The organism is Streptomyces sp. NPDC057617 (assembly GCF_042800555.1).
In the GTDB taxonomy this organism is placed as follows: domain Bacteria; phylum Actinomycetota; class Actinomycetes; order Streptomycetales; family Streptomycetaceae; genus Streptomyces.
On the sequence record NZ_JBHVGV010000002.1, the window covers coordinates 57,061 to 104,484 of the forward strand.

At 70.8% G+C, this 47,424-nt stretch carries 44 protein-coding genes; 24 read left to right on the forward strand and 20 right to left on the reverse strand.

What is annotated here, in order from left to right:
• Positions 1–186: 186 nt before the first annotated feature.
• Positions 187–1,239: a DUF389 domain-containing protein gene (locus ACFU9P_RS05700; protein ID WP_384077946.1), complete on the reverse strand. Its 1,053-nt coding sequence runs from the start codon at positions 1,237–1,239 to the stop codon at positions 187–189.
• Between the two features lie 47 nt (positions 1,240–1,286).
• Complete coding sequence (gene coaA / locus ACFU9P_RS05705) at positions 1,287–2,282, reverse strand: type I pantothenate kinase (RefSeq protein WP_376380141.1); 996 nt, start codon at positions 2,280–2,282, stop codon at positions 1,287–1,289.
• 59 nt (positions 2,283–2,341) lie between these two features.
• Here coaA and glmS point away from each other — a divergent pair, with 59 nt between their 5' ends.
• From glmS to tsaE, 6 genes are all read left to right on the forward strand, one after another.
• Positions 2,342–4,189: a glutamine--fructose-6-phosphate transaminase (isomerizing) gene (gene glmS / locus ACFU9P_RS05710; RefSeq protein ID WP_384077947.1), complete on the forward strand. Its 1,848-nt coding sequence runs from the start codon at positions 2,342–2,344 to the stop codon at positions 4,187–4,189.
• A 53-nt stretch (positions 4,190–4,242) separates the two neighbouring features.
• Positions 4,243–4,611 carry a holo-ACP synthase gene (locus ACFU9P_RS05715; RefSeq protein WP_046507169.1) on the forward strand — a complete coding sequence of 123 codons (369 nt, stop codon included), beginning with the start codon at positions 4,243–4,245 and terminating at the stop codon, positions 4,609–4,611.
• A gap of 4 nt (positions 4,612–4,615) precedes the next feature.
• Entirely contained in the window at positions 4,616–6,076 is a 1,461-nt protein-coding gene (locus tag ACFU9P_RS05720; protein ID WP_384077948.1) for an NAD(P)H-hydrate dehydratase, read from the forward strand.
• Between the two features lie 100 nt (positions 6,077–6,176).
• Positions 6,177–7,337 (forward strand): alanine racemase, encoded by a 1,161-nt coding sequence (gene alr / locus ACFU9P_RS05725; protein WP_384077949.1) that lies wholly within the window; start codon positions 6,177–6,179, stop codon positions 7,335–7,337.
• A 151-nt stretch (positions 7,338–7,488) separates the two neighbouring features.
• The gene (locus tag ACFU9P_RS05730; protein WP_384078360.1) at positions 7,489–8,739 is read left to right on the forward strand and encodes an alpha/beta fold hydrolase; all 1,251 of its coding nucleotides are present in this window, start codon (positions 7,489–7,491) and stop codon (positions 8,737–8,739) included.
• Complete coding sequence (tsaE, locus tag ACFU9P_RS05735; RefSeq protein WP_384077950.1) at positions 8,711–9,316, forward strand: tRNA (adenosine(37)-N6)-threonylcarbamoyltransferase complex ATPase subunit type 1 TsaE; 606 nt, start codon at positions 8,711–8,713, stop codon at positions 9,314–9,316. The genes ACFU9P_RS05730 and tsaE overlap by 29 nt, the downstream gene beginning before the upstream one ends.
• 434 nt (positions 9,317–9,750) lie before the next feature.
• Here tsaE and ACFU9P_RS05740 read toward each other — a convergent pair whose 3' ends face one another.
• Complete coding sequence (locus tag ACFU9P_RS05740) at positions 9,751–10,305, reverse strand: L,D-transpeptidase (RefSeq protein WP_376380125.1); 555 nt, start codon at positions 10,303–10,305, stop codon at positions 9,751–9,753.
• A gap of 103 nt (positions 10,306–10,408) precedes the next feature.
• On the opposite strand from ACFU9P_RS05740, the gene tsaB reads away from it, so the two are divergent.
• The 4 genes from tsaB to ACFU9P_RS05760 all read left to right on the forward strand — a co-directional run bounded on the left by tsaB (position 10,409) and on the right by ACFU9P_RS05760 (position 13,224).
• Positions 10,409–11,095 carry a tRNA (adenosine(37)-N6)-threonylcarbamoyltransferase complex dimerization subunit type 1 TsaB gene (tsaB, locus tag ACFU9P_RS05745; RefSeq protein ID WP_384077951.1) on the forward strand — a complete coding sequence of 229 codons (687 nt, stop codon included), beginning with the start codon at positions 10,409–10,411 and terminating at the stop codon, positions 11,093–11,095.
• A 101-nt stretch (positions 11,096–11,196) separates the two neighbouring features.
• Entirely contained in the window at positions 11,197–11,757 is a 561-nt protein-coding gene (locus ACFU9P_RS05750; protein WP_384078361.1) for a GNAT family N-acetyltransferase, read from the forward strand.
• Positions 11,758–11,762: 5 nt separating this feature from the next.
• Positions 11,763–12,929: a tRNA (adenosine(37)-N6)-threonylcarbamoyltransferase complex transferase subunit TsaD gene (gene tsaD, locus ACFU9P_RS05755; protein ID WP_384077952.1), complete on the forward strand. Its 1,167-nt coding sequence runs from the start codon at positions 11,763–11,765 to the stop codon at positions 12,927–12,929.
• Positions 12,930–12,972: 43 nt separating this feature from the next.
• Positions 12,973–13,224 carry a hypothetical protein gene (locus tag ACFU9P_RS05760; protein ID WP_384077953.1) on the forward strand — a complete coding sequence of 84 codons (252 nt, stop codon included), beginning with the start codon at positions 12,973–12,975 and terminating at the stop codon, positions 13,222–13,224.
• 65 nt (positions 13,225–13,289) lie between these two features.
• Here the strand turns inward: ACFU9P_RS05760 and helR are convergent, their stop codons facing one another.
• The 4 genes from helR to ACFU9P_RS05780 form a co-directional block, all read right to left on the reverse strand.
• Positions 13,290–15,518, reverse strand: coding sequence for an RNA polymerase recycling motor ATPase HelR (gene helR / locus ACFU9P_RS05765; protein WP_384077954.1), 2,229 nt, complete (start codon positions 15,516–15,518; stop codon positions 13,290–13,292).
• Between the two features lie 220 nt (positions 15,519–15,738).
• On the reverse strand, positions 15,739–16,248 hold the full coding sequence (locus ACFU9P_RS05770) for a transmembrane transport protein (RefSeq protein WP_384077955.1): 510 nt from the start codon (positions 16,246–16,248) through the stop codon (positions 15,739–15,741).
• Complete coding sequence (locus ACFU9P_RS05775; protein ID WP_384078362.1) at positions 16,245–16,361, reverse strand: sigma factor-like helix-turn-helix DNA-binding protein; 117 nt, start codon at positions 16,359–16,361, stop codon at positions 16,245–16,247. Before ACFU9P_RS05775 ends, ACFU9P_RS05770 begins: the two co-directional genes overlap by 4 nt.
• A gap of 211 nt (positions 16,362–16,572) precedes the next feature.
• Positions 16,573–17,109 (reverse strand): potassium channel family protein, encoded by a 537-nt coding sequence (locus ACFU9P_RS05780; RefSeq protein ID WP_384077956.1) that lies wholly within the window; start codon positions 17,107–17,109, stop codon positions 16,573–16,575.
• Between the two features lie 119 nt (positions 17,110–17,228).
• Between ACFU9P_RS05780 and ACFU9P_RS05785 the strand changes: the two genes are divergently transcribed.
• Both ACFU9P_RS05785 and ACFU9P_RS05790 read left to right on the forward strand, forming a co-directional pair.
• A complete protein-coding gene (locus ACFU9P_RS05785) occupies positions 17,229–17,903 on the forward strand; it encodes a hypothetical protein (protein ID WP_384077957.1) in 675 nt (224 codons plus the stop codon).
• A gap of 119 nt (positions 17,904–18,022) precedes the next feature.
• A complete protein-coding gene (locus ACFU9P_RS05790; protein ID WP_376380102.1) occupies positions 18,023–18,388 on the forward strand; it encodes a hypothetical protein in 366 nt (121 codons plus the stop codon).
• Between the two features lie 18 nt (positions 18,389–18,406).
• Here ACFU9P_RS05790 and ACFU9P_RS05795 read toward each other — a convergent pair whose 3' ends face one another.
• The 7 genes from ACFU9P_RS05795 to ACFU9P_RS05825 form a co-directional block, all read right to left on the reverse strand.
• Positions 18,407–19,060, reverse strand: a complete 654-nt coding sequence (locus ACFU9P_RS05795; protein WP_384077958.1) for a contact-dependent growth inhibition system immunity protein — start codon at positions 19,058–19,060, stop codon at positions 18,407–18,409.
• A gap of 13 nt (positions 19,061–19,073) precedes the next feature.
• Positions 19,074–19,373, reverse strand: a complete 300-nt coding sequence (locus tag ACFU9P_RS05800) for an RNase A-like domain-containing protein (RefSeq protein ID WP_384077959.1) — start codon at positions 19,371–19,373, stop codon at positions 19,074–19,076.
• Positions 19,374–19,397: 24 nt separating this feature from the next.
• On the reverse strand, positions 19,398–19,976 hold the full coding sequence (locus ACFU9P_RS05805) for a hypothetical protein (protein ID WP_384077960.1): 579 nt from the start codon (positions 19,974–19,976) through the stop codon (positions 19,398–19,400).
• A gap of 195 nt (positions 19,977–20,171) precedes the next feature.
• Positions 20,172–21,548: a hypothetical protein gene (locus ACFU9P_RS05810; RefSeq protein WP_384077961.1), complete on the reverse strand. Its 1,377-nt coding sequence runs from the start codon at positions 21,546–21,548 to the stop codon at positions 20,172–20,174.
• Complete coding sequence (locus tag ACFU9P_RS05815; protein ID WP_384077962.1) at positions 21,548–21,850, reverse strand: WXG100 family type VII secretion target; 303 nt, start codon at positions 21,848–21,850, stop codon at positions 21,548–21,550. The genes ACFU9P_RS05810 and ACFU9P_RS05815 overlap by 1 nt, the downstream gene beginning before the upstream one ends.
• A gap of 51 nt (positions 21,851–21,901) precedes the next feature.
• Entirely contained in the window at positions 21,902–22,306 is a 405-nt protein-coding gene (locus ACFU9P_RS05820; RefSeq protein ID WP_384077963.1) for a WXG100 family type VII secretion target, read from the reverse strand.
• A 116-nt stretch (positions 22,307–22,422) separates the two neighbouring features.
• Entirely contained in the window at positions 22,423–23,706 is a 1,284-nt protein-coding gene (locus tag ACFU9P_RS05825; RefSeq protein ID WP_384077964.1) for an SAM-dependent methyltransferase, read from the reverse strand.
• Between the two features lie 371 nt (positions 23,707–24,077).
• Here ACFU9P_RS05825 and ACFU9P_RS05830 point away from each other — a divergent pair, with 371 nt between their 5' ends.
• From ACFU9P_RS05830 to groL, 4 genes are all read left to right on the forward strand, one after another.
• Positions 24,078–24,965, forward strand: a complete 888-nt coding sequence (locus ACFU9P_RS05830; RefSeq protein ID WP_384077965.1) for a polysaccharide deacetylase family protein — start codon at positions 24,078–24,080, stop codon at positions 24,963–24,965.
• 16 nt (positions 24,966–24,981) lie between these two features.
• Entirely contained in the window at positions 24,982–25,383 is a 402-nt protein-coding gene (locus ACFU9P_RS05835) for a hypothetical protein (RefSeq protein ID WP_384077966.1), read from the forward strand.
• Positions 25,384–25,665: 282 nt separating this feature from the next.
• On the forward strand, positions 25,666–25,974 hold the full coding sequence (groES, locus tag ACFU9P_RS05840; protein WP_023539274.1) for a co-chaperone GroES: 309 nt from the start codon (positions 25,666–25,668) through the stop codon (positions 25,972–25,974).
• A 100-nt stretch (positions 25,975–26,074) separates the two neighbouring features.
• A complete protein-coding gene (gene groL, locus ACFU9P_RS05845) occupies positions 26,075–27,700 on the forward strand; it encodes a chaperonin GroEL (RefSeq protein ID WP_376380075.1) in 1,626 nt (541 codons plus the stop codon).
• 183 nt (positions 27,701–27,883) lie between these two features.
• Here the strand turns inward: groL and ACFU9P_RS05850 are convergent, their stop codons facing one another.
• From ACFU9P_RS05850 to ACFU9P_RS05860, 3 genes are all read right to left on the reverse strand, one after another.
• The gene (locus ACFU9P_RS05850; RefSeq protein WP_376380072.1) at positions 27,884–28,657 is read right to left on the reverse strand and encodes an SDR family NAD(P)-dependent oxidoreductase; all 774 of its coding nucleotides are present in this window, start codon (positions 28,655–28,657) and stop codon (positions 27,884–27,886) included.
• A 21-nt stretch (positions 28,658–28,678) separates the two neighbouring features.
• Positions 28,679–30,193: a multicopper oxidase family protein gene (locus ACFU9P_RS05855; RefSeq protein ID WP_384077967.1), complete on the reverse strand. Its 1,515-nt coding sequence runs from the start codon at positions 30,191–30,193 to the stop codon at positions 28,679–28,681.
• Between the two features lie 182 nt (positions 30,194–30,375).
• Positions 30,376–31,065 carry an MOSC domain-containing protein gene (locus ACFU9P_RS05860; protein ID WP_384077968.1) on the reverse strand — a complete coding sequence of 230 codons (690 nt, stop codon included), beginning with the start codon at positions 31,063–31,065 and terminating at the stop codon, positions 30,376–30,378.
• 158 nt (positions 31,066–31,223) lie between these two features.
• Between ACFU9P_RS05860 and ACFU9P_RS05865 the strand changes: the two genes are divergently transcribed.
• Positions 31,224–32,114: a LysR family transcriptional regulator gene (locus tag ACFU9P_RS05865; protein WP_384077969.1), complete on the forward strand. Its 891-nt coding sequence runs from the start codon at positions 31,224–31,226 to the stop codon at positions 32,112–32,114.
• A 121-nt stretch (positions 32,115–32,235) separates the two neighbouring features.
• On the opposite strand, the gene ACFU9P_RS05870 is transcribed toward ACFU9P_RS05865, so the two are convergent.
• The gene (locus ACFU9P_RS05870) at positions 32,236–32,622 is read right to left on the reverse strand and encodes a WhiB family transcriptional regulator (RefSeq protein WP_376380061.1); all 387 of its coding nucleotides are present in this window, start codon (positions 32,620–32,622) and stop codon (positions 32,236–32,238) included.
• 439 nt (positions 32,623–33,061) lie between these two features.
• On the opposite strand from ACFU9P_RS05870, the gene ACFU9P_RS05875 reads away from it, so the two are divergent.
• The 4 genes from ACFU9P_RS05875 to ACFU9P_RS05890 all read left to right on the forward strand — a co-directional run bounded on the left by ACFU9P_RS05875 (position 33,062) and on the right by ACFU9P_RS05890 (position 37,534).
• Positions 33,062–33,673, forward strand: coding sequence for a response regulator transcription factor (locus tag ACFU9P_RS05875; protein ID WP_003948568.1), 612 nt, complete (start codon positions 33,062–33,064; stop codon positions 33,671–33,673).
• A gap of 332 nt (positions 33,674–34,005) precedes the next feature.
• A complete protein-coding gene (locus tag ACFU9P_RS05880) occupies positions 34,006–34,581 on the forward strand; it encodes a sigma-70 family RNA polymerase sigma factor (protein WP_376380058.1) in 576 nt (191 codons plus the stop codon).
• Positions 34,582–34,767: 186 nt separating this feature from the next.
• Positions 34,768–36,270 (forward strand): IMP dehydrogenase, encoded by a 1,503-nt coding sequence (gene guaB, locus ACFU9P_RS05885; protein WP_376380055.1) that lies wholly within the window; start codon positions 34,768–34,770, stop codon positions 36,268–36,270.
• A 139-nt stretch (positions 36,271–36,409) separates the two neighbouring features.
• Entirely contained in the window at positions 36,410–37,534 is a 1,125-nt protein-coding gene (locus tag ACFU9P_RS05890; protein ID WP_046500678.1) for a GuaB3 family IMP dehydrogenase-related protein, read from the forward strand.
• A 126-nt stretch (positions 37,535–37,660) separates the two neighbouring features.
• On the opposite strand, the gene ACFU9P_RS05895 is transcribed toward ACFU9P_RS05890, so the two are convergent.
• Together ACFU9P_RS05895 and ACFU9P_RS05900 are read right to left on the reverse strand one after the other, a co-directional pair.
• Complete coding sequence (locus ACFU9P_RS05895; protein ID WP_376380052.1) at positions 37,661–38,152, reverse strand: hypothetical protein; 492 nt, start codon at positions 38,150–38,152, stop codon at positions 37,661–37,663.
• A gap of 96 nt (positions 38,153–38,248) precedes the next feature.
• The gene (locus ACFU9P_RS05900) at positions 38,249–39,511 is read right to left on the reverse strand and encodes a nucleotide sugar dehydrogenase (protein WP_384077970.1); all 1,263 of its coding nucleotides are present in this window, start codon (positions 39,509–39,511) and stop codon (positions 38,249–38,251) included.
• Between the two features lie 320 nt (positions 39,512–39,831).
• Here ACFU9P_RS05900 and ACFU9P_RS05905 point away from each other — a divergent pair, with 320 nt between their 5' ends.
• The 3 genes from ACFU9P_RS05905 to ACFU9P_RS05915 all read left to right on the forward strand — a co-directional run bounded on the left by ACFU9P_RS05905 (position 39,832) and on the right by ACFU9P_RS05915 (position 47,307).
• Entirely contained in the window at positions 39,832–41,538 is a 1,707-nt protein-coding gene (locus tag ACFU9P_RS05905; RefSeq protein WP_376380047.1) for a glycerol-3-phosphate dehydrogenase/oxidase, read from the forward strand.
• A gap of 250 nt (positions 41,539–41,788) precedes the next feature.
• Complete coding sequence (locus ACFU9P_RS05910; RefSeq protein WP_384077971.1) at positions 41,789–43,693, forward strand: serine/threonine-protein kinase; 1,905 nt, start codon at positions 41,789–41,791, stop codon at positions 43,691–43,693.
• 251 nt (positions 43,694–43,944) lie between these two features.
• Entirely contained in the window at positions 43,945–47,307 is a 3,363-nt protein-coding gene (locus ACFU9P_RS05915) for a serine/threonine protein kinase (RefSeq protein WP_384077972.1), read from the forward strand.
• The last annotated feature ends 117 nt before the right edge of the window (positions 47,308–47,424 follow it).

The window sequence follows — 47,424 nt, forward strand, 5'->3', positions numbered from 1 at the left end:
CCGCCCGTACTCCCCGTACGGGCGGCGCGGCGTCGAAGTGGACGCGCGGGCGGAGGGTTGACGCACTCGGTTTCATTCACAGTGAAAGTGAGGGAGAAGGAAGCACGTCCGAAGAGCCGCCCGGCGCCCGCTGAAGGTATCAATGAGACGGTGACCGGTGCATCCGGGATTCCGCGCGGCTCCTCGTCACACGGGGGACGTGTCCCCGGAGCCGGTACGGCTTTCACGCTCTCCAGGCTCTGCACGCTCTGCACGCTCCGCAGGTTCTGCACGCTCCGCAGGCCCGGCGCCCCCGGTCTGCCCGCGCCGCCGTACCCGTCCCCGCTGGGCCGTCCAGATCAGTTTCTGGGTGATCAGGGTGAGTGTGCCCGCGACCAGGATTCCGGCCAGGTTCAGCAGGAGTTGGCCGCTGGAGCCCCAGACCTGGGCGTAGTCCCCGTATCCCAGCGCGACCGCGGCGTTGGCGGCGGCGGGGACGGTGGTCACCGAGATGGCGACGCCGACCAGTGCGCCCGAGCGCGACGAGGTCAGCGAGAGCATTCCGGCGATCCCCGCGAGGACGGCGACGACCAGCGAGAACGGGTCCGGGTTCCAGATGAACGAGGTGTTCGGGCGCTCCGCCTCCAGCATCGCGCGGGTGAAGAGCCCGAAGTTGTCCATCAGCAGGCCGAACGCCGTCGTCAGCGCCATCGCCACCGCGAAACCGCCGATCAGCGCCACCAGCGAGCGCCACGCCAGCTTCGGGGCGCGCTGCACCAGCGCCGTACAGACCCCGGCCAGCGGCCCGAACTCCGGGCCGACCGCCATCGCGCCGACGATCAGGATCGCGTTGTCGAGCACCACACCGCAGGCCGCGATCATCGTCGCCAGGGTCAGGAACGCCAGATAGGTGAAGGAGAGCGTGGACTCCTCGTGGGTCACGTCCTCCAACTGCTCCCACAGCACGGCGTCGACGCCCTCGCCCGGAGCCTCCTCCTCCGCCTTCTCCGCCCGCTCGGACAGCGACAGATCGATGTTCTCGACGGAGATGGAGCCGCTCCTGTCGAGCCCGAGACCGCGCAGATCGGAGATCAGCTCGTCGCCCGCCTCGCGCGCCACATCGACCATGACGAGATCGCCCAGCGGATCGCGTGCGGCGCCGGGTATGACGACGAGATGCGCGGTGCCGACCGTGCGCTCGACGGCCCGTACGACCTCGTCGGTACTGCCGTCCGGCACGAGCAGACGGAGATGCAGCATGCCGGCGACTCCTCGGAGTGCTTGGGTGTCCGGAGTTCTCGGGGCTTTCAGAGCTTACGGAGCGAGAGCCGCTGGACCTTGTGGTCGGGACCCTTGCGCAGCACCAGGGTGGCACGGCTCCTGGTGGGCGCCACGTTCTCCAGGAGATTGGGCTTGTTGATGGTGCGCCACATCGTACGGGCGTAGTCCAGGGCCTCTTCCTCGGAGACCTGGGTGTACTTCCTGAAGTACGAGGACGGGTCCTGGAACGCGGTCGCGCGCAGCGCCCGGAACCGGTTCAGATACCAGCTCTCGATGTCCTCCGCGCGCGCGTCCACGTACACGCTGAAGTCGAAGTAGTCCGCGAGCCCGACCCGGGTCCTGCCGTCCTTGCCCGGCAGAGCGGGCTGGAGGACATTGAGCCCCTCGACGATCAGGATGTCCGGGTGCCGTACGGTGAGCCGCTCGCCCGGCACGATGTCGTAGATCAGATGCGAGTAGACGGGCGCGGTGACCTCGTCCTTGCCCGCCTTGATGTCGGCGACGAACCGGGTCAGGGCCCGCCGGTCGTACGACTCGGGGAAGCCCTTGCGCGACATCAGCCCGCGCGCCTTCAGCTCCGCCATGGGCAGCAGAAAGCCGTCCGTGGTGACGCGTTCGACCCGGGGGTGCTCAGGCCAGCGCGCGAGGAGCGCCTGGAGCAGCCGCGCCACGGTGGACTTCCCGACCGCCACGCTTCCGGCCACCCCTATGACGAACGGGGTCCCGCGCTGCGCGCCGTGCCCGTTGCCCGCGTCCCCGAGGAAGGTGTTGAGCGCCCCGCGCAGCCCGGCCGTGGCCTGCACATAGAGGTTCAGCAGCCGGGACAGCGGCAGATAGACGTCCCGTACCTCGTCGAGATCGATCACATCCCCCAGCCCGCGCAGCCGCTCCACCTCCTCCGCGGTCAGCGGCAGCGGTGTCCTCTCCCGCAGCGCGCTCCACTCGTCGCGGCTCAGGTCCACGAACGGGGTCGGACCGTGCTCCGCCCGGCGGGGGACACTGGGTGGCGGCGATGTGATCACACTTCATTGTCCCGGATCGGTTACGGGGGGCGCGGGGGCGGGCCCCTTAGGGTGCCGGTATGTGTGGAATCGTGGGTTACGTCGGCGGACAGTCGGCGCTTGATGTGGTCATCGCGGGCCTCAAACGGCTCGAATACCGCGGGTACGACTCCGCCGGAGTCGCGGTCCTCGCCGACGGCGGGCTGGCCGCGGCCAAGAAGGTGGGCAAGCTCGTCAATCTGGAGAAGGAGCTGGTGGAACGGCCCCTGCCGGCCGGGGTCACCGGCATCGGGCACACCCGGTGGGCCACGCACGGCGCGCCCACCGACGCCAACGCGCACCCCCATCTCGACAACGCCGGCCGTGTCGCCGTCGTACACAACGGGATCATCGAGAACTTCGCCGCGCTCCGGGCCGAACTGGCCGACCGCGGCCATGACCTCGGCTCCGAGACCGACACCGAGGTCGTCTCGCACCTGCTCGCCGAGGCGTTCTCGTCGAGCGGCGACCTCGCCGAGTCGATGCGGCAGGTGTGCCGCAGGCTGGAGGGCGCCTTCACCCTCGTCGCCGTACATGCGGACGAACCGGACGTGGTGGTCGGCGCCCGCCGCAACTCGCCGCTGGTGGTCGGTGTCGGGCAGGGCGAGTCCTTCCTCGCCTCGGACGTCGCCGCGTTCATCGCCCACACCCGGTCCGCGATCGAGCTGGGCCAGGACCAGGTCGTGGAGCTGCGCCGGGACGGGGTGACGGTGACGGACTTCGCGGGCGACCCGGCCGAGGTCCGCTCGTACCACATCGACTGGGACGCGTCGGCCGCCGAGAAGGGCGGCTACGACTACTTCATGCTCAAGGAGATCGCCGAGCAGCCCAAGGCCGTCGCGGACACCCTCCTCGGCCGGATCGACGCCCAGGGCGCGCTGACCATAGACGAACTGCGCATCCCGCAGTCGGTGCTCCGCGAGGCCGACAAGGTCGTCATCGTGGCCTGCGGTACGGCCTTCCACGCCGGACTGATCGCGAAGTACGCCATCGAGCACTGGACCCGGCTGCCCTGCGAGGTGGAGCTGGCCAGCGAGTTCCGCTACCGCGACCCCATCCTGGACCGGCGCACCCTGGTGATCGCCATCTCGCAGTCCGGCGAGACCATGGACACCCTGATGGCGCTGCGGCACGCCCGCGAGCAGGGCGCGAAGGTGCTGGCCATCTGCAATACGAACGGCTCGACCATTCCGCGGGAGTCCGACGCGGTCCTCTACACCCACGCGGGCCCCGAGGTCGCCGTCGCGTCCACCAAGGCCTTCCTGACCCAGCTCGTCGCCTGCTATCTGCTCGCGCTCTATCTCGGCCAGCGGCGCGGTACGAAGTGGGGCGACGAGATCCGGGCCGTCATCAGGGACCTGTCGCAGATCGCGGGCGAGGTGGAGCGGGTCCTGGAGACGATGGAGCCGGTACGGGCCCTGGCGCGCTCCCTCGCGGACAAGCGGACGGTGCTGTTCCTGGGCCGTCATGTGGGGTATCCGGTGGCCCTGGAGGGCGCGCTCAAGCTCAAGGAGCTGGCGTACATGCACGCCGAGGGCTTCGCGGCCGGCGAGCTGAAGCACGGCCCGATCGCGCTGATCGAGGAGGACCTGCCGGTGGTGGTGGTCGTACCGTCGCCTCGCGGACGGTCGGTCCTGCACGACAAGATCGTGTCGAACATCCAGGAGATCCGGGCCAGGGGCGCGCGGACGATCGTGATCGCGGAGGAGGGGGACGAGGCGGTGGTGCCGTACGCCGACCATCTCATCCGGATCCCGGTGACGCCGACGCTCCTTCAGCCGCTGGTCGCGACCGTGCCGTTGCAGGTGTTCGCGTGCGAGCTGGCGACGGCGCGCGGCAACGAGGTCGACCAGCCGAGGAACCTGGCCAAGTCCGTCACGGTGGAGTAGGCGGCAGTCCGGAGCAGTCGGCAGCGTGGAAGAGAAGTGGGGAGCGGCAGCACGTGATTATCGGGGTGGGGATCGATGTGGCGGAGATCGACCGGTTCGGGGAGTCGCTGCTGCGGACCCCGAAACTGGTCGAACGCCTCTTCTCCGAGCGGGAGTTGTACCTCCCGAGCGGTGAGCGGCGCGGTACGGCCTCCCTGGCGGCGCGGTTCGCCGCCAAGGAGGCCGTGGCCAAGGCGCTCGGCGCGCCCGGCGGACTGCGCTGGACCGACGCCGAGGTCTATACGGAGAACAGCGGGCAGCCGCGGCTGCGTGTGCTCGGTACGGTCGCGGCCCGCGCCGCCGAACTGGGCGTACGGAACTGGCATGTCTCGCTCAGCCATGACGCGGGAGTGGCGTCGGCCGTGGTGATCGCGGAGGGTTGACCGTATGCGTATCGCTTACAGCGTGGAGACCGTCAGAAACGCCGAACGGGAGCTGATGGCACGGCTCCCCGAGGGCGCCCTCATGCAGCGCGCCGCCCACGGCCTCGCCGTCGCGTGCGCCGAACTGCTGGGCGACCTGTGGGGACGGGTGTACGGGGCGCGGGTCGTGGTCCTCGTCGGCAGCGGGGACAACGGAGGTGACGCCCTGTACGCCGGGGCGCGCCTCGCCCGCAGGGGCGCCGGCGTCGTGGCCGTACTCCTCGCTCCGGACCGGGCGCACGCCGGCGGACTCGCGGCCTTGCTGCGCGCGGGCGGCCGGGTCGCCGACGACCCCTCCGCCGTGCTGGCCGGTGCCGATCTCGTCCTGGACGGCATCACCGGCATCGGCGGCCACGGCGGGCTGCGCGCCGACGCGGCCCCGGTGGCGCGGGCGGCCCGGGAGTCGGGCGCGGTGGTCGTGGCCGTCGATCTGCCCAGCGGGGTGGAGGCGGACAGCGGGGAGGTGGCGGGCGAGGCGGTGCGCGCGGATGTGACCGTCACCTTCGGTACGTACAAGCCGGGCCTGCTGATCGATCCGGCGCGCGAGCACGCGGGCGCGGTACGGCTCGTCGACATCGGGCTCGTACCGCATCTGCCGGCCGTGCCCGAGTTCGAGGCGCTCCAGCACGCGGATGTGGCGCGGCTGCTGCCGGTGCCGACGGCCGAGAGCGACAAGTACCGGCGCGGGGTCGTCGGGATCGTGGCCGGCTCGGCGCGCTATCCGGGCGCGGCGGTGCTGGCCGTGGCGGGAGCGCTGCACGGCGGCGCGGGCGCCGTACGGTACGTGGGGCCCGGCAGCGGCGCGGTGATCGCGCGCTTCCCGGAGACGCTGGTGCATGAGGGACCGCCGTCGAAGGCGGGCCGGGTACAGGCCTGGGCGGTCGGTCCTGGACTGGGCGAGGGCGCCGACGCCGGCGGGGGCCACGGGGTGGCGGATGTGCTGGCCTCGGACGTGCCGGTCCTGGTGGACGCGGACGGCCTGCGGCTGCTGGACGCGGCGACGGTACGGGGGCGAACGGCCCCGACCCTGCTCACCCCGCACGTCGGCGAGGCCGCGGCGCTGCTGGGCGTGCCCCGGGAGGAGGTCGAGTCGTCCCGGCTCACGGCCGTACGGGAACTCGCGTCCCGCTTCGGCGCGACGGTCCTGCTCAAGGGCTCGACGACGCTGATCGCCGACCCGGACAAGGACGTTCCGGTCCGGGTGAACCCCACGGGCACGTCCTGGCTCGCCACTGCGGGCAGCGGCGACATCCTCTCGGGCCTGACCGCCTCCCTCCTGGCCGCGGGCCTCGCCCCGCGCGACGCGGCTTCGGTGGGGGCGTACCTGCACGGCCTGTCGGCGCGGCTGGCTTCGAGGGGCGCGCCGATCTCGGCCCTGGACGTGGCGGGGAGCCTGCCGGAGGCATGGCGGAACGTACGGGGGTGACGACCGGGTTCGCCGGGTTCGCCGGAACCGGAATCCCCCGGTCGACCTCGCCATCCGCACCGGACCGGGGCCGGGTGCGGGCTCTGAGAGACTGGCCGTGATGACCGGAATGATGCAGACATCCACTCACCTCAGGGCCCGCGCCGAGATCGATCTCGCCGCCCTGCGCGCCAATGTGCGCGCGCTCCGTGCCCGCGTGGGCGACGGCACCGCGCTGATGGGGGTCGTGAAGTCCGACGCCTACGGCCACGGCATGCTGCCCGTCGCCCGCGCCGCGCTCGCCGCCGGGGCCACCTGGCTGGGCACCGCCACCCCCCACGAGGCACTCGCCCTGCGCGCCGCGGGCATCCGCAGCCGCGTCCTCTGCTGGCTGTGGACCCCCGGCGACCCCTGGCGGGAGGCCATCGAGGCCGATCTCGACATGTCCGTCAGCGGCATGTGGGCCCTGCGCGAACTGACCGCCGCCGCCCGCGAGGCCGCCCGCCCCGCCCGTATCCAGCTCAAGGCCGACACCGGCCTCGGCCGCAACGGCTGCCAGCCCGCCGACTGGCCGGAACTCGTCGGTGCCGCCCTCGCCGCGCAGGCCGCCGGCGAGGTACGGATCACCGGCCTCTGGTCGCACTTCGCCTGCGCCGACGAGCCCGGCCACCCCTCCGTCACCGCCCAACTGGACGCGTTCCACGAGATGGTCGCGTACGCCGAGAAGGAGGGCGTCCAGCCCGAGGTACGGCACATCGCCAACTCACCGGCCACGCTCACCGTCCCCGAGTCGTACTTCGATCTCGTACGGACCGGTATCGCGATGTACGGCATCTCGCCCGGCCCCGAGGTCGGCACCGCCCAGGACTTCGGGCTGCGGCCCGTCATGACCCTCTCCGCCTCGGTCGCGCTGGTGAAGCGGGTCCCCCGCGGCCATGGCGTCAGCTACGGCCACCAGTACCTCACCCCGCGCGAGACCACCCTCGGGCTCGTCCCCCTCGGATACGCCGACGGCATCCCCCGGCACGCCTCGGGCCGCGGGCCCGTCCTCGTCGGCGGGGTCAGACGGCGGGTGGCCGGGCGGGTCGCGATGGACCAGTTCGTGGTCGATCTCGGCGGGGACACCCCGGAACCGGGCACCACCGCCGTGCTGTTCGGTCCCGGCGACCGGGGCGAGCCGACCGCCGAGGACTGGGCCGAGGCCGCGGACACCATCGCGTACGAAATCGTCACCCGCATCGGTTCCCGCGTCCCCCGCGTCTATCTGAACGAGGACGAATGACGGTGCGCGGGCGCGCACCGGCAACCTGAGTGATCTCTCCGGGGTGAAGCCCGGCGCGGCGGGGAAGGCAAGCCTGGACCCTGGACGACGAGGAGTGACGGTGAGCGAGAAGAGCCCGGCGGGGGAAGCGGCGGTGACGGCGGCGGCCGCGGTGGCGACGGCCTCGGCTGCGACCGCGGCCACGGCGGCCGTCACCGGCAACTGGCGCAAGGCAGGTCTCGCCGGTGCCGCGATAGGCGTGATCGCCGCCGGAGCCGCCGCCGGTGTCGCGATCGAGAGAATGACCGTCGGCCGGGGCATGCGTAAGCGGGCACGGCTCGCGCTGGACGCGTCGGGACCGTACGGAGCACTGCGCGGAGCCGCGGGCAAGGCGCTCGCCGACGACGGCACGGAGCTGTACTACGAGGTCGACGACACCGCGCCCGTGGGCGAGGGCGCCGGGACGGACGGGGCCGCCGGAGCGCCGTCCGGACCCCGCCGCCGACGGCTCTTCGGGCGCAAGGCCCCGGCCCCCGTGACAATCGTTTTCAGCCATGGTTACTGCCTCAACCAGGACTCCTGGCACTTCCAGCGCGCCGCCCTGCGCGGGCTCGTCCGTACCGTCCACTGGGACCAGCGCAGCCACGGCCGCTCCGCCCGCGGCGCCTCCCAGAGCGGCTCCGGCGCCGTCCCCGTCACCATCGACCAGCTCGGCCGCGACCTCAAGGCCGTCATCGACGCGGCGGCGCCCGAGGGCCCGCTGGTGCTGGTGGGCCATTCCATGGGCGGGATGACGATGATGGCCCTGGCCGACCAGTTCCCCGAGCTGGTACGGGAACGGGTCGTCGGCATCGCTCTCGTCGGTACGTCGAGCGGCAAGCTCGGCGAGGTCAACTACGGCCTGCCGGTCGCGGGCGTCAATGCCGTACGCCGGGTCCTGCCCGGTGTGCTCAGGGCGCTCGGCTCCCAGGCGGAGCTGGTGGAGCGCGGCCGGCGGGCCACCGCCGATCTCTTCGCCGGGCTCATCAGGCGGTACTCGTTCAGCTCGAAGGACGTGGACCCGGCGGTCGTACGGTTCGCCGAGCGGCTCATCGAGGGCACCCCGATCGATGTGGTCGCGGAGTTCTACCCGGCCTTCACCGACCACGACAAGGCGCAGGCGCTCTCGGTGTTCCTGGAGGTCCCGGCGCTGGTGCTGGCGGGGGAGAGCGATCTGGTCACCCCCAGCTCGCACAGCGAGGCCATCGCCGATCTGCTGCCGGACGCGGAGCTGGTGCTCGTACCGGACGCCGGGCACCTCGTCATGCTGGAGCATCCGGAGGCGGTCACGGACCGGCTCGCCGAGCTGCTGGCGAGGGTGGGCGCGATGCCTTCGGAGGCTAACGTTGGCAGACATGGAAGCACCGCACAGCCCGGCGGCTGAGGCCCTCGGAGCAGCCGCCGACTCTCGTGGAACGACCGGTCCCGAAACGACCGGTCCGGTCCTCACCGTCGACTCCCCCGAACGGATGCAGGAGCTGGGGCGCGCGCTCGCGGCCCTGCTGCGCCCCGGCGATCTGGTGATGCTCAGCGGCGAACTCGGCGCCGGGAAGACGACCCTGACCCGTGGTCTCGGCGAGGGCCTCGGAGTCCGTGGCGCCGTCACCTCGCCCACCTTTGTGATCGCCCGCGTCCACCCGTCCCTGACCGGCGGCCCGGCGCTGGTCCATGTGGACGCGTACCGGCTCGGCGGGGGGCTGGACGAGATGGAGGACCTCGACCTGGATGTCTCGCTGCCGGAGTCCGTGGTCGTCGTGGAGTGGGGCGACGGCAAGGTCGAGGAACTGTCGGACGACCGGCTGCGGGTGGTGATCCACCGGGTGGTGGGCGGCGCGGAGTCCGGGGGCACGGAGCCCGGGGGCGCGGGCGAAACCACTGAATATGACGAACGGCGGACCGTCACGCTGACGGGATTCGGACGCCGCTGGTCGGAGGCCGATTTCGGGGCGCTCAGGCGCTGACCCGCGGCTGGTCCGGCGCGGGATTCCGCGGAGAATGTGCCGGCGACTCGGCCTGCCGTTCCGTACGTTCCGACAAGACGTCGGCAAAATGTTGCGCGTGCCATGCCCAGCGTGGTCACATGGTATTCGAGACATGGTTAGGTCTGCCTAACTAGTACCTGACCACGCCTGCCCCCGGAGCCTCAGGAGGCATCCATGTCGGCGTCAGAGCGCGAACCGCGCCCGCAGTCCTCTTCGCCCCGGTCACCTTCGCCCTCACCCTCGGCTTCGGCACCGTCCGTATCCATGAGCGCGCTGCTGGCGTCGTGCGCGGCCGCCGCGGCCGTATCGACCCCGCCGCGGGAGCCCTCGGCGGTCGCGACCGCCGAGGCGGCGAAACCGGAGCGGCACCCCGACGCGGCCTGAGGGGAGTCGGGAGTCGTACGGGCCGGTTGTTACGGGACGACGACCACGGGGGAGCCGACCGTCGCGAACGTCCACACCGCGTTCCCGTCCGCCTTCTTCATCCGGACCCCGCCCGTCTTCAGCGTCGGATCGGGCTTGGACAACGAACCGTCCGCGGCGGAGCCGAATCCGATGGTCACATCGTTGACGGTCGTGAACCGTACGACATGCTCGACCCGCACCCCGTCCGTCCCGGTGACCATCCCGGAGCGTGAGGTCACCCGGTACGAACCGGGCATCGGGCTGACCGTACTCGGCATGACGGAGAAGCTCCGGGTCGCCTGCTCGTTCTGGTTCACCAGCCAGACCCGGCGCTGCGCCAGCGCGTACACGACCCGCGCACCGGTGCCCGACTCCGGCGGGATCGCCGTCGGGTCCTTCTTCTTCGGTACGGCGGCGCCCGAGGCGGTCGGAGAGGCGGAGGGCGCGGCGGGCTTTCCGACGGCCTTCGGAACGTTCGCGGCCGCCTGGTAGGCGAGGAAGCCGACCACGGCGACCGCCGCCGCGGTGAGCCCGGCCACGATTCCCGAGCTGCTCCTGGACACCTTGATCCACCTCTCGTACGTATGACTTCTCGGTGACGGTAGCAGCAGCGGAGTGACGGGACGGGGCGCCGTGCCCCGGGCGCCGGAGCCGTAGGCTGTTTGCGTGCTTCTGCTCGCCGTTGATACCGCCACGCCCGCCGTCACCGTCGCCCTCCACGACGGCAGCTCCGTCCTGGCCGCGGAGAGCCAGGTCGACGCGCGCCGCCATGGGGAGCTGCTCCTCCCCGCCGTCGACCGGGTCCTCGCGGAGGCCGGGCTGAAACTGGAGGCCGTGACGGATGTGGTCGTGGGGGTGGGACCGGGGCCGTACACCGGACTGCGCGTCGGGCTGGTCACCGCCCTGACCTTCGGCTCGGTGCTGGGGGTGCCGGTGCGCGGGCTCTGCACGCTGGACGGGCTCGCGTACGCCTCCGGGCTCGACGGGCCGTTCGTCGTCGCGACGGACGCGCGGCGCAAGGAGGTCTACTGGGCGCGGTACTCGGATGCCCGTACGCGCGTGACCGACCCGGCGGTCGACCGGCCGGCCGATATCGCCGGGCACGAGCAGGTGGTGGGGGTGCCGGCGGTCGGCGCGGGGGCGCGGCTGTACCCGGAGGTCTTCCCAGATGCGCGCGGTCCTGAGCACCAGTCGGCGGCGGCGCTCGCGTCGCTGGCGGCGGAGAGGCTGGGGGCGGCGGACGCCGCGGGGGCCGGGGGCCCTGGTGAGGGCTTCTTGCCCGCGCTTCCGCTGTATCTGCGCCGTCCCGACGCGGAAGTGCCCAAGAACTACAAGGTGGTCACGCCGAAGTGACCGATGCGACGGACGCGGCAGGGGTGACAGGGCAGACAGGGGAGAAGCGAGTGGCAGAGGCGGCTCACGTGTCGGCGGCTCCCGCCGTCTCCCTGCGCGAGATGCGCTGGTGGGACATCGAGCCCGTACTCGCACTCGAACACGAGCTGTTCCCCGAGGACGCCTGGTCGCCCGGCATGTTCTGGTCCGAGCTGGCCCACGCGCGCGGTCCGCGGGCCACCCGCAGCTATGTGGTGGCCGAGACGGAGGGCTCGGGGGCGGAGAGCCCCCAGGCCGGCACGCCGGCGGAGGGATCCCCGGGCGGGCGGATCGTCGGGTACGCAGGGCTGGCGGCCGCAGGTGGCATCGGCGACGTACAGACCATCGCCGCGGCCCGCGGTCAGTGGGGCACCGGCCTCGGTTCCCGGCTGCTCACCGAACTGCTCCGGCACGCCACCGCCTTCGAGTGCGAGGAGGTGCTGCTCGAAGTGCGGGTCGACAATCTGCGGGCACAGCGGCTGTACGAACGGTTCGGCTTCGAGCCGATCGGTTTCCGGCGCGGCTACTACCAGCCGGGCAATGTCGACGCACTTGTCATGCGCCTCCACATGAAGTCCCGCCAGGACGAAGACGCATCAGATCCGTCCGACTCATCCGACTCATCCGACCCATCGAGGAACTGAGATCCATGCCTGACGAACCTCTCGTTCTCGGTATCGAGACGTCCTGCGACGAGACGGGGGTCGGCATCGTCCGAGGGACGACGCTCCTCGCCGACGCCATCGCGTCCAGCGTCGACGAGCACGCGCGCTTCGGCGGGGTGGTGCCGGAGGTCGCGTCCCGCGCGCACCTTGAGGCGATGGTGCCGACGATCGAGCGCGCGCTGCGGGAGGCGGGTGTCTCCGCCCGCGACCTGGACGGCATCGCGGTGACCGCGGGCCCCGGTCTGGCGGGGGCGCTGCTGGTGGGTGTCTCGGCGGCGAAGTCGTACGCGTACGCCCTCGGCAAGCCGCTGTACGGCGTGAACCACCTGGCCTCCCACATCTGTGTCGACCAGCTCGAACACGGTCCGCTGCCCGAGCCGACGATGGCGCTGCTGGTGAGCGGCGGGCACTCGTCGCTGCTGCTCGCGCCGGACATCACCAGCGATGTGCGGCCGATGGGGGCGACGATCGACGACGCGGCGGGCGAGGCGTTCGACAAGATCGCGCGCGTGCTGCATCTCGGGTTCCCCGGCGGTCCGGTGATCGACCGGCTCGCGAGGGAGGGCGATCCGGCGGCGATCGCCTTCCCGCGCGGGCTGACCGGGCCGCGCGACGCGGCGTACGACTTCTCCTTCTCCGGCCTGAAGACGGCGGTGGCCCGCTGGATCGAGGCGAAGCGGAACGCGGGGGAGGAGGTGCCGGTACGGGATGTCGCGGCCTCTTTCCAGGAGGCGGTGGTCGACGTACTGACCCGGAAGGCGGTCCGCGCCTGCAAGGACGAGGGCGTGGACCACCTGATGATCGGCGGCGGCGTCGCGGCCAACTCCCGGCTGCGCGCGCTGGCCGCCGACCGCTGCGAGCGCGCGGGCATCCGTCTGCGGGTGCCGCGCCCGGGCCTGTGCACGGACAACGGCGCGATGGTGGCGGCGCTGGGCGCGGAAATGGTGGCCAGGAACCGGCCGGCGTCGGACTGGCAACTGTCGGCGGACTCGTCGCTGCCGGTGACGGAGCCGCACGTACCGTCGCCTGACAGCGGCGGGCATGGCTACGGCGGGCACGGGCATGGCGGGCACGAGCATGGCGGACACGAGCATGGTGGGCACGACCATGACCATCTGCATGAGCTGAGCAAGGAGAACCTGTACTCGTGAGGCCTGTGCTTATGGGGCCTGTGCTTATGGGGCCGAGGCAGTCGTGACCGTAGCCCTGATGTGGGAGGCGAAGGCGGCCCCCGGCCGCGGCGCGGAGCTCCTGGCCTGGGCCCGCTCCCAGCCCCTCCCGCACGCCCCCCTCCGCCAGGACCTCCTCAGCGCCCCCGAGGACCGGGTCCTGATCATCACCTGGTGGCCGGCCCCGTACCAGACCGATCCCCCCGAACTCCCCGACCCCCCTGCGCACTTGACGACCCGCCCGGTCCACCGCTGGCGCTTCGAGGCGGTGGAGTAGGGGACGGGGCTGCCGCCGGGCGGAGGCTGTCGCGGGGCGGAGGGTTCAGAGGCCCTCGAATGGTGTCAGGAGCTTGTGAGGATGACGAGTTGCTGGGTCGCCCGGGTCATCGCGACATAGCGGTCGACCGCTCCCTCGATGCCTTCACCGAACGCCTCCGGGTCGATGAGGACGACCAGGTCGAACTCAAGCCCCTTCGACAGCTCCGGGGTCAGCGACCGGACGCGGGACGTCGCCCGGAACGTGGGATCGCCGATGACGCAGGCGATCCCGTCGGCGTGCGCGGCGAGCCAGGCGTCGAGGATCGAGTCCAGATCGGAGACAGATCCCTGTACGACGGGGACGCCGCCGCTGCGGATGGAGGTCGGTACGTTGGCGTCGGGGAGCGCGGCCCGGATGACCGGCTCGGCTTCCGTCATGATTTCTTCCGGCGTCCGGTAGTTGATGCTCAGGGAAGCCACAATGACCCGGTCGAGCCCGATCCGTTCGAGCCGTTCCTGCCACGACTCCGTGAACCCGTGCCTGGCCTGGGCGCGGTCACCGACGATGGTGAAGCTCCGGGACGGGCAGCGGAGCAGCAGCATCTGCCACTCCGCGTCGGTCAGTTCCTGGGCCTCGTCCACGACGATGTGCGCGAACGGGCCGGCGAGCAGGTCGGGTTCGGCGGTGGCCAGTACGGTCTCGTCGACCAGACTGACCTCGGCGTCCTCGCCGCGCAACATCGTCACCAGGCCCTCGCCGTCGTCACCGTCGGCGCCGGAGTTGGCCACGGCCTCGATCAGGTTGTCGACGACCCGCGCCATATGCTCGCGCTGGGCCGCGAGGAGAGCATCGTTCCGGCGCTTGCGCCGGGCCGCCTCCGGGTCGCCGAGCCGCTGCCGGGCGGCGTCGAGGAGAGGCAGGTCGGACACCGTCCAGGTCTGGGGGGCCTCCTTGCGCTGGAGCTTCCTGACCTCGTCGGGGTCTAGCCAGGGAGCGCACATCCGCAGATAGGCGGGGACCGACCAGAGGTCTCCGACGAGGTCGGCCGCTTCGAGCAGCGGCCACGCGCGGTTGAAGGCCGTGAGCAGTTCCCTGTTCTGCCGCAGTGACTTGCGGAGCAGGTCGGGTGAGACGTCGCCGTCATGCGCGTCCACGAGGATCGTGAGCAGTTCGTCCCAGACCTGGTCGCGTGCCTCGTTGTGCGGAGTGCCGGGTTCTGCCGCTTCGAATGCCACGGCCCAGTCGCCGGCGCTCAGCCAGATGTCGGACCAGTGGGTCGTGACCGTCATCCCCTTGGTGGGCGGCTCCTCGTAGAACCTGACGGCTTTCTCGATCGCCTTCACCATGTCCGCGGACGACTTCAGGCGGGCCACGTCCGGGTCGGTCTCGATCGCCGCTCCGGCCCCCTCGGCGACGAGGTCCCGCAGGATGCAGGTCTGTACGCCCTCTTCTCCGAGGCTGGGGAGGACGTCGGCGACGTAGGCGAGGTAGGGCCGGTGCGGACCGACGAACAGTACGCCGCCCCGGCGGTGACCGAGGCGGGGGTCGGAGTAGAGGAGGTACGCGGAGCGGTGCAGGGCGACGACGGTCTTCCCCGTACCCGGACCGCCGTCGACGACGAGAGCGCCGCGGGATCCCGCGCGGATGATGGCGTCCTGGTCGGCCTGGATGGTGCCGAGCACGTCCCGCATCCGGGCCGACCTGTTGCCGCCCAGGCTGGCGATGAAGGCGGACTGGTCGTCGAGTGCGGCATGCCCTTCAAGCCCGTCGGCGGTGAACACCTCGTCCCAGTAGTCACTGATCCGGCCGCGGGTCCAGCGATATCTGCGGCGGCTTGCGAGCCCCATGGGATTGGCGTGGGTGGCTCCGAAGAACGGCTCAGCCGCGGGGGAGCGCCAGTCGAGCAGCAGCCGACGACCGGTGCTGTCGGTGAGACCGAGCCGTCCGACGTAGATGGGGGCGGGGGTGTCTGTGGGCTTGGGGTTGTCCGCCGACTCCAGGTTGTCCGCGCTGACCATGTGCCCAAGACACAGGTCCAGACCGAAGCGCCGCAAGGCGCGCAGACGACCGGTCAGCCGGTGGATCTCCACGTCCCGGTCCATCGCCTGCCGACCCATGCCGCCGGGCGCCTTGCGCTCGGCATCGAGGCGGCCGGACAGTTCGGCGATCGCCTGCTGAAGGCTCTCCGCGATGGCTGCGAAGTGCTGGTCGTCGTCGGCGATCAGGGCTGGGGAGGCTTTGGGGGAGAGGTGGTCGGGGAGGTCGAACGCGCTGGTGGTCAGGGGGTTCCCGTCGTCAGCTCCGGACTGCACACGCACTTCGTGAATCTCCCGTTTCCGCAGGTTCTGGCTTCGGCCAGTGATTGTGCGGTACAACGGGGGCCTTGCCGCAAGCCCCCTGGTGCGCTATAGGTTAAGAGTGGCGGGGAGTGGGGAATCCTCTTTCGCCTTGCGGGGAATGTCCGGCCGCCGGTGTTGCGCAACGGTCCCGCCCCACCCCGACTACCTCTCGGCGGGAACCTCCCGCCTCCCCTCACAGAACCTCCCGCCTCCCCTCCAACTCCCCCCTGACCCGCAGCAGTTCCCGCCGCCTTCCCCGCGCACGTACCAGTGCCACCCCCGCCACCGCTGTCAGCAGCGCGCCCGTCAGGCCTGTGGTCAGAGCCGCGGCCGGGGTGGCTCGTACGGCAGCAAGTGCGACTCCCGCGGCTGTTGTTGTGGCCGTCGCCGCCAGGGCGAGACAGGCGCCCACCACCCGGTCCTGGGCGAACAGGGGGCGGCGTCTGCTGAGTGCCCAGGCCGCGAAGGCCGCCCAGGCCAGGCCCACCGTGATCAGGCTGCCGAAGGCGGCCTGGGTGCGCACCGGCAGTGTCTCCGGCTCCGTGGCCCACAGGACCGTGATCAGCCCCGCACCGCACAAGCCCGCCAGCCCCACCGCGAGATGCCTCATCCGGGACGGCAGCGAGACCTCAGCCGCCAGCACCCGCTCCAAGCCGGCGGGTACGTGGCGACTGCCCCCGCTTCCGTACTTCCGCTCGTTCATGCCCCGTATCCCTTCTCCGTAAGGACGTCCCGCAACAGGCGACGAGCGCGCGAGAGCCTGCTCTTGACCGTGCCGGGCGGGACGCCGAGTACCTCCGCGCAGGCGCGTGCCAGGTGCGCACCAACTCGCTGAAGGCATCACGCTCCCCGAGCTGGCAGCGCACCACCAGCAACGCGCCCAGCGCCCCATCGCCGAGCAACCCGCCACGCTCTTCCCCGGCCACCGCACCGCACCTCCCCGATCCCGCTCAATGCCGTTCCGTATCGCTCGTCACCAAGCCAGTCGGCACCAGGACCAAAAAGGTTCACGGCCTGAACAGCACCATCAGCCCCCGCCGGGCCCGCCACCCCCGTCACCCACGCTGGACCCGCCGTCACCCCCGCCCGGCCTGCTCACCAGCCGTTCCAAGCGGTCGAACCGTTCGTGCATCGCCCGCAGTTCGTCCGCGACCTCCGTCCTCCCCTCGCGCCCCGCGTGTTCGACGGCCAGGGCGAGCCGGCGCATCCGGTGTATGGCGCTGCTGACGAACCAGGTCGCCAGCGAAGCCGTCACGATGCTGAAGACCGAGATACCGGCGAGCATCACCACACTCGCGATGACCCGTCCCCACGGAGTGACCGGATACAAGTCCCCGTAACCGACCGTCGTGGCGGTCTCGACGGACCACCACAGCGCGACGGGGAAGGACGTGATGGTCGCGCGGGGCGCCGAGGTCTCGACCGGGACGATGATCCAGGAGCCGAGCAGCAGGACGAGTACGAGGAGCAGCGTGGCCCAGATGGCGGCCTTCACATGGAGCCGCTGCCAGTGCTCGCCTCTCAGCAGCCGTTTCAGCAGGTACGTGAAGGAGATCGGCGGCATGGCCCCGAAGCTACTCGTGGTCGGCCGGGCGCACCGCCTCTGACACAGCCGGCCGCACCGCCTCCCCCGACGCACACCCTCATCGCCGCCCGGCGCTGCGCACCGCTACCCTCTGCCCAATGATCAGCAGGATCAGCCCTTCCGTTTCCGCGGCCACCCGTCTGCCCCCGCCCCCGCCGCCCCTCCACCTCCGTACCTGGCCCGACCAGAAGGCACTGCTCGCCGACCGGGCCGCCGCCCTGGCCGCGCTGACCGTACGGCGGCTTGCGGTCACTCGGCTGGCGCTGCTCTGGCTGCTGGGAGCGGTCGGCGCGGTCGGCTGGGCGGCCGTCGGACTGGCCATCCAGAGTTTCGAACAGGGCGGCCTGGGCCAGGTGACCGGTCTGGTGGCACTGTTCCTCGCCGCGCTCCTGCTGATACCCGCAGGGGTCGCGCTCGGCTTCTGGCTGGAGCGGGGCCGTACCGTACGGCTGCGCCTGGAGGCCTGGGCCGACCTCGCCCGGGACCCGGCGGCCGATGTACGCGTACGAGCCCACCGCCGGTGCGTCCTGTGGCTGCTGCCGTCCGTGGCCCTCTGCCTACTGGGGGTGTGGGCGACGGCCGCCGCCTGGTCCTCCGCCGGTGCGGGACCCGGCTCGGCCACCGTGGGTGAGACGGTCTACGCGCTCGGTCTCGGCCTTACGATCCTGACGACCGGGGTACTGGGCGCCGTCCAGTCGTACGCCCATCAGAGCTGGTCAGGACGGTTCCTCAGCCCGGTCCCCGAACGCTGGGGCGGAGGCGCCCACAGCTGAGCCGATGCCCCGGGCCCCTGAGCCGGTGCCCCGGGTGACCGTCCTGCCCTGAGTTCCGCGAGTGTCCGTCCTATCCTGAAGGGAGAACGCATGCGCCATTCAGGGTGAAGGGGCGGCGGATGGAATGGCTTTGGTGGATATTCGTCTTCTTCATCGTCGGCGGCTTCGGCTGGATCGCCGACACCGGCCGCACCGCGCTCCGCACCCGCCACGAGCGCAGACTCGAACTCCTGAAGCTTGAGGAGAAGGAACGCCTGGCCCTGGAGCAGGCCCACAAGCCTCCGGTGCCGGTCTGCGGCTGCTCACACCACCTCGCGAAGCACGACAAACGGGGCAAGTGCCATGAGGATGTCGAGGTGGCGACGGAGTGGGACGAGAACAAGAAGCCGCTCCACTACGAACGCAGGCAGTGCAACTGCCAGCAGTACATCGGCCCGCAACCGCTGTCACAGATCTATGCGGACGACCTGACCGACCTCGAATAGCCCCGCTAGCCCCTCGTACTAACCGCCTTCGTACCCTCCTGCCAGCCTTGCGGCCACGGAGGCCAGCCAGCCGCTCGGGGAGTACGGCGTCGGAGGGTCGACCTCCATCCCCAGCTCGACGACGGCCACGGCATAATCGGACTCGGTCAGCGGAAGTGCCAGCAGCTCGTACAGCTCGCCCGTGAGCCGGGCCACGAGGCCGGGGTCCGTGGTGTCGACATAATCCTGGATCGCCGCGTCGTCATCCGTGAAGTCGTCCGCCATGTCCTGGAAGAACCATCCACCGAGAAACTGGGCCAGCTCGGGGAAGCGGGCGTGCCACTCCCAGTGTGTCCGCGGTGTCGCAGGCGGCGGTGGATCGCCGTTCTCCACGCTCTGCCTGATCCGGTCGGCGAGTGCTCGGAGCCACGCCTGAATCTCCGTGTCCGGCAGACCCACGTCGGGTACGGCATAGAACTCGCCGAGCCGCAGCCGCAGCCGCCCCGGCGGATTCTCTGCGTACTCGCGGAGCTGGTGCTCGGCGATGGCGAGCGCCCAGGGCCGGGTGCGCCAGGTGTGGCGCAGATACGCCGTGAGCGCCTCCTCATCACCGGTTGTGCGTCCCAGATGGGCGCGGACGACCTCGTCCAGCTCGCCGTACTTCCGGTCATGTTCGAGCGGCTTCAGGGACACGGGCGGCCTGCCTCTAGAGGTGGATCGGGAAGGTGGCATGGACGGTGAAGCCGTGGGGGCTGCGGCTGTCACGCCTGAGGATGACGCGGGCGGCCCGTACGTCGATGGCGCCTCGCCCGGCCAGCAGCATCGCCTGGAGCAGCACCCGTCCGACCGGCTCGGGCCGCGACGGCCAGGCGGCCTCGATGGTGAGCCGCTCCCGGGTCGACTGCGCGAGCCAACGGTGGATGACCTGCTCATTCCAGGTCACGACCTGCTGGGTGGCCCACTGGGCGGTCTCGCGGTCGGGATAGGTGGCCGATCTGGTTCGCATGGTCAACTGCCTGTCGAAGGGGAGTCAGTTTGCGTTGAACGACCAGAAGACGCCGACTTCGGAATCCGACACCGCGATCAGGCCCAGATCCATGAGGCAGGCGGTGAAACTCCGGCCGGCCCCGGCCTTCTCGGAGAAGTCCGGCGCGTCGGAGAAGTCCGAGGCGCTGGATGCCCGTGCGTCGACGGAGGTCGTATAGAAGGCGGCGTCGGGTCCGTACCGGGAGATCAGGATCTCGGCGTCGGCGAGCATGCCGGGGCGACGCTCGGCGAAGCCGGGAATGTTCGAGACCTGGAACCACTCGTCCGTCATCGCGACCAGCAGATTTACGGCCGCCTCGCCGGGAATCTCGTACACCTCCCGCAGCCGTGCGGCGGTGGGGTCGGTGAACGGGTAGAAGGGATCGTCCCGTCGTCGTTCGTCCTCCGCGTCCCAGTCCAGCACGGCCCAGCCGCGAGGGTCGCCGACCGCGCGAGCCATGACAGGCAGCACATCCTCGCGCCACTCTCCGTGGCTTCTCGGGCCTGAGGCGACGAATGAGTACGTGTCGTCGAACAGCCGCAACGCGGCCGCTTCCCAGCGATCCCGCACTGCTTCTGGCATAGGTGGTTCCTGTCGGGTTTCGTTCAGGCGGAGGGCATGGAGGTGATCACTACAAAGGGTGGATCGAGTCTCGAATCGTATTTCAGCGCGGTCCTGACACCAGTCACGGGAATGGCTTGTGCGTTCAGTCCGTCGTTCTTGAAGCCCGAACCGTTCACCGGATTCGGCTGCTTCGTGATACTCCTTCCGCTCTCCTCACCGTTCGGTGCCCGGCTTTCGAAGGCTCTCGGCGGATCGCCGTCCTGGGCAGGCGGCGGGCCCCGCAACCAGTCTGTGATGGCCGCCGAGCAGGTATTCATGAGATGCCAGATCGATCCGGTAGACGCCGTTCGGAGTGTCCTCCGGATCCGTCCATCTGGGCTGTGGCCTGAACTCGTTGAGGGAGCGGGCACCGAAGGCTTCCGCCCTGGCGACCTCCGCGTTGTACGCCGGAGCGCTCATATGGGCCTCGTCCAGTGGTCCCATGAGCGCGTTGAGCTTCGGCACCAGGGCGTTGACGCGGCTGTCGTAGGCGTCGACGATCGAATTGAGCTTGCCCGTATCCATATTGAGGACGATTCCCTGGCCGAGCTGGGACGCGCCCTTCATGATGCCCTTCGCGACCCCCTTGAAGATTCCTGCGACATCCTTGGCGTCCACGCCGTCCTTGAAATTGACGTCGATACTGGGCAGCGTGTCGCGAATCGCCTGTTTGTAGACCTCGTACACCTCATGGTTGAGATACACCGCGGCCTCGGCGAACTCGTACAGCAGATCGCTGACTGTCTGCGCGGTGTCGAACAGCACCGTCATCACAGGATGACTGGCGGTCTGTGACGACGCGGAGTCGTGCTTCCACTGGTATCCCGCGGTGGATCTGCCCCAGGCCGTGGTGCCCCAGAGCGAACTGCAGAAGTGGCGCATCGCGTCATGCCACTCGCTGTTGGACTGCTGGGTGATCGACCCCACCAGACCGGTCAGCGAACTCTCGGTCATGGAGAGACCGACCGTCATCGACATCCAGGACTGGGACAGCGCGTTCAGATAGTGCTGCTGCGGATACGGATAGACGTCCGCCACCCTGCCCATGCGGAAGGCATGCTTCACCACCGGACGCAGGATGTCCTGTACAGGACCTGGTACCCACTCCATCAGCGAGCGGACGATGTCGTCTCCGCCGTCGTCGTCGCCCCACTTGAGGTTGGGGACCCGGCCGTAGTCGGGCGCCTTGTCGATGACGGCGGGCAGCGGCTGTGTGACGGCCTGCCTCTTGCCTGAGGGGTGGGCGGCGGCCTCTGCCCGCGCATAGTTGTTGGCGGTCGAGGTGAAGCCGACGGCGGCGCCCCCGAGGCTGACCACGCTCTTGGCCCACACCTCCAGGAAGCGGTTGCCCACCTTGACGTACGCGGTGGCGAACGCCTGCGGGGCGGTGCCGTACCCACCGGCGTCCGGGTACGTGCCGAGGTCGGTCAGCAGGTCCCTGGCGGCCTGGTTGTACGGGCCCTGCTGGGTCGCGATACCGGTCGAGACCCTGAACAGATCGGAGGGTTTGACATCGATTGTGCCGTTCCCCGACGGCGGCGGACCGGCCATCAGCCGGCTCCCCAGCCTCGGAGTACGGCTCGGTGCGCGGCGTCGTAGTTGGCGTGGCCGGTGGTGACGACCTCGTGGAGCCAGGCCTGGGCCGCCTGGAGTTCCTGCATCGAGCGGTCCCACCTGTCGAGTTCGTCCACGAAGGCGTCGCGGGCCTCGCCCTCCCAGCTCAGCACCACCCGCTCGGTACGGTCGTAGAGCGTCTCCAGCCGTTCGTTGAGCTGTCCGAGAATGTCCTCCAGCTCACCCGCGAGGTCGCGCAGGGAGGAGAAGCTGACCTTGATGTAGTCGTCGTCCGGCATATCGGTTCCCCCCTTGCCTCCGGGCGGATACGGCTCTCGTTGTACGGACAGTCAGACGTCGAGGATGCGGCTCTGGGGCGCCTGGGAGATCTCCGGCGAGAGCGCCGTGCCCTCCGACAACTCCATTGCCTCCCGCGCCACATCGACCGAGGAAGCGGCGCTCCGCATCCGCCGCAGCGTCTCCAGTTCCTGGCTGGTGAAGCCGTCCCGTCCCAGGCGTACGGCCTCTTCGAGTACGACGAGGATCTCCCGGATCCGTACAGCGTCCTCGGCGGCGCCGCGGTGCAGTGCGCGGTAGCCCCGGGATGCCTCGCCCTGCCAGCCCGCCTCGATACGGTCGACGATCGCGTCCATACGCCTTACCTGCGTGTCGAGATGGCGCTGCATGTCGTCGAGATCGCCGGAGAGACGCGTCAGATCGTCCGCCGACACGTTGAGATCCGCCCGGTCCACCATGGATGCCCCCGCTTTCCAATCGCCGGTTCCGCAACCGGCCCACCTTTGCAATCGCCAATACGGCCAAGGGGGATGCGACAGGGGTTATGTCTTCGCCGGCGACACTCCGCCGGGCGTCACGCCTCCACCGGATGCCCCAGCAGCATGGTCGGGGCGCCCGCGACGCGGGTCAGGAAGACTGTTGCCGAGTGCGGGCCCTTGAGTTTGAGGCGGCGGCGGAGTTCTTCCGGTTCCACGGCTGAGCCGCGCTTCTTCACCGTCAGGATGCCGACTTCGCGTTCGCGTAGCAGGGCCTTGAGTTTCTTGAGGCCGAAGGGGAGTTCGTCGGTGATCTCGTAGGCGGTGGCGTACGGGGTGGGGCGCGGGGCGTCGGCTGTGATGTACGCGATCGTCGCGTCCAGCAGGCCGCCGTCGAGTTCCTCGGCGACTTCGGCGACCAGGTGGGCGCGGATGACGGCGCCGTCCGGTTCGTAGAGGAAACGGCCGGTGGCGCGGACGGGCGGGTCGGGGAGGTTGCGGCCGGTGAGGGTCACCGTGGGGCGGCCGGGGGCGAGCAGGGTGGCACGGCGGGTGCCGGGGGTGACGGCACCGGGCGTTCCGCCGTGGCCGTACCAGAGCACCGCCTCCTTGACGTCCCCGGAGTCCGAGATCCACTCGGCCTCGAAGTCGTCGGGGATCAGCTCGTGCGGAATGCCGGGCGCGATTTTGACCGCGCCCGTGCCGGCCCGTCGTACCGCCTCGACCGCCCATGACAGCGGCGGTGAGTAGGCCTCCGGATCGAAGATCCTGCCCCGGCCGCCGCGCCGGGCGGGGTCGATGAAGACGGTACGGGCGCCGGTCAGGTCGTACTCCGTGACATCGGCGCGCGTCACGGTTGCGGGCGGAGCGGCCGGAGCCAGGGTGCGCAGGTTCGCGGCGGCGATTTCGCAGGTCAGCGGGTCGAGGTCGACGGCCGTTACGGCGAAGCCCGCGCGGGCCAGCTCGATCGCGTCGCCGCCGATGCCGCAGCAGAGGTCGGTGATCCGGTGCTCCGGGGCCAGCTCGCGGAACCGGGCGGCCCGGTGGGCGGCGACGGTGGAGCGGGTGGCCTGTTCGATTCCGTCCGGCGTGAAGTACATGCGGTACGCGTCCTCCGCGCCGAACTTCGCCACCGCGCGCTGGCGCAGCCGCGCCTGGGTCAGCGCCGCCGAGACCAGCTCGGCCGGGTGCTCGCGGCGCAGCCGGGTGGCGAGGGCGAGTTCCCCGGCGGGGTCGTGGCCGCGCAGCTCGGCGAGGAGCGCCTGGCCCTCGGCGGAGAGCAGTGGCGCGAGCAGTGGGGAAGCGGCGCGGAGGGAGGCGGGGGCGCTGAGCGGGGAAGCGGCGTGCGGGGGTGCGGAGGCGCGGTCGGTCACCCGGCCCATTGTGGGCCAGCCGGGCGATGGTGGGCGCCCCGGCGGCGCTGTCGTCCGCGCGCGGGCACCCCGCGCTGACAGGATCCGACACCATGCAACTAGTACGACAAAACGAAGAAATGATGACAAGGGTGACGGCGAAGGGAGGCGGGAGCGGCACGGGGGGCAGGCGGGGCACAGGCGACAGGGGCAAGCAGGGGGGTACGGGCGCAGCCGCAGGCACAGTCGCAGGCACGAGTACGGGCGCAGCCGTAGGCACGGCCGCAGGTACGGGCACGGGCACGGGCACCCGTACGCGCACCGCAGCCGCAGGCACGGCCACCGCCACCGGCGCACCCAGTACCCGCCCGCCGCGCCTCCGCGGCAGGCGCAGTCGCGCCGTGCTGGCCGTACTCCTCGTCGGTGCGATCGGCTGTGGCTGCACCGCCGGCACCGGCGAAGTGCCCAGGCCCGGCGCCCCGCACCCCGGCCAGCCGGGCGGTCCCGGCCACGCCGCACAGGAGGCCCCGGCCGGGATGATCGCCGGTTACGCGGACAATCTCCGCCGCAACCAGGCCGCGCGCGCCATCGCCGCCAAGAAGTGGGGGCTCGACGCCACCCCGCTGCCGGCGCCCAGACCGCCGAGCGTCAAGCCGGTCATCACCACCCGCCAGGGCTTCGAGGTCGAGAACAGCGAGGATCTGCCGCCGATCTTCACCACCGTCCCGACCAAGGACAAGGTCGTCTTCCTGACCATCGACGACGGCTCCGAGAAGGACCCCGAACTGCTCCGGATGATGAGCGAGCTGAAGATCCCGTACACCGCCTTCCTCAGCGACTACGTCATCAAGGACAACTACGGCTACTTCAAGCAGATGCAGGACCAGGGGGTCACGCTCAACAACCACACCCTCAACCACCCCTATATGCCGGGCCTGTCGTACGAGGAGCAGAAGCGGGAGATCTGCGGCCAGCAGGACAAACTCCAGAAGCGGTACGGGCACCGCCCCACGCTCTTCCGGCCGCCCTTCGGCAACTACAACCGCGACACGCTCGTGGCCGCCAAGGAGTGCGGTGTGAAGGCGGCACCCATCTGGGCGTCGGAGGCGTTCCCCGACCACATGGAGTGGCGCGAGTGGGACAAGGACATCCACCCCGGGGACATCATCCTGACCCACTTCCGGGGGCAGGACGAGTGGCCGGGCTCCATGCCCGACATGATCCGGCATGTGATGAAGGTGATCACGGACAAGGGGTACTCCGTGGGCAAGCTGGAGGACTACGTATGAGGCGGGAGGGGTCCCGATGAGGCCCGCACACCGGCTGATGGCCGGGGTGTTCGCAGCCGGAGCGCTGGCGGCCGGCGCACTCGTCACCGCCGGCTGCGCGCAGTCGTCCGATCCTGTGGATCCGATCGAACGGCTCGGCCGCAAGGCGGCACAGAAGGTCGGCCCGCATGCCTCAGGCCCGCATGCCTCAGCCCCGCACGCCTCGCACGTGGCGCCGGGCGCATCCGGCGCGTCCGGGCCCGGCGCCGTACGCCTCGCCCGCCCGCCCCGCGAGATGTGCCCGGGAGAGCGGCCACTCACGGGTACGGAAGGGTCGGACGCAGACGCAGACGCAGACGCGGGCGCCGACACGGATTCGGCCGCAGACGCCGATACGGATATGGAACAGCCGGGCGTGAACGAGGAGGACCATCTCTGAACGTCACCGCGTTGTCCACAGGTGTGTGCGCTGTTCGTACTGTCGTACGGAACCCAGGCCCTGGTCACGGCGTTTCCGTATCGAGACCGAACCGCCACGCCCAGCCGTATTGGCACTCCGCTTGACCGAGTGCTAATCGCGGCCATAGTCTCGGGTCTGGCACTCCCCAGTGGAGAGTGCCAAAGCGCGACTGGCAGATCCGGCACCCGCGACGACGGATCGACCTTGTCGCCACCCTCAGACAGTTAACCCCGTGAGATCTCCGAAGGGGGAGGTCGGATCGTGACGACCGCCAGCACCAAGGTTGCCATCAAGCCGCTCGAGGACCGCATTGTGGTCCAGCCGCTCGACGCCGAGCAGACCACGGCCTCTGGCCTGGTTATCCCGGACACCGCCAAGGAGAAGCCCCAGGAGGGCGTCGTCCTGGCCGTCGGTCCGGGCCGTTTCGAGAACGGCGAGCGGCTTCCGCTCGACGTTTCCGTCGGCGATGTCGTTCTGTACAGCAAGTACGGCGGCACCGAGGTGAAGTACAGCGGCGAGGAGTACCTCGTCCTCTCGGCTCGCGACGTGCTCGCGATCATCGAGAAGTAATCACCCACGTTCGAGTTTGCTTGTGAACCGCGCCCCTGGCCGCCCTGCGATTGCCGGGCGGACAGGGGCGCGGTTCATGTGAGAGGACAGAGAAGCTCCCATGGCGAAGATCCTGAAGTTCGACGAGGACGCCCGTCGCGCCCTCGAGCGCGGCGTCAACAAGCTTGCCGACACGGTCAAGGTGACGATCGGCCCCAAGGGCCGCAATGTCGTCATCGACAAGAAGTTCGGCGCCCCCACCATCACCAACGACGGTGTCACGATCGCCCGTGAGGTAGAGATCGACGACCCGTACGAGAACCTGGGCGCGCAGCTCGTGAAGGAGGTGGCGACCAAGACCAACGACATCGCGGGTGACGGCACCACCACCGCCACCGTGCTGGCCCAGGCGCTGGTCCGCGAGGGCCTGCGCAATGTCGCCGCGGGCGCGTCCCCGGCCGCCCTGAAGAAGGGCATCGACGCCGCGGTCAAGGCCATCTCCGACGAGCTGCTGTCGACCGCCCGTCCGATCGACGACAAGTCCGACATCGCCGCCGTGGCCGCGCTTTCCGCGCAGGACCAGCAGGTCGGCGAGCTGATCGCCGAGGCGATGGACAAGGTCGGCAAGGACGGTGTCATCACCGTCGAGGAGTCCAACACCTTCGGTCTGGAGCTGGACTTCACCGAGGGCATGGCCTTCGACAAGGGCTACCTGTCGCCGTACATGGTGACCGACCAGGAGCGTATGGAGGCCGTCCTCGACGACCCGTACATCCTCGTCCACCAGGGCAAGATCTCCTCCATCCAGGACCTGCTGCCGCTGCTGGAGAAGGTCATCCAGGCGGGTGGCTCCAAGCCGCTGCTGATCATCGCCGAGGACGTCGAGGGCGAGGCGCTCTCCACCCTCGTCGTCAACAAGATCCGTGGCACCTTCAACGCGGTCGCGGTGAAGGCCCCCGGCTTCGGTGACCGCCGCAAGGCCATGCTCGGCGACATCGCCACCCTCACGGGCGCGACCGTCATCGCCGAGGAGGTCGGCCTCAAGCTCGACCAGGCCGGTCTCGACGTGCTGGGCTCCGCCCGCCGCGTCACCATCTCCAAGGACGACACGACCATCGTCGACGGCGGCGGCAACACCGGTGACGTCGCGGGCCGGGTCAACCAGATCAAGGCCGAGATCGAGTCCACGGACTCCGACTGGGACCGCGAGAAGCTCCAGGAGCGCCTCGCGAAGCTGGCCGGCGGCGTGTGCGTGATCAAGGTCGGCGCCGCCACCGAGGTGGAGCTGAAGGAGAAGAAGCACCGTCTGGAGGACGCCATCTCCGCGACCCGCGCCGCGGTCGAGGAGGGCATCGTCTCCGGTGGTGGCTCCGCTCTGGTGCACGCCGCCAAGGTGCTGGAGGGCAACCTCGGCAAGGAGGGCGACGAGGCCACCGGTGTCGCGGTCGTCCGCCGCGCCGTCGTCGAGCCGCTGCGCTGGATCGCGGAGAACGCGGGCCTTGAGGGCTACGTCATCACCGCGAAGGTGGCGGAGCAGGACAAGGGCCACGGCTTCAACGCCGCGACCGGCGAGTACGTCGACCTGGTGAAGGCCGGTGTCATCGACCCGGTCAAGGTCACCCGTTCGGCGCTGGAGAACGCCGCGTCCATCGCGTCGCTGCTGCTCACGACCGAGACGCTGGTCGTCGAGAAGCCGGCCGAGGAAGAGCCCGAGGCGGGCCACGGCGGCCACGGCCACAGCCACTGAGGCCTGGCGCGTACGACCGTACGGTCACACCGAGGCCCGGCACCCCGCTCAGGGGCTGCCGGGCCTCGGCGCGTCCCACGACCGGTCCGCACCAGTGCGCGGCCCCCGGCGTCCGGGCCTCGGCACGACCGGCCGGGACACCGACGCGTCGCCTCGCGTCCGGCCGGCACGCCGGCACATCGCTTACTGAGGCCCGTACTTGCGGCCCGTCTTCGAGGTGATTCCGCCCAGCAGGCCGCGGGGCGCGAGTTTCACCGCGCCCATCAGCGCCTTGTACCGCGGGTCCGGTACGGAGACCGTCCTGCCGCGGGCCAGATCCGCCAGCGCCGCCTCCACCACCCGGTCCGCGTCGAGCCACATCCAGCCCGGGATGTTGTCCGTACCCATGCCGGCCCGCTCATGGAACTCGGTCCGTACGAACCCCGGGCACAGCGCCATCAGCCGCACCCCCGTCCCCGCCAGATCCCGGGACACGCCCTGGGTGAACTGCACGACCCAGGACTTCGAGGCGCCGTACGTCCCGCGCGGTACGAACGCGGCCACGGACGCCACATTGACGACTCCGCCCCGGCCCCGCTCCCGCATCCCCGCCACCCCCGCCGAGGTCAGCCGCAGTACCGCCTCGCAGTGCACCTTCAGCATCGTCAGCTCGTCGGCCATGGAGACTTCGAGGAAACGGCCCTTGTTGCCGAAGCCCGCGTTGTTGACCAGCAGATCGACGGGCTGTCTGCGGTCCGACAGCCGCCTCTCCACCGACGCGATCCCGCTGTCGGTGGAGAGGTCGGCTGTCAGCACCTCGGCCTCGATGCCGTGCCGGTCGTGCAGCTCGGTGGCCTGGTCCCGCAGGCGCGCGGTGTCACGCGCCACGAGGACGAGATTGTGCCCGTCCGCCGCCAGCCGGCGCGCGAAGGCCGCGCCGATCCCGGCCGTCGCGCCCGTAATCAAAGCAGTCGTCATACGGGCACGTTAGTGCCTGGATCAGTGCCCCTGATGTGCGTGGACGGCAGATGGACGACCCGCCCGCTGCCCCTTCTCGACCACGACGAACTGCCCCATCATCCCCTGGTCTTCGTGGTAGAGCAGATGGCAGTGGTACATGTACGGGGCATTCGGGTCGGCCGGTCCGTCGAAGCGGATCGCCAGCTTCACCGTCGTACGGTCCGGCAGGAAGACGGTGTCCTTGGCGCCGCGCAGGGCCGGTCCCGGCGCGTGGCCGTTCACCGACAGGACCTTGAACTGCACCCCGTGGACATGGAAGTTGTGCGGCATCCCGTTGGTGTTCCGTACGGTCCAGATCTCCGTGGCCCCGCGGGTGACGGTGTCGTCGATCCGGCCCATGCTCATCGGCCTGCCGTTGATCCCGCTCACCTGGAGGTTGAAGAACCGCCCGCGCGCGGCACCCGAACCGTCGGGTATCTCGGGCTTCTCCAGGGTGGCGGGCAGCGCGGGCGAGTGCCGCAGGTGCTTCTGGGCGCGCAGTTCCAGTACGTCGAAGGTGTCGTCGCCGCCGTTGAAGCGCTGGTTGTAGAAGTCCTGGCCGATGGAGAGCGGGTAGCTGCGCAGTACGGTGCGCTCCCCGGGCCGTACCCGTACCACGATCTCGGCGCGCTCGCCCGGCGAGAGCTGGATCCGGTCCATGGGCGCGGCCTTCTCCAGCAGCCCGCCGTCGGTGGCGATGAGCGAGAACTCCCGGTCGTCGTCGAAGCCGAAGTCATAGGTGCGGGCGGACGAGGCGTTGAGGAGCCGCAGCCGTACGAGTTCGTCGCCGACCACGCGGTACGGGTCGAGGGTGCCGTTCACCATCGTCCGGTCGCCGAGGAAGCCGACGGTCTGCAGCAGCCCGTGGCCGTGGTCGAAGCGGGCCCCGTCGAACTTCACGTCCTGGACGATCAGCGGCAGATCGTTGACCCCGTAGGTGTCGGGCAGTCCGAGCCCGAGGGATTTCGCGTCGTCGAGGATGAACATCCCGGCAAGACCGCGCTGGACATGGTCCTCGGTCTCGCCGTGCGGATGCGGGTGGTACCAGAGCGTCGCGGCCTGCTGGTCGATCTTCCAGTGCGGTGACCAGGTCGCTCCGGGGGCGACCATCTGGTGCGGGCCGCCGTCCATCGCCGCGGGCAGCCGCATCCCGTGCCAGTGCACGGTCGACGCCTCGTCGAGCGTGTTGCTGACCCGTATCCGGACCTTCTCACCGCGCTGGGCGCGCAGTGTGGGCCCCAGATAGCTGCCGTTGAAGCCCCAGGTCGGGGTCTTCTGACCGGCGGTGAACTCGGTCTCGCCGGCCTGCATCCGCAGATCGAAGACCCGGGTGCCGTCGGCGCCGACCGTCGACTTGGCGAGCGGCGGTACGGCGAGCTGGTTACGGAAGGTGCCGCGGCCGGCCGTGGAGACCTTGGCGCCGGAGTACACCCAGAGGAATCCACCCCCGGCCGCCACGGTCAGGACGATCCCGCAGGACACGAGAATGATGAGGAGACGCTTGAACCCAGACATGATCCGAGCGTCCCGGCGGGCCAGGGCCCACTTCATCGGGGGCGCCCCCGAGGCACCCCCGAGACCCCGCCCGTCACTCTCAGGGGCATCCCCTACGCATGAAGTATTCCGCCCAACCCGCCCCAGGTCAGGGCCGTTTCACCATGCGCACCAACCCTTAGGGGCACACCCGCGCCGCCCTGCTAAGGCGTTGCGCCCGCGCTGTCCCGCCCGTACCGCTCGACGTACTCGCGCGCCTTCTTCAGCTTCTCGGAGTGGAGCGCCTCGCCGGCCGCGAGGAGGCGCGGCAGCAGCTCCCGTTCGGTGGTGACGGCACGGAAGGCCAGGGACACCGTCACCTCGTGCGCGGGCCGGTGGACGATCTCGATCGGATCGCCCGCACGGATCTCACCCGGAGTGATGACCCGCAGATACGCTCCTGTCACCGCCTGGCCCGTAAAGCGCTTGATCCAGCCGCGCTCGCCGAGCCACGCCTGGAACGTACGGCACGGAATCCGGCCGCTTGTTGCCTCCAGCACCACATCGGGGCCGATCCGCCAGCGCTCCCCGATCTTCGCGCCGGTGATGTCCACCCCGGAGGTGGTGAGATTCTCGCCGAACACGCCATTGGGCAGTGACCGGCCCAACTCCCTTTCCCAGAAGTCGAGATCCTCCCGCGCGAACGCGTACACCGCTTGGTCGCTGCCGCCGTGGTGGCGCAGATCGCAGACCGTGTCCCCGACGATCCCGCTGCCGCCCTCGCCCTTGCGACCGGGATCCGCCACCCGTACGGGGCCGTCGGCCGGACGCTTGTCGATACCCGTGAGGCCGCCCGGTGCGTCGGAGTACTCGACGGCCTTCGGCCGCCCCACATTCACGGTCAGAAGTTTCATACACCCCACGCTATCCGCCGCCTTCTCACGCGCCCTTTGAAATTCCGTGCCCCGCCGACTCCGTGAACTCCCGTGCTTCAACTTGCTTCAACTCCCTGCTTCTCAAACAAATTCACCATTATCTGGCGGCTTCCCAAAGAGTCGCTTATGGTGGAGAAATGATCGAGGCCCGCCATCTCCGTGTGCTGCGCACCGTGGCCGCCACCGGCTCCTTCTCGGCGGCGGCGCGCGAGCTGGGCTGCACACAGCCGGCGGTCAGCCAGCAGATGAAGGCGCTCGAATCGTCCGCGGGCACCCCGCTGATCGTCCGCACCGGCCGCGAGACCCGGCTGACGGAGGCCGGGGAAGTGCTCGTACGGCACGCGACGGGCATACTCGCCGGACTCACCGCCGCCGAGGAGGAGATGGCGGCCATCGCGGGGCTGCGGGCGGGGCGGGTCAGGCTCGTGTCGTTCCCCAGCGGCAGCTCCACGCTGGTGCCCGCCGCGCTCGCCGCGCTGCGCGCCGCCCACCCCGGCACCCGGGTCTCGCTCGTCGAGGCCGAGCCGCCCGCCTCGGCGGCGCTGCTGCGGGACGGCGACTGCGATGTGGCGCTGGCGTTCCGGTACGGCGGCTCGGCGGGGGAGTGGGACGACCTGGTTGTACGCCCCCTGCTGGTGGACCGGCTCGTCGCGGTGGTCCCCCAGGGGCACCGGCTCGCGGACGCGGGGACGGTACGGCTCGGGGAGCTGGCGGACGAGCCGTGGATCGCGGGCTGTCCGCGCTGCCGCGGTCAACTCGTCGACGCCTGCGAGGAGTCGGGGTTCACACCCCGTATCGATTTCGCCACGGACGACTATCCGGCCGTGATCGGCCTGGTCGCGGCGGGGCTGGGGGTGGCGATGCTGCCCGAGCTGGCGCTGGAGTCCGTACGTCCGAAGGGGGTCCGTACGCTCGCGGTCGAGCCGTCGGTCCGCCGGGAGATCGTCGCGCTGACGCTGCCGGATCTGGCGTCCGTACCGGCGGTGGCGGCGACATTGGATCAACTGGTCCTGGCCGCCGCGCGCTGATGCCTCGCGGGCGGGAGCAGCGGGAGTTCGCGGTCGGGAGCGGCAGGAGTGCGGAGGGCTGCCGAGATGGCGGGAGCCGAGATTGCAGGAACGTTTCTGCGCTGATTCCGTCAGGCTTCCGTCAATCTTCGGAGTGGCCGTTGGCCCCGTTGCCGCCGCCGTTGGCCGACGAGGGCGCCGAATTGGGGGCCGATGACGAGGGAGCCGAGGCCGACGCCGTGATCAGCCGGGTGCGGGCGCGGCCCATGAGTTCCTCGCGCTCGTCCTCGGTCAGCCCGCCCCACACGCCGTACGGTTCGCGCACCGCCAGCGCGTGCGCCGCGCACTCCGCGCGTACCGGGCAGCGCATGCACACCTCTTTCGCCGAGTTCTCTCGCGCGCTGCGTGCGGCACCTCTTTCGCCCTCGGGGTGGAAGAAGAGTGAACTGTCGACGCCACGACAAGCCGCCAGGAGCTGCCAGTCCCACAGATCTGCGTTCGGTCCGGGAAGGCGGGAGAAATCTGCCATTGCTCATGTCCCCTTGAAACCGTGCTGAGGCGGATACGGGCCGCTGTGGACGCCGGGTACGAGCCCCGACGCGCAACTCGCACCGGTGCTCACGACCGTACATCTACTATCCAAGTAGATGTAAATATGACTCATTGCGAATCTAGCCACAGACACCAGCAAAAGTGAAGAAAAGCCGCTAAATGGGGCATTAGCTCTGCGTGAAGCCGGGAGAACCCGGGAAGAGCGCCGTCGCTCTCCTCTGTGCGCGACCCCTCACAGGGAGTGCTGAACTCCACCGTCCGACCCGTAACTCTTTCGAGTGACCGTCGTTGAGTGTGCGAGGCGGTTGAGAGAACGAGCGCTCGGGCACATGTCCGAGGGCCGTCAACCGCACAGGTGACGATATGTACCCAGCCTGGAGGCTCAAGGTGACGCGCACTAGCTGCGGAGGACGGTCATGACATCCGTCCTCGTCTGCGACGACTCCCCGCTTGCCCGAGAGGCGCTCCGCCGCGCGGTCGCGACCGTGCCCGGTGTCGAGCGCGTGACGACCGCGGCCAACGGGGAGGAAGTCCTCCGCCGCTGGGGCGCCGACCGGTCCGACCTGATTCTGATGGACGTACGCATGCCCGGTCTGGGCGGCGTCGAGACGGTCCGGCGGCTGCTCTCGGCCGACCCCGGCGCCCGGATCATCATGCTCACGGTCGCGGAGGACCTGGACGGGGTCGCGCTCGCGGTCGCCGCCGGTGCCCGCGGCTATCTGCACAAGGACGCCTCGCGCGCCGAACTGCGCGCGACCGTCACCCAGGCGCTCGCCGACCCGACCTGGCGGCTCGCGCCGCGCCGGCTCCGCTCCGCCGAGATGGGCGCCGCGCCCACGCTCACCGCGCGCGAGATCCAGGTGCTCGAAGGCATGAGCCACGGCCGGTCGAACGCGGAGATCGGCCGCGAGCTGTTCCTCTCCGAGGACACGGTCAAGACGCACGCCAGGCGCCTCTTCAAGAAGCTCGGCGCCTCGGACCGCGCGCACGCGGTGGCGCTCGGCTTCCGCTGGGGCCTCGTCCGCTGAGCGGGCGGACCCGCACTCCCCGCCCGCTGCCGGGTCCCGTCCGGTCGGACAGGACCCGGGCGGAACCGGGCAGGGCCGGTGCCGATCCGGGCACGGTCGGGGCCCCGGCCGAGCGGGACACGCCTTGGGCGGAGCGGGACAACGTACGCCCGTGGGCGCCCGTTTCCCGCGCGATGCCGCATCCTTGAGGTGTGGAGTTCCTCGGGGACGAGTCGGACGAGCGCGAGGGGAGGGCGCAGGGGATGAGTTCTGCCGCACCCGCTCATAACGCTTCGGTGCACAACTACGGACGCGGTGCCACCGATCAGCAGCCGCCAAGGCACCATGGTCCGATGCGCGATGACGAGACCACGGTGATCGGTGCGCTCGTTCACCGTGCCGTCGACGGCGACGAACAGGCCACGCACGATCTGCTGGCCCGTGTTCATCCGCTCGCGCTCCGCTACTGCCGTACGCGGCTGAGCAGACTGCCCGGCGACGCACGGCACTTCGTGGAGGACCTCGCGCAGGAGGTCTGTGTCGCGGTTCTGATGGCGCTGCCGCGCTACCGCGACACCGGCAGACCCTTCGAGGCATTCGTCTTCGCCATCGCCGGGCACAAGGTCGCCGATCTGCAGCGGGCCGCCATGCGCCACCCGGGGTCCACGGCCGTACCGTCCGACGAGATGCCCGAGCGCCCCGACGACTCACTGGGGCCCGAGGAGCGGGCGCTGCTCAGCAGCGACGCCGAGTGGGCCAAGAAACTCCTCGCCAACCTTCCGGAGAACCAGCGCGAACTGCTGGTGCTGCGGGTCGCGGTCGGGCTGACCGCGGAGGAGACGGGACAGATGCTGGGGATGTCCCCGGGCGCGGTCCGGGTCGCCCAGCACCGCGCGCTGAGCAGGCTGCGGGCACTGGCCGAGCAGTGAGCCCGGGCGGCCACCCGGGCGGGTTTCGGACGCCGGGCCGACGGGTTTCGGTCGTCCGGCCGTCGGCTCTGCGGCGATTCGTCCGGTACGGGCGGGGTCCGGATCGGTACGGGCGTGGAATGTGAGGCGCGTGAAGCCCGTTAGCATGGACATCCGCACCGATCAAGGCCATATGGGGAAGGTGTCATGACCGCTAACGTCGACGGAGTGCCCGAGAAATTCGCGACGCTCGGGCTGACATACGACGACGTGCTGCTGCTGCCGGGCGCGTCCGACATGTCGCCCGACGTCATCGACACCTCCTCGTACCTCTCCAAGAACGTCAAGGTGAACATCCCGCTGCTGTCGGCGGCGATGGACAAGGTCACCGAGGCCCGGATGGCGATCGCCATGGCGCGGCAGGGCGGCGCCGGGGTGCTGCACCGCAATCTCTCCATCGCCGACCAGGCCAACCAGGTGGACCTGGTGAAGCGCTCCGAGTCCGGCATGGTGACCGACCCGATCACGGTCCACCCGGACGCGACGCTCATCGACGCCGACCGGCTCTGCGCCAAGTTCCGGATCAGCGGGGTCCCGGTCACCGACCGCGGCGGCAAGCTGCTCGGCATCGTCACCAACCGTGACATGGCCTTCGAGGCGGACCGTACGCGCCAGGTGCGCGAGGTCATGACCCCGATGCCGCTGGTCACCGGCAAGGTCGGGATCTCCGGCGTGGACGCCATGGAACTGCTGCGCCGCCACAAGATCGAGAAGCTGCCGCTGGTCGACGACGCCGGGGTCCTCAAGGGCCTGATCACGGTCAAGGACTTCGTCAAGGCGGAGAAGTACCCGAACGCGGCCAAGGACAAGGACGGGCGGCTGCTGGTCGGCGCGGCCGTCGGGGTCGCGGGCGACGCGTACGAACGGGCCCAGGCGCTGATCGAGGCGGGTGTGGACTTCATCGTCGTCGACACCGCGCACGGCCACTCCCGGCTGGTCGGGGACATGGTCGCCAAGATCAAGTCGAACTCCGCGGTGGATGTCATCGGCGGCAATATCGCCACCCGCGACGGCGCCCAGGCCCTGATCGACTCGGGCGCGGACGGCATCAAGGTCGGGGTCGGCCCGGGTTCGATCTGTACGACGCGGGTGGTCGCCGGGATCGGCGTCCCGCAGGTCACCGCGATCTACGAGGCCTCGCTCGCCGCCAAGGAGGCCGGGGTGCCGGTCATCGGCGACGGCGGCCTCCAGTACAGCGGCGACATCGCCAAGGCGCTGGTCGCGGGCGCGGACACGGTGATGCTGGGCTCGCTGCTCGCGGGGTGCGAGGAGTCGCCGGGTGAACTGCTGTTCATCAACGGCAAGCAGTTCAAGTCGTACCGCGGGATGGGCTCGCTGGGCGCGATGCAGTCCCGCGGCGAGCAGCGTTCGTACTCCAAGGACCGCTACTTCCAGGAGGGCGTGGCCTCCGACGAGAAGCTGGTGCCCGAGGGCATCGAGGGCCAGGTGCCCTACCGGGGCCCGCTCTCCGCGGTCGTCCACCAGCTCACCGGCGGGCTGCGGCAGTCGATGTTCTACGTCGGCGGGCGTACGGTGCCCGAGCTCCAGGCGCGCGGCCGGTTCGTACGGATCACCTCGGCGGGGCTCAAGGAGAGCCACCCGCACGACATCCAGATGACGGTCGAGGCGCCGAACTACACCAAGAGCTGAGCGCTCACGGACTGAGCGCGCACGCACGTTGAGGGGCGGTCCCGGCGGTCCGGGGCCGCCCCTCATGGATGCGCCGGGGGTGCGCCGGGCGGTTCGGGGATACTGGACAACGCAGACGCAGAGGGAAAGGCCACACATCGTGACTGAGATCGAGATCGGGCGCGGCAAGCGCGGCCGCAGGGCGTACGCCTTCGACGACATCGCCGTCGTCCCGAGCCGGCGCACCCGGGACCCGAAGGAGGTCTCGATCGCCTGGCAGATCGACGCCTACCGGTTCGAGCTGCCGTTCCTGGCCGCTCCCATGGACTCGGTCGTCTCCCCGTCGACCGCCATCCGGATCGGTGAGATGGGTGGTCTGGGTGTGCTCAACCTGGAAGGTCTGTGGACCCGGTACGAGGACCCGCAGCCGCTGCTCGACGAGATCGCCGGTCTCGACGGGCCGAGCGCCAACCGCAGGCTCCAGGAGATCTACGCCGAGCCGGTCAAGGAAGAGCTGATCGGGCAGCGCATCAAGGAGGTGCGGGACTCGGGCGTGGTCACGGCGGCCGCGCTCTCGCCGCAGCGCACCGCGCAGTTCTCCAAGGCCGTGGTGGACGCCGGGGTGGACATCTTCGTCATCCGCGGTACGACGGTCTCCGCGGAGCATGTCTCGGGCGCCGCCGAGCCGTTGAACCTGAAGCAGTTCATCTACGAGCTGGACGTTCCGGTCATCGTCGGCGGCTGCGCGACGTACACGGCGGCGCTGCATCTGATGCGTACGGGCGCGGCGGGCGTGCTGGTCGGCTTCGGCGGCGGCGCCGCGCACACCACCCGCAATGTGCTGGGCATCCAGGTGCCGATGGCCACGGCCGTCGCGGATGTGGCGGCGGCCCGCCGGGACTACATGGACGAGTCCGGCGGCCGGTACGTGCATGTCATCGCGGACGGTGGTGTCGGCTGGTCCGGCGACCTGCCCAAGGCGATCGCGTGCGGCGCGGACGCGGTGATGATCGGCTCCCCGCTGGCGCGGGCGTCGGACGCGCCTGGCAAGGGACACCACTGGGGCATGGAGGCGGTCCACGAGGACGTGCCGCGGGGCAAGCTGGTGGATCTCGGGATCGTGGGGACGACGGAGGAGGTCCTGACGGGGCCTTCGCACATCCCGGACGGTTCGATGAACTTCTTCGGCGCGCTGAAGAGGGCGATGGCGACGACGGGCTACAGCGAACTCAAGGAATTCCAGCGGGTGGAGGTAACGGTGGCGGACTCCCAGCACCGCCGCTGAGTTCTGTGCCGCGGGTTCTGTGCGTACAGGGTGCGTACGGGACGCGTGCGTACGGGTGGGCCCGCGCCGTACGGAAGGTGCCCGGACCGTGTGTCGGTCCGGGCACCTTCGCTGTCCGCGATGTCCTTATACGGCGGCCTTCTTGGCGCCCGTGAACGACGCGAACGCGGCGAGCGCGAAGAAGACGAACGTCAGGAAGTCCTTGCCCTCACCCCAGGCTTCGGTCAGCAGACCGAAGTTGTTGAAGAAGACGTCCGTCGCCGATACGTCCAGCTCCTTCGCGACGATGATCGCGATGCTGAGGAGCTGGCCGAGGTAGACCGCGCCCAGCGACAGGACCGCGCCGACGACCGGCAGGACGGGGTTCGGCCCGCCGATCTTGCCCGCGGCGAAGCCGACCAGGAAGCCGACGCCGATGGCGGCCCAGCCGATCTCGCGCTCGATGGCTCCGGCGATCCCGCCGTACACCCCCGCGGCGACCAGAGCGGCGACGAAGGCCGCCAGCAGACCGAGTCCGATGTTGCTGCTGCGGACCGGGGGCGGCGGGGTGCCGAACGGGGCGGGCGGGACGGCGCCGTCCGCGAACGGATTGCCTGGCGGTGGAACGGGCTGACTCATGTTGAAAAATCCCCCCACGGGTGAGTGTCGTGCGCATGACTTGAGCACGAGGCCAGGACATTAGCAGTCCGGTCGGACACTCCCGTAGGCAATTGATCAGAGCCGGTGCGCCGTGCCCGCCGGGCTCGCTCCTCTCGTGTCCAGCAGGAGCTGCGCCTTGACCGCCAGGCCCTGGAGGTCGTACGTACGGTGGTGCTGGAGCAGCAGCGTCAGGTCCGCCTGGGCCGCCGCCTCGTAGAGCGAGTCCGCGCGGGGCACGGGGAGTTGGCGTACGCGCCAGTCGGGGACGTACGGGTCGTGGTAGCTGACCGTCGCGCCCAGGTCCATCAGCCGGCAGGCGATCTCCGTGGCCGGTGCGCACTCCTGGTCGGCCAGGTCCGGTTTGTAGGTGACGCCGAGGAGCAGGATCCGCGCGCCGCGTGCCGACTTGCCGTGTTCGTTGAGGAGGGCGGCGCAGCGCTGGATGACGTACTGCGGCATCCGCGTGTTGATCTCCTGCGCGAGCCCGACCATGCGCAGCGGATGTCCGTGCGTGCTTCCCGCGTCCGGCAGACAGCTGGGGTCCATGGGTACGCCGTGGCCGCCGACGCCGGGTCCCGGCCGGAACGCCTGGAAGCCGAAGGGCTTGGTCTCGGCGCAGCGGATGACGTCCCAGAGGTCGACGCCGAGGTCGTGGCAGAGCACGGCCATCTCGTTGACGAGCGCGATGTTGACATGCCGGAAGTTGGTTTCGAGGAGCTTGACGGTCTCGGCCTCGCGCGGGCCGCGCGCCCGTACGACCTTGTCGGTCAGCCGGCCGTAGAACGCGGCGGCCGATTCGGTGCAGGCGGGGGTGAGGCCGCCGATCACCTTGGGGGTGTTGGCGAAGCCATGGGTGCGGTTGCCGGGGTCGAGCCGGCCGGGCGAGTACGCGAGGTGGAAGTCGCGTCCGGCGCGCAGGCCCGAGCCCTCTTCGAGGAGGGTGCGGAGGAAGCCCTCGGTGGTGCCGGGCGGGGCGGGCGACTCCAGCAGCACGGTGGTGTGCGGGCGCAGCCGCGCAGCCAGGGCGCGGGCCGCCTCGCCGACCGCGCTCAGATCCGGGGTGCGGTCGGCGCCGAGGGGGGTGGGGGCGCAGATGACGGCGGTACGGACCCGGCCCAGCTCGGTCGGGTTGGTGGTCGGCCGGAAGCCCCCCGAGAGCATCCGGCGGATCTCCGAGGCGGTGAGCGAGCCCTCGACGGGCGGATGCCCGGCCGCCAGCTCGGCGACGGGCCGCGGGTCGGTGTCGTAGCCGATGGTGTCGATACCGGCGGCCGTGGCGGCCTGGGCGAGCGGCAGGCCGAGGTGACCGAGTCCGATGACGGCGAGATCTGCGGGCATGGAGGTGGGCCGTCCTTCCCTTAGCCGAAGTGGACAGAGAGCGCAAGCCCGGTGGACAGAATGGGGAAGCGCAATGTCAGACTAGGCGTAAATATGACCGTTCTGTGGTATTGCGTGGCGCGGCACGCCCGTTTCTCCGCCGAGCGGTTCCCCTGTGACGGCCGGTGCGGCCGGGGTGTGACCGGGGTTATCCACAGCCGGTGGCTGAAGTCGCGTGGTGCGGACAGAATCGATGGTGGGAGCCCGGTCAGTCGGGGCCCGCCCGCACAGGACGGGGCTCGGACGGGGCCCGGACAGCCGGGGGACTACGGGAGGCAGCGGTGAGGACAGCGACACTGGGACCCGCGGAGCGCGTCCAGGCGCTCGCGGCGATGGCCGAGCGGGAGCTGGACGTACTGGTGGTGGGCGCGGGTGTGGTCGGGGCCGGGACCGCGCTCGACGCCGTGACCAGAGGTCTGTCGACCGGGCTGGTCGAGGCGCGCGACTGGGCGGCGGGCACGTCGAGCCGTTCGAGCAAGCTGATTCATGGCGGGCTGCGCTATCTGGAGATGCTCGACTTCGCGCTCGTACGGGAGGCGCTGAAGGAGCGGGGGCTGCTGCTGGAGAAGCTGGCGCCGCATCTCGTGAAGCCGGTGCCGTTTCTGTACCCCTTGCAGCACAAGGGCTGGGAGCGGCTCTACGCGGGCACGGGCGTCGCGTTGTACGACGCGATGTCGGTGTCGTCGGGGCATGGGCGCGGGCTGCCGGTGCACCGTCATCTCTCGCGCCGGCGCGCGCTGCGGGTGGCGCCCTGCCTGAAGAAGGACGCGCTGGTGGGCGCGTTGCAGTACTACGACGCGCAGATGGACGACGCGCGCTATGTGGCGACCCTGGTGCGTACGGCCGCGACCTATGGCGCCCAAGTGGCCTCGGGTGCGCGGGTGATCGGCTTTCTGCGGGAGGGCGAGCGGGTCGTCGGCGCGCGCGTGCAGGATGTCGAGGCCGGCGGGGAGTACGAGATCCGGGCCAAGCAGATCGTCAATGCCACCGGGGTGTGGACGGACGACACCCAGGGGCTGATCGCCGAGCGGGGGCAGTTCCATGTCCGCGCCTCCAAGGGCATTCATCTGGTCGTGCCGAAGGACCGGATCCACTCCGCGACCGGGCTGATCCTGCGGACCGAGAAGTCGGTGCTGTTCGTCATCCCCTGGGGCCGCCACTGGATCGTCGGCACCACCGACACCGACTGGGACCTGGACAAGTCCCATCCCGCGGCCTCCAGCGCCGACATCGACTATCTGCTGGAGCGGGTGAACTCGGTGCTGTCCGTCCCGCTGACGCGGGACGACGTCGAGGGGGTGTACGCCGGGCTGCGCCCGCTGCTCGCCGGGGAGTCGGACGCCACCAGCAAGCTCTCGCGCGAGCACACCGTCGCGCATCCGGTGCCCGGGATGGTGGTGGTCGCGGGCGGCAAGTACACGACGTACCGGGTGATGGCCAAGGACGCGGTGGACGAGGCGGTGCACGGCCTCGACCTGAGGGTGGCGGAGTGCGTCACGGAGGATGTGCCGCTGCTCGGCGCCGAGGGCTATCACGCCCTGTGGAACGCGCGGGCGAGGATGGCCGCGCGCACCGGTATCCATGTGGCGCGCGTGGAGCACCTCCTGAACCGGTACGGGACGCTGGTCGAGGAGCTGCTGGAGATGATCGCCGCCGATCCGGGTCTGGGCGAACCGCTGGGCGCGGCCGAGGACTATCTGCGCGCCGAGGTCGTGTACGCGGCCTCGCACGAAGGGGCGCGCCATCTCGAAGACGTGCTGACCCGGCGGACCCGGATCTCCATCGAGACCTTCGACCGGGGCACCCGCAGCGCCCGGGAGTGCGCGGAGCTGATGGCGCCGGTGCTCGGCTGGGACAAGGACCAGATCGAACGGGAGGTGGAGTACTACGAGAAGAGGGTCGAGGCGGAGCGGGAGTCGCAGCGGCAGCCGGACGACCAGACGGCGGACGCGGCGCGGCTCGGCGCACCGGACATCGTGGCGATCTGATCCCCGGCCGACGCCGGCCGGTGTGCGCCGACACCCGTGCTCGCCGTATCTTCACTCACTCCGTCCCCATCAGTCACACGCGTACCCAGCACATTTGTGTCAAGTGCGAACAAGGCCATGATGTACCCAGGACCCGGGAGCGGCGGCGGTCCCGGGGTGAGGGACAATGAAGGCTCTGTCAGGGCGCGTTACGGCACCGCGCGGGCGGGCGGCAGTCGCGGGCCAGGATCAGGGATCGCAGAGGGGACGCATGTCGGAGTCGGAGCAGTCGCGGGACACGGCGCGGGAGCCCCAGCGGGACCAGGAGAAGAGCGCCGGCAGCCCGGAGGGGCGTCTGCTCGCGGGCCGGTACCGGCTCACCGGGGTGCTCGGCCGTGGCGGGATGGGTACGGTCTGGCGGGCCCTGGACGAGACGCTCGGGCGTACGGTCGCGGTGAAGGAACTGCGCTTCCCCACCAGCATCGACGAGGACGAGAAGCGCCGGCTCATCACGCGAACGCTGCGCGAGGCCAAGGCGATCGCCCGGATCCGCAACAGCGGCGCGGTCACGGTCTTCGACGTCGTCGACGAGGACGACCGGCCCTGGATCGTCATGGAGCTGATCGAGGGCAAGTCGCTCGCCGAGGCCGTACGTGAGGACGGCATCCTGACCCCGAAGCGCGCCGCCGAGGTGGGCCTGGCGATCCTCGACGTCCTGCGCTCGGCACACCGCGAGGGCATCCTGCACCGCGATGTGAAGCCGTCCAATGTGCTGATCGCCGAGGACGGGCGCGTGGTGCTCACGGACTTCGGCATCGCCCAGGTCGAGGGCGACCCCTCGGTCACCTCGACCGGCATGCTCGTCGGCGCCCCCTCGTACATCTCTCCGGAGCGCGCCCGCGGCCACAAGCCGGGGCCCGCCGCCGACCTCTGGTCGCTGGGCGGTCTGCTGTACGCGTCGGTGGAGGGCTGCCCGCCGTACGACAAGGGCTCCGCCATCGCCACCCTGACCGCGGTGATGACCGAGCCGCTCGACCCGCCGAAGAACGCGGGCCCGCTGGAGGAGGTCATCTACGGGCTGCTCGCCAAGGATCCGGCGCAGCGGCTCGACGACGCGGGCGCGCGGGCGCTCCTCAAGGACATCATCGAGGCGCCCGAGCCGCCGCCGGGGCTGCCCGAGCCGGGTCCGGACGCGACCCGGGTCGTACCGCTGCCGCCGCTGCCGCCGGAGGACAAGTCCGGCCGGACGCCGGTGCGTTCGGCCGCGGACGCGGGCGGGGACCGGATGGGCGCGGCGGCCGTCGGGGCGGGGGCGGCGCACCGTCCCGATCCCGCGAGGCCCGCACCGCCGCGCGCGTCGCTCAGCGATGTGGTGCCCCGGCGTACCTTGGTGATCATCGCGATCGTCGCCGCGGTGGCCCTGATCTCCACCGTCCTGATCGTCGCCCTGAACGGGGGCAACGACGACACGGCGGGGAAGGGCACGGACGGTACGGCCTCGTCGGCCGGCGCCGACGACGGCGCCAAGGGCGCGGACAAGGCGAAGAGCCCGGATCAGGGCGCGGCCGGGAACGGCAACGGCCAAGGGGAGACGGCGGCTTCGGCGGGACAGGAGTCCGGGGACTCCGGTTCCGGTTCGGGCGCCGATGTGTCCGGGGACAAGGGCGGTTCCGGTGGCTCTGGTGGTTCCGGCGGCAAGGAGGGCGGGGGCGGCGCTCTGCCCGCGGGGTACGCCAAGGTCAGCGACGGGCGGTTCCGGTTCACGATGGCGATGCCCGAAGGGTTCAAGAGAACCGGCATAGCCGGGCAGAACTCCGGTGGCATATACAGCGCGAACGGCGGATTCCCGCGCGTCCAGGTCGACTTCAACGACAGCCCGACCGATGACGCGGTGGCCGCCTGGCAGGGGCTTGAGTCGGCGGTCAGGGGCACCAGCTCCAAATACAAGCTGCTCGGTATCAAGAAGGTCGACTACAGGGGCTATCCGACCGTCGCCGACTGGACGTTCGAGCGGAATCAGGACGGTCAGCGGATCAAGATCCTCAACCGGGGCTTCAAGATCGACGCGACCCATGGCTACTCGATCATGGTGAGCTGCAAGGTGGGCGAGTGGGACGGGCAGGAGTGCCGGACGCTGCGCGAGACGGCGTTCGCGACGTTCCGGCCCAAGGACTGACCGGGGACTGGCCGACGACCTGCCGAGGACTGAACGGACCGCGGAATTCAGGCCGTTGTGGTGATCGCTTTCCGGGGCCGGATATAAACGTTCCGCAGCGGGTTGCCGCGACCCTGAGGCATGTTCGCCTGCGGCCACGTATCGTGAGAACTCGCGAACCGTACGCAGCCACAATGAGCCGGTAAACGACCGGAATTGGCGGTTTCGCGGGTCTCCGGGACCGGGAGACAGCGTGTTTGTGGGGAGGCGTTGTGGACGACTACGCGGGGCGGGTGCTGGCCGACCGCTATCGCCTGCCGCTGCCGCCGTCCGACGAGTACGAACTCGTCGAGACTCGGGCGTTTGACACGTACAGCGGGCAGGAAGTCCTCGTCAGGCAGGTGCCGTTGCCGGAGGTCGTGGAGGCGGAGGTCGTCGACGCGGACGGCGCCGCCGTACCGCGCCGGGTCCCCGGGCGGGCGCCGCGCAGAGCGAGCGATCCGGCGGTGCGGCGGGCCATAGAGGCCGCGCAGAGCGCCGCGCAGATCCCGGACCATCCACGGCTCGACCAGGTCTTCGACGTCTTCGCGGACGGCGGCTCGCTGTGGATAGTCAGTGAACTCGTCGCCGCCAGACCGCTGGCAGCGCTGCTCGCCGAGAAACCGCTGAATCCGTTCCGCGCGGCGGAGATCGCGTCCGATGTGCTCACCGCGGTGCGGGTGGTGCACGCGCACGGCTGGACCCACCGGAACATCACCGTCCGCACGGTGCTCGTCTGCGATGACGGCCGGGTCGTGCTGACCGGGCTCGCGGCGGGCGCGGCGGAGGAGGCGCTGTGCGGATACGCGCCGGTGCCGGAGCCGCCGGGCTCGGACGGACCGGCCCCCGGGGCGGGTTCGGGCCCCGGGCTCGACTCCGGCCAGGGGACCGGCGGTACGGAACAGCTCGGGCAGCGGGAGCGGTTCGGGCCGTCTGACGGACTGCCGGGGCCCGGGACACAGGACGCGACGCGGGCGCTGGGGTACGACCCTGGGCCGACGGCGGGCGTGCCGGGAGCCCCGGGCCGCCCCGCGCTGGGCACGGGCCATGGCCCGGAGAGCCCGTACGGCGACGGCACCTCGTCCGGTACGTCCGGCGCGATGCCGCGTCCGCACACCGGTACGCCCGGGATACCCGCTCCGTACGGGGGGCGTCCCGCGCTGCCCGGCGGGACCGCCTCGGGCGACATCCGGGCCGCGCGCGCCGGAGCGATCGCCGCGTACCGCGCGGGAGCGCGTGCCGCCGCGCGCGCCAGCGAGGACCAGCGCGGCCCCGCGGTACCGCCGCTGCCGGAGCCCGGCACGGACGGCAGTGCGGGTACGCAGGGCCCGCAGGAGCCGCCGCACGGGGGCAGCCCGGACCCGGACTGGTGGGCGCAGCCCCGCGTGTTCGAGGAGCCGGACACCGACGAGGACGACGAGCCGCCCACGCCGTACCGCGCGCAACTGGCGGGCACCTGGCGCGACGGCCCGAACCCCTGGAACGACGCCTCGGGCTCCATCCCCGCAGGCGGCAGCCCGTACGGCCCGAACTCTCCGGGCCCCTTCGTGTCGGGCACGTCGGGCGTCCCGGCCCAGGGCGGCGGCCCGGCCTCCGGCCAGGACCGGCCCGACGCACCCCGGACGACCGGCCTTCCGGCCGCAGGCGACCGCTGGGACTCCCCGCCGTCGACGCAGGAGGAGCGCCACCCGGCCGCGACGGGCGGCGACGCGCGGGCGCTCCCGCCCGGCGCGGACGGTTCTGCTGCCGCCGGCGGCGGCCCGGCTCCCGTGCCCTCGGGCGACAGCCCTTACGGGCCCGGCCATGGGCCCGGGCCCGCCGACGCGCCCGCGCTCCCGCCCGGCGAGGTGCCCGGCCCGCGCGCCGCCGAGGGCAGTTGGGGTACGACCCCCTCCGGCGACCCCTACGGAGCGGGCCAACCTACGCCCTCGCCGGCAGGCTCCGGAGGCGGGACGCCCCGCGCCGATGTCGTCGTCGCCCGTGGTGGTGAGACCCCCTACTCCGGGCCCGGAAGCGGCGGCTGGGCTCCCGGTGGATCCAGTGACGCTCTGCGGGCGGATGCCCGGCGGGATGCCCGGTTGCCCGCCGTGGCCGGGCCGGGCGCCGGGGCCGGGCGGTGGGACGAGGTCGTGGCGAGCGGGGCCGTGCCCGCCTATCGCGGGCCCGCCACCCCCCTCGCCGCCGAGCGCGCCCGGCAGGCCCGTATCGCCGTCGTCGGCGCGGTCACCGAGCGGTGGGCGCCCGAGCAGGCCGGGCCCGTCCACGAGAACTGGCAGCTCGCGCCGCCCATCGGACCCGCCACCGACCTCTGGGCGCTCGGCGCTCTGCTCTACCGCGCGGTGCAGGGGCACGCCCCGTACCCCGAGGAGAGCGCCATAGAGCTGGTCCAGCTCGTCTGCGCCGAGCCGCCCGCCTTCGCCGAGGAGTGCGGCCCGCTGCGCCCCGTCGTCGAGTCGCTGCTGCGTCAGGACCCGACCGAGCGGCCGGACTTCGAGGAGCTGCGCGGCTGGCTGCGGTCGCTGATCCGGTCGGCGCCCGAGCCGGAGGCCGGCCAGGATGTCGTACCGATTCCGGCGGACGAGACGAAGCTGCCGATAAAGCGCCGCCGCGGCGAGCTGGTGCGCAAGCGCTGGGGCCGCAAGGGCGACGCCGGGCGCCACCGCCACAAGAAGGGCAAGGAGCCGCGCAAGGACAAGGGCGCCGTCGGCCTCGACGAGCAGCGTCAGTACCAGCCCGAGCCCCAGCCAGAGCCCCACTACCAGCAGCCCCATGCCCAGCCCCACGCGCACCCGCGCTCGCACGAGCCCGAGGAGTCGTACGACCGGCTGGAAGGCATGATGGACCGGCGGCCGGCGGGCGGTTCCGGGCGGAGTGGCGGCGGTGGCCGCGGCCCGCGTTCCCTGGGCCGTGTCCTGCTGGTGCTGATACTGCTGCTGGTGGTCGGGGCGATCGTGTTCGCCGTGATGTTCATGCCCAAGGCCGATACGGGCGGGCAGGGCCAGAGCGTCGGCGAGGCGACCCCCGGCGCGTCCTCCGCGCCGCAGCCTCCGGGCGACGGGGACCCGGACCGTACCCCCTCGGACGCGGCGCCCTCCGACTCCGACGACTCGGCCCCGCCGGCCTCGGGGCCGGCCGTCGAACTCGCCGAGGGGTACGCGCTGCGTGACGACTCCGAGGGCTTCCGGATCGGGGTCGACAAGGACTGGCAGCGCCGGCCCATCAACGACAGCGGGCAAGTCCGCTACGTCGGCGGCGACTTCACGCTGATCGTCGTCCCCGGCCGGGACAGCGTCGCCGAGAACGGTGCCGACCCCGTGGCGTACCAGCGGGACAAGGAGCGCGAGCTCCAGCCGTTCCGGGACTCCTCCTGGGCCACGGCCTCCGGGGTGCGCAGGATCGATGTGGGCCGGCAGGCCATGGCCGAGGGCCAGTACACCTGGCAGGACAGCAGCGGGCGCGATGTCTTCGTACGGAACCTCGCGATGATCGTCGACGGCCGGTACCACATCATCCAGGTCATCGGCCCCGACAGCCAGCGTGACAAGGTCGACGAGATCTACCAACAGGCCACCAGCGCCTACCGGGTGACCGGCTGAGCGGTGGCGGTCAGGTGCGCGGGGGGGGCAGCCGGGGCGACCCCCCCCCCACCCCTTTTTTTTTCTTCCCCCCCAGCTTCTCTGCTTTCCCCTCCCCCCCCCCTCTTTTGTTTCCCG

Bases quoted from the DNA above. Each gene is read 5' to 3' on its own strand.
- ACFU9P_RS05700 (WP_384077946.1), bottom strand. From the start codon at position 1,239: ATGCTGCATCTCCGTCTGCTCGTGCCGGACGGCAGTACCGACGAGGTC.
- glmS (WP_384077947.1), top strand. From the start codon at position 2,342: ATGTGTGGAATCGTGGGTTACGTCGGCGGACAGTCGGCGCTTGATGTG.
- ACFU9P_RS05720 (WP_384077948.1), top strand. From the start codon at position 4,616: ATGCGTATCGCTTACAGCGTGGAGACCGTCAGAAACGCCGAACGGGAG.
- alr (WP_384077949.1), top strand. From the start codon at position 6,177: ATGACCGGAATGATGCAGACATCCACTCACCTCAGGGCCCGCGCCGAG.
- tsaE (WP_384077950.1), top strand. From the start codon at position 8,711: ATGGAAGCACCGCACAGCCCGGCGGCTGAGGCCCTCGGAGCAGCCGCC.
- ACFU9P_RS05750 (WP_384078361.1), top strand. From the start codon at position 11,197: ATGCGCTGGTGGGACATCGAGCCCGTACTCGCACTCGAACACGAGCTG.
- tsaD (WP_384077952.1), top strand. From the start codon at position 11,763: ATGCCTGACGAACCTCTCGTTCTCGGTATCGAGACGTCCTGCGACGAG.
- ACFU9P_RS05770 (WP_384077955.1), bottom strand. From the start codon at position 16,248: ATGAACGAGCGGAAGTACGGAAGCGGGGGCAGTCGCCACGTACCCGCC.
- ACFU9P_RS05780 (WP_384077956.1), bottom strand. From the start codon at position 17,109: ATGCCGCCGATCTCCTTCACGTACCTGCTGAAACGGCTGCTGAGAGGC.
- ACFU9P_RS05785 (WP_384077957.1), top strand. From the start codon at position 17,229: ATGATCAGCAGGATCAGCCCTTCCGTTTCCGCGGCCACCCGTCTGCCC.
- ACFU9P_RS05790 (WP_376380102.1), top strand. From the start codon at position 18,023: ATGGAATGGCTTTGGTGGATATTCGTCTTCTTCATCGTCGGCGGCTTC.
- ACFU9P_RS05800 (WP_384077959.1), bottom strand. From the start codon at position 19,373: ATGCGAACCAGATCGGCCACCTATCCCGACCGCGAGACCGCCCAGTGG.
- ACFU9P_RS05805 (WP_384077960.1), bottom strand. From the start codon at position 19,976: ATGCCAGAAGCAGTGCGGGATCGCTGGGAAGCGGCCGCGTTGCGGCTG.
- ACFU9P_RS05810 (WP_384077961.1), bottom strand. From the start codon at position 21,548: ATGGCCGGTCCGCCGCCGTCGGGGAACGGCACAATCGATGTCAAACCC.
- ACFU9P_RS05815 (WP_384077962.1), bottom strand. From the start codon at position 21,850: ATGCCGGACGACGACTACATCAAGGTCAGCTTCTCCTCCCTGCGCGAC.
- ACFU9P_RS05820 (WP_384077963.1), bottom strand. From the start codon at position 22,306: ATGGTGGACCGGGCGGATCTCAACGTGTCGGCGGACGATCTGACGCGT.
- ACFU9P_RS05825 (WP_384077964.1), bottom strand. From the start codon at position 23,706: ATGGGCCGGGTGACCGACCGCGCCTCCGCACCCCCGCACGCCGCTTCC.
- ACFU9P_RS05835 (WP_384077966.1), top strand. From the start codon at position 24,982: ATGAGGCCCGCACACCGGCTGATGGCCGGGGTGTTCGCAGCCGGAGCG.
- groL (WP_376380075.1), top strand. From the start codon at position 26,075: ATGGCGAAGATCCTGAAGTTCGACGAGGACGCCCGTCGCGCCCTCGAG.
- ACFU9P_RS05850 (WP_376380072.1), bottom strand. From the start codon at position 28,657: ATGACGACTGCTTTGATTACGGGCGCGACGGCCGGGATCGGCGCGGCC.
- ACFU9P_RS05855 (WP_384077967.1), bottom strand. From the start codon at position 30,193: ATGTCTGGGTTCAAGCGTCTCCTCATCATTCTCGTGTCCTGCGGGATC.
- ACFU9P_RS05860 (WP_384077968.1), bottom strand. From the start codon at position 31,065: ATGAAACTTCTGACCGTGAATGTGGGGCGGCCGAAGGCCGTCGAGTAC.
- ACFU9P_RS05865 (WP_384077969.1), top strand. From the start codon at position 31,224: ATGATCGAGGCCCGCCATCTCCGTGTGCTGCGCACCGTGGCCGCCACC.
- ACFU9P_RS05870 (WP_376380061.1), bottom strand. From the start codon at position 32,622: ATGGCAGATTTCTCCCGCCTTCCCGGACCGAACGCAGATCTGTGGGAC.
- ACFU9P_RS05875 (WP_003948568.1), top strand. From the start codon at position 33,062: ATGACATCCGTCCTCGTCTGCGACGACTCCCCGCTTGCCCGAGAGGCG.
- ACFU9P_RS05880 (WP_376380058.1), top strand. From the start codon at position 34,006: ATGCGCGATGACGAGACCACGGTGATCGGTGCGCTCGTTCACCGTGCC.
- guaB (WP_376380055.1), top strand. From the start codon at position 34,768: ATGACCGCTAACGTCGACGGAGTGCCCGAGAAATTCGCGACGCTCGGG.
- ACFU9P_RS05895 (WP_376380052.1), bottom strand. From the start codon at position 38,152: ATGAGTCAGCCCGTTCCACCGCCAGGCAATCCGTTCGCGGACGGCGCC.
- ACFU9P_RS05900 (WP_384077970.1), bottom strand. From the start codon at position 39,511: ATGCCCGCAGATCTCGCCGTCATCGGACTCGGTCACCTCGGCCTGCCG.
- ACFU9P_RS05910 (WP_384077971.1), top strand. From the start codon at position 41,789: ATGTCGGAGTCGGAGCAGTCGCGGGACACGGCGCGGGAGCCCCAGCGG.